Source organism: Roseovarius autotrophicus, assembly GCF_018069895.1.
Lineage (GTDB): Bacteria > Pseudomonadota > Alphaproteobacteria > Rhodobacterales > Rhodobacteraceae > Roseovarius > Roseovarius autotrophicus.
Genome location: NZ_JAGQDH010000004.1, coordinates 1 through 53380, shown reverse-complemented (window position 1 = coordinate 53380; position 53380 = coordinate 1). Strand labels below are relative to the sequence as shown.

Sequence of the window (53380 nt, the reverse complement as noted above, 5' to 3'; positions counted from 1 at the left end):
TGTCGGCGGCTTCGTTCATCTCGATGGCGGGTCTCATCGCCTTCGTGGGCTACAACAACTCAACCTTCCTCATGGGCTGGACCGGCGGCTATGTTCTCATGGCCATGCTGCTTGCGCCCTATCTGCGCAAGTTCGGCAAATATACCGTGCCGGAATTCGTCGGCGACCGCTTTTACAGCAACACCGCCCGCGTTGTGGCGGTTATCGCGCTCATCACCATGTCGGTCACGTATGTGATCGGTCAGATGGCCGGTGCTGGCGTGGCCTTCTCGCGGTTTCTTGAGGTGGACAACACCACCGGTCTGCTGATCGCGTCGGCGGTGGTTTTCGTCTACGCCGTGCTTGGCGGGATGAAGGGCATCACCTACACGCAGGTGGCGCAGTATTGCGTGCTGATCATCGCCTATACCATTCCGGCGATCTTTATCTCGCTGCAACTGACCGGCGTATTCCTGCCGCAGATCGGCATGTTCTCCGAGCATACCGCATCCGGGCAGCACCTTCTGGTGACGCTTGACGGGCTTCTGACGGATCTGGGTTTCAACGCCTATACCACCGGCTCCAGCCCTTGGCTGATGGCGCTCTTCACCCTGTCGCTGATGATCGGCACCGCGGGCCTTCCGCATGTGATCATCCGCTTCTTCACCGTGCCGCGCGTGGCTGATGCGCGCTGGTCGGCGGGTTGGGCGCTGGTGTTCATCGCGCTGCTTTACCTCACCGCTCCGGCTGTGGGTGCCATGGCGCGTCTGAACATCATGACCACCATGTGGCCGCAGGGCGTGCAGGGCGAGGCCGTCGCGGTCGAAGATCTGCCCGACTGGTTCGAAACCTGGCGCGTGACCGGTCTGCTCGGCGTCGAGGACAAGAACGGCGATGGTCTGATCCAGTACTATAACGAGAAAAGCCCCAAGATGCAGGCAATGGCTGCCGAGCGTGGCTGGGCGGGCAACGAGCTTGTGACCTTCAACCGTGACATCCTCGTGCTGGCCAACCCTGAAATCGCCGGTCTGCCGGGCTGGGTCATCGCGCTCATCGCCGCCGGTGGTATCGCCGCGGCGCTCTCGACCGCTGCCGGTCTTCTGCTGGCCATCTCCTCGGCCATCAGCCACGACCTGATCAAATCGACGATCAATCCCGGCATCTCGGAAAAAGGCGAGCTTCTGGCCGCCCGTATCTCGATGTCCGTGGCGATCGTGGTGGCGACCTATCTGGGCCTGAACCCGCCGGGCTTTGCCGCTCAGGTGGTGGCGCTGGCCTTCGGTCTGGCGGCGGCCTCGCTCTTCCCGACGCTGATGATGGGGATCTTCTCCAAGCGCATGAACTCGGCGGGCGCGACGGCTGGCATGCTCGCCGGTCTGATCTCGACGACGCTCTACCTGTTCCTCTACCTGGGCTGGTTCTTTGTCCCCGGCACGAACGTGCTGACCGCGGATCAATACCTGTTCGGTATTCCGCCGACGCATTTCGGCCCGATCGGTGCGCTGCTGAACTTTGGCGCGGCCTATCTCGTGGCGAGCATGACGGCAGAGCCGCCGAAGGAAATCCAGGACCTCGTCGAAAGCGTGCGCATCCCGCGCGGTGCCGGTGCGGCCACGGGTCACTGAACAAGGCATGGACAGGGGCGGCACATGCCGCCCCTGTCCCCTACGCCCGCCGGTATTTCCGGCATGACAGGGCGCTTTTAGGTCCTTTTCCCAAACTCGCGAGGGAGCCACGCGATGGCCAAAGCCGAGCCAACCCCGATCGAGATTCTGTGTCGTAACGCTCCGTTTGGCGCGGTGCCGGGGGCGCTGCGCACCGAGCTGGCCCCGGTCCTGCGCCGAGTGACGCTCGAAGCGAACGAAGTGCTCTTTGCCACCGGTGATCCGCTCAAGGGGCTCTATCTGGTTGAGACGGGCGCGCTCGATATCGTCACGGGGGGAAGCGAGCCGGTCTCGCGGCGTGGCCCCGGTGACATGATGGGCGAGCGCGGCCTGTTACGGGACGGCACCGCGCAACTGACCGCGCGCGCGGTCGAGGCGACGCAACTCATCCTTGTGCCCGCCGACTGGTTCCTGCGCCTGATGGACGAGGTGGCCGACGTCGGGCAATGGTTTGCGCGCGCTCGTCCCGTCCGCAATTCCGATGACGGGCCTTATGCGACCGGGCTGACCGCGCTTCAGGTCTCGGATCTGATGGCGAAAACACCCATCACCTGCGCGCCCGACGCCACCATCACCGATGTGGCGCGGCTGATGCGGGCACATGTCATTTCCTCAGTGGTGGTGATGGAGGGCGCGCGCCTTGAGGGCATAATCACCAGCCACGACCTGACCAACAAGGTTCTGGCCGAGGGGCTGTCGGGCGAAATCCCCGTCGCGCAGGTGATGACCCGCGACCCGGTGACCATCGCGCCGACGCAACTGGGTCTTGACGCGCTGATGAAGCTCGCGGAACTGGGCGTCAACCATCTGCCGGTGGCGCAGGGTGGGCGTGTCGTGGGTATGATCGGCAAGACAGACCTGTTCCGCCAGCAAGCCGCCACCGCCAGCCACATGGTCGCGGACATTGCCAGCGCAGGATCGGCCGAGGACATGGCGCATGTCATGGAGCGCGTGCCGGGTCTTCTGGCGCAACTCGTGCGGGCGGGGGTCAAGCCGCACTCAATCACCCGCCGGATCACCGATATCACCGACGCAATCACCCGGCGCCTGCTTCGCCTGGCCGAGACCGAACTGGGCCCCGCGCCTGTGCCCTACCTCTGGGCCGCCTGCGGCTCTCAGGGGCGGCGCGAACAGACCGGCATCAGCGATCAGGACAATTGCATCATCCTCGATGATGCGTTCGAGTCGGACAAGCATGACGCTTATTTCAGCGCGCTTGCGAAATATGTCAGCGATGGGCTCGATACTTGCGGTTTCTTCTACTGCCCCGGCGACATGATGGCGACCAACCCGCGCTGGCGTCAACCACGCCGCACCTGGCGCAACTACTTCGCCGGCTGGATCGCGCAGCCCGACAACCAGGCGCAGATGCTGGCCTCGGTCATGTTCGACCTGCGCCCGATCGCGGGCGAGACGGCGCTGTTCAAGGATCTCCAGGCCGAGGTGCTTGCGGCCGCGCGCAAGAACTCGATCTTCGTCGCCCACATGATCGCCAATTCGCTCAAGCATACGGTGCCGTTGGGCCTGTTCCGGGGCTTTGCGCTGATCCGCTCGGGCGAGCACAAGAACACCATTGACCTAAAGCATTCCGGGGTTGTGCCGGTGGTGGATCTGGGGCGTATCTATGCGCTTCTGGGCGAACTCGAAGTGACGGGCACGCGCGAGCGCATCGAAGCGGGGCGCGAGGCGGGGGTGGTGTCCGAGAGTGGATCCCACGACCTGCTTGACGCCTACGACCTGATTGCCGAAACCCGGCTGCGCCATCAGGCGGCGCAGATCCTGCGCGGCGAGAAGCCAGACAATTTCATGAATCCCGCCGATATGTCGGATCTGGAGCGCAACCACCTGCGCGACGCCTTCATGGTCATCAAGACGATGCAATCGGCCGTGGGACAATCCCGAGGGGTGCTGACCTAGAATGTTCCTTGAACTCATCGCGACCTTTGCCGCCGGGATCGGGGCGGCCGCCGCAGTCTTTGCCCTTGCACACCTGACCGGTGGCAGGCTGCCGCGTTATGCCGCGCCAGCGGCGGCGGGTCTGGCGATGCTCGCCTACGCCATCTGGTCGGAATACAGCTGGGCCTCCCGCACGGCGGGCACCCTGCCCGAGGGGGTCGAGGTTCTGGTCGCGATCCCGGAATCGAAACTGTGGAGACCCTGGACCCATGTCGTGCCGCAGGTCACGCGCTTCATGGCGCTTGATCGTGCGGGGGTTCAGACCAACCCAGAAGCGCCCGGCGTGCTTCTGGCCGATATCTATCTTTTCGCCCGCTGGAACCCTCCGGCGCGGCTGCCGCAATTCGTGGATTGCCCCAACCGGGCGCGCGCCGAGGTCACCGAGGCCGCGCTTGCCGATCTGTCTCAGGCCGCCTGGAGGAGCGCGCCGAAAGATGATCCGCTCCTGGAGGCGCTCTGCACGTCCTGACCGGGAGAGGAGGCCCGCGATGTCGCAAAAAACGGTTCTGCTTGTCGAGGACGAGGACAATATCGCCCTTGCGCTCAGCCATCTGATCGGGCGGGCGGGTTATGCGCTGAGGCGTGTGGCCACCGGCACGGATGCGATGGTCGCACTGGCCGAACAGCGCCCCGATCTTGTGGTGCTTGACGTGATGCTGCCGGGCAAGTCGGGCTATGAGATCTGTCAACTCATCCGGCGCGATGAGGCGCTGAAAGGCGTCAAGGTGTTGATGATTACCGCTGGCGGCGGCGAGATGGAGCGCCGCAAGGGCATGGCCGTGGGCGCCGACGCCTTCATGACCAAACCGTTTTCCACGGCCGATCTGACGCAAAAGGTCTGCGCGCTTCTGGAGGGGACTCATGATTGAGCGGCTGACCCAGCAGCTTGGGCTGCGGCTGCGTTTTGCGCTTTTCTTCGCGGCGCTCGGTCTCGGGGGGGCGGTGATCATCGGCGCGGCGCTCTGGTTCGGGCATCTTCGCGGCGGCGGGCCGGTCGATGGCTTCCTGATGGGCGGGATCATTGCCGCTCTGGGCCTGCTGGGCCTCTCCGCCTGGATCGGGCTGCTGTTCGATGAGAACGTGGCCAAGCCCATTCTCGCGCTCGCCTCTGACCTTACCACCCGCGCGCGCGCCGATGTCGATTTGCAGATCGACGAGGCACAGGCCAAACATCTCAGCACGCTTGCCCCCGCCGCCAATGCGATCAACGCTGCGCTGGCCGAGGCGCGCGCCGCGCGGCAACGCGCGGTCGAACGTGAAACCGCCCGCATCGCCCGCGAAAAGGCCCTGTTCGAGGCGCTGTTCCGTGATCTGGGCGAAGGCGCGGTGGTGGCTACGCCCGACAACCGGGTGATGCTCTACAACCGCATGGCGCAGGAACTTCTGCCGAAAATCGGGCTCGACCGCCCGCTTGACGCGGTGCTGCGCCCCGAGCCTGTCACGGATGCGCTGCGGCGTGTAGAGGACGCGCGCATCGCGGGGCGCATCGCGGCCGAGACCTTTCTTGCCGCTTCGAGCGATGGCAAGCGCTTTCTTCAGGGACGCGTCACCCCGATCCTCTCGGATGAGGAACTGTCGGGCCATGTGCTGATCTTTCGCGACGCCACCGACGATCTGCGCTCCCATGCCGAACAGGCCCACCTTTTCAACGCCTTGCTGGAAGGCGTGCGCCGCCCCTCGGGCACTATCGCGGCGCTTCTGGACGTGCTCGAGACCGGTGCCGACCTGCCCCCCGAGGCGCGCGCGAATTTTCGCAAGGGGATCTCCGAAGAGGTCGCGCGGCTTTTCGAGGTCATCGACAGCATGGCGACCGAACAGGCCGCGGCCACCTCGCGCCGCTGGCCGGTCTCTGCCGTGGCGGCAAGCCATATCTTTGACGCGGTGCGCGCGCGCGATGCGCTGAGCGTCATCGCCACGCCCACCAACGCCATGATCGCCTGTGACGGCTTTGGCATCGCCACACTGCTCGCGCGGCTGATCGAGCGGCTTGGGGCCAGCGGCACGCGCGAGGGCTTTACCCTCGTCGCCGAGGAGGATGGGGCCGAGACGCGCATTGTCCTTGGCTGGCAGGGCGAAGTTGCCACCGACGGCGAGATCATGGCCTGGCTCGCCGCGCCACTCTCGCCCGCCTATGGCCATTACTCGGGCCGCGATGCGCTTGAGGCGCATCAGAGCACGATCTGGGCCGAGGGGCAGGGCACATCGCACCGGATCGTGCTGCCCCTACCAACGGCCAGCGCGCCGCTTGCCCCCGGCGATGCGCGGCCCGAATTCTACGATTTCAACCTCCCCTCCGCGCCAAGCGCCGAAATGGCCGCGCGCGAATTGTCGGAGCTGAGCTTTGTCGTTTTCGACACCGAGACCACGGGCCTGTCACCGCGTGGCGGCGACGAGATCGTGCAGATCGCGGGGCTGCGCATCGTCAACGGGCGCATCCTGCGCGGCGAGACCTTCGATGCGCTGGTCAATCCCGGCCGTCCGATTCCGCCCGCCTCGACCCGTGTGCACCACATCACCGATGCCATGGTCGAGGGCGCGCCCGACATCCGCGACGTGGGCCAGCGGTTCCACGATTTCTGTCAGGGGTCTGTTCTGGTGGCCCATAACGCGCCCTTCGATCTGGCCTTTCTGCGGCTCAAGGAACAGGTGATCGGTCGGCGCTTCGACAATCCGGTGCTCTGCACGGTGCTGATGTCGGCGGGCCTGTTCGATCATACCGGGCAGCATACGCTCGATGCGCTCTGCGCGCGCTTCGGGGTCACCATCCCGCCCGAGGCGCGCCATACCGCCATGGGCGACACGGTGGCGACGGCAGAGGTCTTCGTGCGGATGCTGGCACTTTTGCGCGACAAGGGGGTGAAGACCCTCGGCGGTGCAATCGCCGAGGAAGGCCGGATGACGAAAATCCGCAAGGCGCAGAGTTACTGAGCCACCGCTTGACCCGCGCGGCGCGCTGTCCTAATTGGAAGGCAATGCGGGCGTTGTGTAATGGTAAGACCTCAGCCTTCCAAGCTGATGATACGGGTTCGATTCCCGTCGCCCGCTCCATCCTTCGAATCGTCCCTGCGGCGGCGCCTTTATGCGGTTGTGAATTGAAAATCAGCCGGGTTTGCGCCATCTACGCCTGTAACAGACCCTCGGCTGCACGGGGGCAGGGGCAGCAGAGGCAGAACACATGAGACAGGTGACATTCTTCGGGCTGGTGCTTGTGCTGGCCTCCTGTGGCGGGGGCAGCCGCTTTGACGGCGATGGGCGCGGCGGGCGACCGATGGCATCGGGGCCGATCTCGGATGCCTGCATGTCCTCTGACCGTCGGGCGCGCTCGCCCGCGCTTTGCGGCTGCATCCAGGCGGTGGCGAACCAGACGCTGAGCAGCGCCGAACAGCGCCGCGCCGTCGGCTTTTACCGAGATCCCCATTCGGCGCAGGAGGTGCGCACATCGACTCGCCCCGCCGATCAGCGATTCTGGAGCGCCTACAAGGTCTATGCCGACCGCGCCGAACAGGTCTGCCGATAGCCCTCAGACCTTGAGTCGCCAGCCCCGTGCCAGCATCGTCCAGGCGAGAAGACAGATCGCCAGTGTCGTTGCGAAGCTGATGGCCAGACCCGCCAGAGGTGCACTGTCCGACACACCGATCATACCGTAACGCACCCCGTCGATGAGGTAGAAGACCGGGTTCACATGGGTGATCGCGTAAAGCACGGGCGGCAGCGCCTCGACCGAGTAGAAGGTGCCCGAGAGAAATGCCAGCGGCGTCACGATGAAATTCGTGATTGCCGCCATCTGGTCGAACTTGTTGGCATAAATGCCCGCAACAAGGCCAAGCGCACTGAGAAGTGTTGCGCCCACCACGACGAAGGCGGCCACCCACAAAGGATGCGCCGGCACGATCCCCAGCACCAGCCACAGCCCGAACGCGATGGCCAGAGCCACCAGCACCCCGCGCCCCACACCCCCCGCCAGATAGCCCACAAGCAACTCTCCCCCCGAAAGCGGCGGCATCAACGTATCGACGATATTGCCCTGCACCTTGGAAATCACCACCGAGGAAGAGGTGTTGGCAAAGGCGTTCTGGATCACCGTCATCATCAAGATGCCCGGCGCGATGAAGGTGGTGAAATCCACCCCCATTACCGCGCCCCTGTGCGGCCCGATCGCGATGGTAAAGATCACCATGAACAGCGCCGCCGTCACCAGCGGCGCCAACAGCGTCTGCGTCCAGACTGCAAGAAAGCGGCGGTTCTCGCGCCCGGCCAGCGTCACAAGGCCCAACCAGTTGACCCGCCCGAAGCGCCGCGCGCCCATGGGCTGCGGGTGCGGCTCGGTGGCATGGGTCATGGGGCGCTCCTTTTCCGTCTCAGGCGATTCGGTGCCTTGTAACTCACCGGCGAGTGATTAGAATAGGACCCTGATCCGAATGACAAGGCGGGCGGGCGCTACTGTGTCCAAGCGCGCCTTTTACCATCAAGGGAAGCCCCGAATGTCGTGGAGCGATGAGCGCGTCGATCTGTTGAAGAAGTTGTGGACCGAGGGGCAATCCGCCAGCCAGATCGCCAAGGAACTGGGTGGGGTCACGCGCAACGCGGTGATCGGCAAGGTGCACAGGCTGGGCCTGTCGAACCGCAACGGCGGCGGCGCACCTGCGGCTGCACCCGCGCCTGCGACACCCGCGCCCGAGGCTGCGAGGCCCGCGTCCAAACCCGCGCCAAAGCCCGCCCCAAGGCCGGTGGAAAGCGTCGAGCCGGAGCAGCCGGTGACGAGCGTCTCGCAAGCGCGCGCCAAGGCGATCATCCCGGCGGGTCGCCCCTTGCCGCCGCAGCCTTCGGCCAACGAGATCGACCCCGAGGCCCTCGCCAAGGTCAACGAGATCGAGAAGAAGGCGAAAAGGCTCACGCTGATGGAACTGACCGAGCGGACCTGCAAATGGCCCGTGGGCGATCCGGCGACACCGGATTTCTGGTTCTGCGGTCTTCCGGTGCAAAGCGGCAAGCCCTATTGCGAGGCGCATGTCGGCGTCGCCTTTCAACCGATGTCGAGCCGCCGCGACCGCAAGCGCTGATGTTCGCAGCCTGAGAAAAGGGCCGATTGTCGGCCTTTTGCTGACTCACAGGGCTTGGTGACCATGCGCGGAATCAAGGCGCGCTACGCGCCGCCGCGCAGCGCCCGACCGCCCCCCGGGCGGGCGCTTTTTCAACGCCGTACACCCGCAAAACTGTTCAAGAATCTTGCACCATAAAATGCCAACCACGACCGTCGTAACGCCCACCCGCGGTCAGGCACTGCGCGGCAGCCCCGTGCCGATCATCGAATCGCGCGTCACCAGCTTGGCCAGCGCCGCTTCGTTCATGCCTTCGGTCCCCTCGGGGCGTGCGGGTAGCACGATATAGCGCATGTCGGCGGTGCTGTCATGGACGCGCACGGTGACATGATCGGGCAAATCCAGTCCGAACTCCTGCAACACCGTTCGTGGCTCGCGCACGGCGCGGCTTCGATAGGCGCGGGTCTTGTACCAGTCGGGCGGCAGGCCCAGCAGATTGCGCGGATAGCATGAACACAGCGTGCAGACGATGAGGTTATGGGTGTCCGCGGTATTCTCGACCGCGATCAGGTGAAGCGGCCCGATATCGAATCCCATCTCACGGCTCGCCTCCGACGCATTGGCCAGCAGCCGCGCCTTGAACGCGGGGTCGATCCAGGCCCGCGCCACCACCGCCGCACCGTTGGCGGGGCTGCGTGCGTCCATCGTCTCGATCTGCGCGGCGATTTCGGCGGGTGTCAGGTGGCCTTTTTCAAGCATGAGCTCGCGCACGGCGATCTCCATGCGCTGCCAATAGGTGAGCGGACCATCGTTGTCGCCACGATAGGGATGGCCCGAGGGGCTCATCCCCTCATGGTGGAAATGGTCGTGATCGTGGTCGTGGTGGTCATGGGGCATCGGCGTCAAGTCTCTCGATCCAGTGGCCATAGATCTCGGCATCGAGCGTGTCGCCGGGGCGCTCGGCCCGCGCGCCCCAGATCTCGGCCATGGTAAAGCGCACGCGGTAGAGCGGCTTTCGCTCGGCAGGCAGCCCATAGGCCAGTTGCTCGGGATTGCCGAACTCGCCGAGCGTGCGCTCGATCACGCCCACCTTGCCGCGCAGGTAGAAGGGCGCGCGCACATGCCCGGGCGGCGTCAGCGCCTTCACACGCACCCGCTCAGCCATTCGACTGCGCCTCGCCATAGCTCTCGCCGCGCGCGGCCACCTCATCCATCCGCGCGGCCAGTTCCTCGATGCTGTAGACCCCGGCCTCGATCAGGTTCTGGTTCACGGCGGCGATCCAGCGTTCGTAATAGCTGTATTTTTCGAACGCCTCCTCGCCCATGTCCTCAAGCGCGCGGCGCAACCCATCGACGGTGAAAAGCCCCTTTTGCCCGCAGAGCACCATCAGCGCATCCACGCGCTTTTCCCACAGCGCGAAATCATGTCCCTCCATCGGCACAGGCCCTGCGTCCTGTCCGCCCATGTCATGCCAGCGCCTGCCGTCCCAATCGGTCATGCCCCGGATGCTAGGCCCGTCCGCACGCCCTGTCCAGCCCGCACGAAAGCCTTGACGCCCGCCCGCGACATGGTAGCAGGTGGTCAGGCCGGGCCTGTAGCTCAATTGGTCAGAGCAGGGCGCTCATAACGCCTTGGTTGGGGGTTCGAGTCCCTCCGGGCCTACCAAACCCCATGTTATTTTCCTTTCATTTCAGATGCTTGGGTGTCATTTTTGGCGAACCTACGGGGTAGGTTCACCACGGTTTGTTCCCGATTTGGCCGGGAAATCAGCTTGGCGAAGGCTTGATCTGCCAGCCCCTCGCGCATTGCAGATTCGGTGTAGCGCTGGACCTCGGCCAACGTCTTGTGGCCCGTCACGGCCATGATTTCATGCGCAGTTGCGCCAGCCTCGGCCAGCCGCCGGGCGCAGGCTTTGCGCAGGCCGTGGGCTGAACAGGTGGACAGCCCGGCCTTGTCGCACCATTCGCGCATGACGTTGCCAAGGCCCTCGGGTGAGCGTGGCTTGCCATATGCCGTGGCCAGAAAGGGGCGATCATCGGGCAGGCTGGCCAGCACTTCGGCAAGATCCGGGTGAATGGGAATGCTGACCAGAACCCCATTGCTGCGAATGGTTTTCTGGCGGCGGTATTCGATCCGCCCGCCCTTGATGTTCCACGGGCCAAGCTTGACGGCATCGACACGGGCCGCGCCCGTGTAAAGCATCAGCGTGACCGCGCGATGCGCCAGCGTGCCGGGTTCGTGAACCTCGAAGAAACGGGCAATTTCGCCTTCGTCCCAGGCGTGGAACCCGCTGCTTTCAATCCGATAGGGTTTGACCAGGCGCGCGGGGTTGGCCTTGATCCAGTCCAGCGCAATTGCATGGTCCAGAAGCTGCGCCAGCCGCTTGCGCAGGTTGTTCGCCGCCGCCGGGGTATCGACCTTCTGCGCCAGAATGGCCATGACGTGCCTGCGCTCAAGCGCGGCAATGCGCTTGTCGCCGTGCTGGACGCGCAGGCGCTCGATCGGGCCGCGATAGGTGCGCTTGCTGCTTTCCGACAGGCCGCGCCACTCAGGGGACTTGTAATAGCTGATGACCAGATCGGACAGGGTGCCGGGGATCGTGCGATCCGCTCCGGCCCCGGCGCGCCCCGGCCCCATAAGTTCGGCCTCGGCCTCGGCATAGCGACGCTTGAAATCGTCGCTGCCAAAGTCGGTTCCCAGTTCGCGCGCAAAGCCTCGATGGCGGAACCGCCAGCGCGTGCGCCCGTGCCGGTCGCGGTATGCCTTGGCCTTGGGGAACCGGGACGGCTTCATTTTAGAACCTCGTCCCACTCGTTCCCGGACGTGCCGTCAGACGCGCCAGCCGGCCAGATGATGACCTTTCCGTTGCGCTGGTCTATCTCGACCCTGCCCACGGCCAGACCAGCCGCGACAGCGCCCTTGACGGCGCGTGTCACGTCAGCCTGTTTTACCGTGGCGGGCCGGTTTGGCATGGGTCACAACCCCTTGGAAGTCAGGAAGCGAAGCGCGCCAGGCGCGGGGCGTGTCGCGCGTGCAATGCGCCGTTCCAGATCGGCCAGCGCAGCGGCCATTTCCGAGTCGCTGGCATAGGTGTAGGATTTCCCCTCATAGGACAGCGACCGCGTGCCAGCCGCGCGCGCCCTCAGAAGGGCATCGCGCAACTGGACAAGTTCGTCAGCCTCGATCGGCATTATTCGGCCTCAGGATCGTGTTCGGCGCGGTGCCAGCCGCGATAGTCCACCCATCCGCAACCGTAATCCAGCCGGACCTTGATTTGCGTCCCGTCAACCTCGAACCCGGCGCGGGTTTCGATCTGCGGCCCCGGTGCGCCTTCCAGATAGGCATATTCCAGCCCGTCCACGATCTGTGGATCCGCGACCATGTAGAATTTGGTCGCGCTGGTCAGCCGGGGTTCGACAACCAGCGTCAGGTTGCTGAACGGATTGAAATCCTCGGTTGCAGTGGCTTGGATTTCGGCCAGCGCCTTCTGCATCGCGGTTTCCAGTTCCGGCGGGACCAGGACATAGCGCGGGGCCACGTCGATCGGTGCGCCGGACAGGCCCGTCTTGCGCCGCATGGCTGTCCGCATGATGGCCAGCGCCGGGGTGATTTCGCTGTTGCCGGTCAGGTCGTTCCCGTGGCCCGCGTCGTCAAAGACCGCGATGCCGTCAGACATTTGCGCGTTGCCCTCGATCTTGGCCACAAGCTGCGCGGCCTCGAAATTCATCGTAGCGGTGCCCATTGCGGCGGGGACTTGGGTGAAGGCCCCCAGGTCGTCATTGACCAGGATTTGCCGGGAAACCGAGATAATCCGCCCGAAGGTCGAAACCGCGTAGGTTTCCGCCGCTTCGTCGATCGTGCCATGCTGGAATTCCCCGCCCTCCATGACCTGTTTCGGGGCCGGGGCCTCGCCCAGAATGGGCCGCCGCTTGGTCCGGAAATCGCGGTTGGTGGTCTGGCGTGCCATCAGGCGCGCGCCAGACACGGGCGCTTGATAAGACCGGCGCAATTCCCGGTTGACGGCATCGCCCAGGATCAGCGGGAAATCTGACGTGGTGTGCAGCGCCCGCGTGATCATGGTTTCCGCTGCCATGCCGGTTGTGGAAATCCCGGCGCGGCGCAGACTTTCGCGGGCATGATCAGCAAAGTTCATGCCGGCATAAGCGCGGGCCGGTTCGGAAATCTGGTGTTCGGGATGCGACCGGGCAAAAATGGCTTCCCCGGCGCGGGCGATCACAACCGCCGGGTCATTGTGATCCGTCAGGATCTCGGCGCGGGCCGTGCGGGTGCGGGTCTGCGCTTGCCGCGTGGCCATTTCTGCGAATGCCGCGGTGCGGGCATCCTCGGCGTTGGCGTCGGCGTCAATCTGGCCGTTTGCCCATTCATCGCCAAGCCCGGCCAGGCGCGCAATACTGCGGATCTCGCGGTTGGTTTCCGCGCGGTTGGTTTCCGCCGTGGTGGTGGCGGTCTCGATCATTTCCGTTTCCATGCTCGATTCTCCATGTCGAAAGTGTGCAGTAGGGTCGGCCGCGACAGGAACCACGCTCACTTCCAGCGGGGTCCAGCGGGTCGCAACGCGAATTCGGCGTTTCACTCGTGAATCTCCTTCCATTCTTGGACAGTATATCCGATGGAAATTCCGCGAATTGTCCCCTCGGCAATGTCGGCCATGACGGCCTTTGCGGCCTCATTGCTCCGAAACTTGATCAGGCACCAAAGGCCCTCGGCGCGGATTTCCGCCGCCTCGATCACTCCAAGCTGGTCGCGCGTGGTTTCGCTCCGGTGGCCGTCCAGGACGGGACCGCCGATAAGGCGCGACAGATCGGCGCCGGACAGGTCAAGCCGCTCCTCAAACCCGCTGCGGATCACAGGCGCGCCGGTCGAAACAATGGCCTCGATCGTGCGGGCCTGCGGGTCCAGTGTTGACGGGCGCGGCGTGACCGCGCGCAGATGAATGGTCATGTTGCACCTTCCTGCCGCGCCGGGATGCGGTCCGCTTCAATCTCGCGGTCCACTTCATCCGGGTCCCGGCCCCGCGCGGCGATGATTTCGGCACGGGATTTCAGGCCAGATTCCAGCGCCCGAATGTCGGCGTTGGTTTCTTTCAGCGGGTCGATCGTCGGCCAGCCCGGCGGGGTGAACGTGACCTTGTAGTCAGGCGATGCAGCGGCATCGGCGGGTAGGTCCCCGGTAAGCGCTTTCCAAGCAATGAACCGCCGCCATAGCGGGCGCAGAAACTGGCCTTCAATCAGCGTTTTTTGCAGCATTTCCGCCCGGCGGCGGAATTGCAGGGCGCTGAACCGTGCGCTTGAATAGTTGGTTTCGGACAAGTCGCCCGTGAGCATTTCATACGGCAGGCCAAGCGCCGCAGCGATTTCGTGAAGCTGGATTTTCAGGAATTCCGCTTGCTGCGATAGGCCGCCGCCGGGTTGCGCAAATTTAATATCGGTTCCGGCGGGCAGAAATCTCATGCCGCCGGGTTCCAGCGCCAGATTGACCGCCCCGCCGCTTTCGTTTCCGTCGAACCCGCCGGTTCCCCCGTTCAAGTCGATTATGAACCCGGCGAACAGGGCTTGGGTTTTCAGGCTCATCAGCATTGCATCACTGGCGGCGTCGAAATCGGACAGCTTGGCAAGGGCCGGGTGAAGCCATGTCAAGCCCCGAATTTGTCCGGGGTGCTGGCGGTCAAAGATGTGCAGGACCTCATCCGCCGGGATCCGGACGGTTTCGCCCAGAAGGTTAAAGGGTGCGTCCGGCGGGGTCCGGTGAACGTGATAAGCAATCGGTTCGTCGTCGCCGTCGATTTCGACTCCTGCGACAATGGCCCGGTCGCCCTCAAGGTTTCGGGTCAAGCTGGCGTCGATCTGTCCAGCGGGCAAGTGCCGAACCCGGAACCGGTCGGCGCTGGTCACGATTCGGGTGAAGCTTTCGCCGTCGCGGCACAAGGCGCGCGCGACGATCGGCAAGGCCGGGTGAATGATGGCCTCGAATTCGTCGGCCAGCGCGGCGGCGGTGTCCCGGTCAGGATGGCCGGGGCGAACCTGCCAGCCGCCAGCGCCCGCAAGGGCTGCGGTCCAGCTTTCGACAGCGGCGGCGGCAACGGCGGAATTCGCGGCCAGTGCTGCGGCGCGGTGTCGGGCAGGCGTATGCGCGGCCAGAATGGCATTGTTCGGCGCGGCCAGCGTCGGGGTGCCGGACCAGCGCCAGCCGCCGCCCCCGGCCTCGATATGGCGCGCGTGGCGCGGTTCGGGCTTGCCGCGCAGGCGGGCGATCATGTCGCGCAGGGCGATCATTCGGGCGTCCTTTCTGCGGCATCGGCAATCGCACAGACCGCCCGAATAGGTAGCCGGGCGGTATGGCTCAAAGCCCCGCGATGAAACTGGCGGAACGGTTCAAACTCCAAATGGGTGCGAACGTCATAGGTCAGCGGGGTTTGCGCGTCGATTTCCAGATAGAGTTCGGCGGAACGGCGCAGCAGGTCCATTTCCAGAACAGAATTGAATGCGCGTTGCTCGAACACAATCGGCGCGCGCCGGGCGGTGCGGATCAGTGCCGCAAGGGCTTCGATCACGTTCAAGCCGGGGTGCGCCAGATCGGTTAAGGCCGGGAAATCTGACAGTGGCAACGCGGCGGCAATCGCTTCATGGCTGGCCGTGGTGATTTCCGCCTCTTCCATTTCCTTCAGGAAATCTGGGGCCTTTGTTGCCGGGCGGCGGAACATGCAAGCTAGCACTAGGCGCGCAAGTTCAGCGTCCGACACAACTTGCGTGTCAATCGCTCGGGACATGCGCGGGAACAGTCCCCTTTCGCGGAGCACGCGGGCAACCCCGAATGTGTCTGTCCGGGGCAACCCGGTCGCAGCGGTCGCTGTGTCTATGATTTGGTCAAACAAGGAAGCCATGTCGTAAGAATCTCATGAAAAGTCATTCCCGTAAAGGAATTTGTAGAGTCTACAACAAACAGGTAGTTTCAGCGCGTTTCGTCGTAGTTGAAACGTCATTGAAGCGCATTCGCGCGCACTCGCGGTAGTTTCGTCGCAGTTTGCTTGCGCCACAGAATGGGCGATGCTACGTCCTAAAAGCGCAGGGTTCTGACCCGCGAAGCGGCTGGTGTCGAACCGCCGCGCTTTTTTCACCTTACTGATTCGCAGGTTTGCGCGCCACGGCCCAAGGAGGGAAGGCCCGCGCGCGGACGGGGTTGTCCGACACTCGCCGTCTTGTCGGCAAACTTGGCCATGCCTTAGCCGCCTCGGGTTTGCGCCGCAACTCATCGCCGGGTCATCCATTCAGATTTCAGGACCGGCCCGGCCCGCGTCTTGTCGGCCCGGTCACTGGACAGTTCCGCCCGCCGCCGCTCGGGGTCGATCGTGACCAACTGGCGCGCGGCCAGCGCATAGACAGCGGTGTCCAAGGTTTCCGCCCGCCGCCCCGCGATCCGCTCAAACGATCGGACAGGCGCGCCCCTGCGATAACGCACAACCGCGCGTTCGCTGGTAAGTTGCTCATAATAGACTTCCGGCAAGCGGTCGCTGAACCGAACCGCGCCGGGCTGCGCCAGCTTGGCGAATAGGACAGTTTTTGCGGCGTCAACTCCGACGATCCACAAGGGCCGGGGCGCGCCCGTCTTGCTGCGCGTGGCCGATTTCTCAATGATCGGGCGGGCCATGCCGCTTGCGCCCTTGATGGCCACGATCCGCGCGCGCAGGCGCGGCGTGGTGAAGGCCAGAACCTGCGCCATGCTGGCCCCGTCCCCGGCGTCCACGGCGCAGGCGTCCAGCGCCATGCGCCCGCCAAGCGCGTGCGGCCAGCGCGTGCGCAACAGATCGTCAAGGGCCTGCCATGTCTCGGGATCCTCATAGCCGCCCCAGATCACGCGATGGTCCAAAATCAGCGCTTGCCCGGCTTCGGTCCAGCCGGTGAAGGTCAGTTCAAGGCGATCATGCTGGACATCAACCCCGGCGGTCAGTGCCAGAACCTCGGCGGGGATTTTGTCCAGGCTAAAAGGTTCGGCGCGGGCGGCAAGATCGGCTTCGGCCAGTTCCTCGCCCTCGCCTCGCCATGCCTCGCCCAGAATGGTGTTTGTGAACACTTGCAGGGCCTGCGGGTCATCTTTCCCTGCAAGAAATTCCGCCGCCAGCTTGGCCCATGATGCGTTCGCGTGAAGGCTTACAAGGGCATTCATCCGGAACCCGGCATGGCCCTTGACCTCGGGCCGGGTGGTGCGCCACGTTCCCTGCGCGACCATGCCGGGCTTGTTTCGCTCGGCTATCTCGCCTTCACAATGGGGACAACGGAACCGGGCAGTTTCAGGCTGGTCAGGGTCCCAGATGATATGCTGCCAAAGGATTTCGGTGAAGCTTCCGCATTCCGGGCATGGAACCTCGAACACGCGCTGGTCACTTTGCGCATAGGCGCGCAACACATGGCTGGTTTCTTCGTGAACCGGCGTGCTGCCAAGAACAATCTTGCGGTCAGGGAATGACAGGGTGCGGCGCTCGGCCAAGGTGATCGGGGATCCTTCCGCCGTGGCGTCCATTCCATCGGCCTCATCAATCAGCAGGACGCGGGCCGAATGGCGGCGAAGGTTGCGCGGTGCGCGGGCCGCGACGATCTTCAACGAACCGCCGGGGAACCGGCGCGACAGCAGGGTGTTCCGGCCAGCTTCGTCGCGGTCATCGGACAGCGCGTCAGCGACGATCGGGGACGCTGTGAAGATCGGTTCCAGTTCTGACACGGCCATATCGCGGCAATCGGCCTCGGTCGGCAACAGGCACAAAATGGCGCTTGGTTCGTTGGCCACGAATGCCGCGACAGCGCTGGTCAGGATCGTTGAAAATCCGACTCGGACAGGCTTGATCAGGGTGACGCGCTCAATCAGCGGATCCCCGATTGCGTCGGCAATGTCGCGCTGAAACTGCCACAGGCGAACTGGGCCGGGCTGCGCGGTCAGGCCGTCCGGCAACCGGATTTCTTTTTCAATCCATTCCGACAGACGCAGGCGCGGCGGCGGAATCAGCGCGCGCAGGGCCTTGGCGCGGATGGCTTCAATCTGTCCGTGCATCGCCGCCCCCTATTTCGGTCAGAACGTCCCGCAAGGCCCGGTCGATCTGCGCCACATCGGCGGCGGTCAGGTGGCCCAGATCGGCGCGCAGGCGGGACGGGATGGCCAGTAGCTGCGACCGCAACCCGCGCAGAATGTCGGCCCATTCTCGCGCCACGTCCTCGGCCTTGACCAGTTCCCCGCGCAGGCTGGCGTTTTTCAGTTCCTGCGCGTCAGCCTGCGCGCGCGCCAGCCGCGCCCGCTCTCCGGTCAGGGTCAGGCTTTCAGCTTCCCCGCCGCGCCCGGCGGCAATGCCGCGCAGATGCTCGGTGTAGCGTCCGACAGTCTCGGTCAGATCGTAATTGTCCCGGCCAAGCCTCACTGCAAGGTCGCGCTGAACAAGGGCAGTCAAGGCGGCGGGGGATATGCGCAGAAGGGTGCAAAGGTCGGCCCCGCCGATGCGCACAACAGCGCGGTCGCCATCAAGTCCCGGTAATTCCTGCACAATTCTCATTTCAGCCCCTTACAAAATCTTGCAGCGCCTCACATGCCGCGCCTATGCCCCCCGCATACGCTCGGCCCGGAAAGGACCCGCGCAGCGGTGAAGATCAGGCGCGCCCGGCGGGTTGTGCTGCCATAAGCCGGACTTGCAGCGCCGATGGCAGGCCGTCGATCCGGTCAGCCGCATTGACCATGCGGGCGATGGTTGCAGGCCCGCCCCAAACACAAACCATGGTGCTTACAATCTCGGCATGAACCCCGGCCATGATGGCCTCGAGGGGCAGGCCGCGCCCCGTCAGTTCGTCCAGCAGGTCGCGCAGCGCCATTGCGGCTTGGTGCGCGGCCTCTTGGCGGCAGTGCTCGTCGCTTTGCGTGGTGGTCATGGCTTGGTCCTTTCGGTTCGGGCGGCGGTCAGGTGGCGCAGATCAGCGGAATGCGCCCTCGATTGCCTCGGTGGCGGTCTCGATCAGCGCCAGCCAAGCGCCGCGCATGGTGTCCTCGATCAGCAGGTTTTCGATCTGGGTTGCCAGCGTGATCAGGTCGCGCTGGTCATTGGTGCGGATGGCGTCATTGATGCGCAGAACAATGTCGGTGGTGGTCATGGCTTGGTCCTCTCGGTTCGGGTGGCGGTCAGGGTGTCGGCCAGTTGGCGCAGATCGTGGGCGATCTCGCTTTTCTCGGCATGGAACGCTTCGGGGTCGCGGCGTGACGGGATCAGGCGGGCGACACGGCTGGCCAGATCGTGCAAGCGGTCCTGTTCTGGTTTTCTAAGCATTCAGCCCCCCGCCGCCAGAGCGTGCGCCGGTGCCGCTTTGCGCGCCCGGTCGTTGGCGATGTTGACAAGCCACCATGCGAACCGCTCGGCCTTCTCGGTGCGGTCAAGATCGTTCGCAGGCGGTGGAAACTTCCAGGGCATATCCCAGCCCGGCCCCTCGGGATCCGATGCGCGCAGGCCGATTTGCGACAGGTCCGGCAATCGTCGATCGGCAAGCCAGCGGTTCCAATCCGCCTCGGCGCTGGTCCCGCGATGCACGCAGCGGCTGAACGGGACGGGCCGCGCATTCGCTGGCCTTCGGGCTTGGGAATGGTCAGCCTCGGCGGGCCTCGCGTGTGCGCGCGTATTTGGTTTTTCTTTGGTTCTATGTAATACCCGGACAGTTCTGTCCGCCTTTCCGGACGCGGGTGTCCGCCTTTCGGCAGGTTCCGGTGTTCGCTTTTCGGTCTGATAAGCGGACACATCTGTCCGCCTTTCGCGGGGCGGTTCGCTGCGATATGCGGCCATTTCTGCAACCTTTCTCGGGTCTGCGATCGGGACGGTTCCGTCCCCGGTCAGGAAGATGAAGGCGATCCGCGCGCCGCGTCCGCGCCCGGTGCGGGTGTCGATCCAGCCCGCCGCGCGCAGTTCCGCAACCGCCCGCCGGATGCTGCGAACGTCCTTGCCCAGCGTCTCGGCTAGGGTGTCATTGCAGGGGTTGCAGCGCCCGGTTTCGCAGTTGGCGAAGGTGTCCACCAGAACGGTGGCCAGAAGCTTGGCGCGGTCTGCAAGGCGTCGATCGGCCAGAACAGCCCGCTTCCATGCCCAGCGGTTCCGGTGCCAGTCGGTGACAACGGACAGGCTTGCGCGGGCCGGGGTGTTGCTGTATTCCTTCGGTTCGAGGCTCGCCGCCTTTTTCTCTATGCTGTTCGCCCCGGTTGCGCCCGCCAGCGCGCCGGGGTTCGCATTTTCAGGGTCCGGCGGGCGGTTCGCCAAAGCGCGATTTTCTTCAATGTTTTCAATGGAAGCGCTGGCCGGGTTCGCCAGTGCAAGCGATTGATACTTGGAAGCGTGCTGAAAGCCTCCGGGCCTACCATCCCCGCCTGATCCGGGTCAGCCGTCGGATGGTTTTTGTTCGATGTCAGGAGCATTGAAGTGACGGGCCCGCCGCAGCCGTTCGGTGTTCTCATTCCCGAGGACCTGTTTATACAGGTGGGCGCCGGGTAACCGGACCAGGGTCCGGACAGAGCCAGCTCCCTCGGAATTGCTTAAGGCCACCGGAATGCAACCGCTATCGAGAAGGGCAGCACCCGTCACCCCTTTCAATTAGGCGCTTGTTGCCTTCGCGACAAGGGGTTGCGCGTGTTCCCTTTTTGTTCATAATCGTGCCATGATACAGGAGTCCCGCCCCCGTCTTCCCGGTCAGCGGCTTGCGCGTGGCGTCTGCCGCCATCTCATGACCCATGATTTCGTGACGATCGAGGAATTTATCCCCGAACGCGGGCGGCGGGTCGATGTCATGGCGCTCGGGCCCAGGGCCGAGATCTGGGTGATCGAGTGCAAGTCGAGTCGCGCCGATTTCATGAGTGACGGCAAGTGGCCGGGCTATCTTGACTGGTGCGACCGGTATTTCTGGGCTGTCGATGCCGGTTTTCCCACCGATTTGTTGCCCGAGGGAACCGGCCTGATCATTGCTGACGATTATGATGCCGAGATTCTGCGCATGGCACCGGAGAACCGCCTTGCACCGGCCCGGCGCACCGCGCTTGTCCGTCGCTTTGCCCGCGATGCCGCACGCCGCTTGCGGCAGTTTACCGATCCCGGTTCATGATCCCTTGAGCCGCGCGGCCTGTGCTGCGGCGCGGATTTCCTCAGCGATTTCCTCAGCTTCTTCTGGATCGAAATCCATCGGAAGCTCAAGGCCCTGCGCCTCTATGAACAGGCGCACCATACCTTGATCCGTTGGCCCGATCTGAAGATTGGCCTCGATGTCGCGCTCGGTATTGATGCCCATGGAGCCCTCCTGAAGCTGCGCGTTTTGCTAGCCGCTTTGCCCCCGGCTGACAAGGGGCACGCACTCAGATCGGGCTTGCAATCGCGCCCAAGCGCGGCTAAATCGCCCACCAGTGCCGCCTTAGCTCAGTTGGTTAGAGCACCAGATTGTGGATCTGGGGGTCCCCCGTTCGAGCCGGGGAGGCGGTACCATCCCGGCCTAATCTATCAGCACGACCTGTCGCAACGCCCCGCTCGTTCGGTCATAGATCAGGATGCGCCCGTCCTGTGTCACCACGGCAAGCCAATCCTGCCCCTGGGTAAAGGCCGTGGCGCGCGCGCCGTCCGGCAGGGTCAGGCGTTCGGGCAGCGGCACATCGGGCGCCCCCCAGAACCGGGTGACAAAGAGGCCGACAATCACTAGAAGGCCGAGGATCATCGTGGCGGTCAGCACCGTGATCAGCCGCGCGAGGAATTTCAGCATCGCCGGGCTGACCGGCTGAGGACTCTCGGACATGGGGCAGGACCCGCTTTGCTTTGCCATTGGGGCCAACCCGGCCCCCCGCCTTGATAAGGCGCTGGCGCGCGATGTGCCAGAGGCGCTGGCGCTCTCGCGCACACGGCTGGCGCGACTGATCGAGGAGGGGGCAGTGCGCATCAACGGCCTGGCGGTCTTGGACGCCAGGGCGCGGGTGGCCGAGGGCGACCTTGTGGAGATTACCCTGCCCGAGGCGCGCGAGAGCCATATGGCGCCAGAGGCCATCGCTCTCGATGTGGTTTACGAGGATGATGACCTCATCGTGATCGACAAGCCCGCAGGCATGGTCGTTCATCCGGCGCCGGGCAGCCCCGAAGGCACGCTTGTGAACGCGCTGCTCCACCATTGTGGCGACAGCCTTTCGGGCGTGGGCGGCGCACGGCGGCCTGGTATCGTGCACCGGATCGACAAGGACACCAGCGGCCTTCTGGTGGTGGCCAAGTCCGACGCCGCGCATCAGGGGCTGGCCGCGCAATTTTCGGCACACACGGTCGAGCGCGCCTACGGCGCTGTGGTCCATGGCGTGCCGGACGCGGGTGATCCACGCCTGCGCGGGCTGGCGGGCGTGACGTTCGAGTCGGGGGGCGTGCTGCGCATCACCACGCAGCTTGCCCGCCACCGCACCGACCGGCAGCGTCAGGCAGTCGTGGTCCATGGCGGACGGCGGGCGGTGACGCGGGCGCGGGTGATCGAGAGTTTCGGCACACCGGCTGCGGCGGCGCTGCTGGAATGCCGGCTTGAGACCGGGCGCACCCATCAGATCCGCGTGCATATGGCCCATGTGGGCCATGGCCTTGTCGGGGATCCGGTTTATGGTGGCCGCCGCCGCTTGCCCGCCCGCGCCCTGCCCGAGGGGGGGGCAGAGGCGGCAGAGGCATTCCCCCGGCAGGCGCTGCACGCAGGCAGTCTCGGGTTTGTTCATCCGCTGAGCGGCGCGACGCTGCGCTTTGACGCACCCTTGCCCGAGGATATGCGCACGCTGCTTGCTGCCTTGCGTGGTTATGATGACACTCGGACAGAATGATGTGAATTTTCGAAACATCGGGCTGATTTCGACGGACGTGCCGTCATGGTGCGTTAATATCCCTGAAATAAGTTCTCTTGAATTCGCTGGAGGACTGCACAGGTCAGTGACAATGAACAGGATCAGGAGGGACAACAGCATGGGCAATTACGCAAATCTGCCTGCGCCGACCCCGGAAGGCGGCCTCAACCGCTACATGCAGGAGATTCGCAAATTTCCGCTTCTGGAGCCGGAAGAGGAATACATGCTTGCCAAGCGCTGGGTCGAGGAACAGGACACCGAAGCCGCGCACAAGATGGTCACCAGCCACCTGCGTCTCGCGGCCAAGATCGCGATGGGCTATCGCGGCTATGGCCTGCCCGTGGCCGAGGTAATCTCCGAGGCGAATGTGGGTCTGATGCAGGCGGTCAAGCGGTTCGATCCCGAGAAGGGCTTTCGCCTTGCCACCTATGCGATGTGGTGGATCAGGGCCTCGATCCAGGAATATATCCTGCGATCCTGGAGTCTTGTGAAACTCGGCACCACCTCGGCGCAGAAAAAGCTGTTCTTCAACCTGCGCAAGGCCAAGGCGAAGATCGGCGCGCTGGAAGAAGGCGACCTGCGCCCCGAGGCGGTCAAGAAGATCGCCCATGACCTTGGGGTGACCGAAGAAGAAGTGGTCAGCATGAACCGCCGCATGTCCGGCGGCGATGCCTCGCTCAACGCCACCGTCGGTGGCGATGGCGAAGGCTCGATGCAATGGCAGGACTGGCTAGAGGATAAAGACGCAGATCAGGCTGGCGACTACGAGGCGCGCGACGAACTTGAGGCGCGGCGCGAATTGCTGGCGCAGGCGATGGATGTGCTTAACGAGCGCGAGCGTGACATTCTCACGCAGCGCCGCCTCAGCGAAGAGACCATCACGCTCGAGGATCTGAGCGCGCAATATGACGTGAGCCGCGAGCGGATCCGCCAGATCGAGGTGCGCGCCTTCGAAAAGCTGCAAAAGCGGATGCGCGCGCTTGCGCAGGAAAAAGGGATGCTGGGGGCGCACTGACGCTTGGTGGGCCGATGGCTCTCGTATATGAGGGCGCGGTCCAAGGTTGAGGCGGAGCATGGGAATCTCGGGGCGCAGTCTGGCACTCATACTGGTCATGGTCGTGGCGGCCTGTTCGCCGCGCCCTGTGGCCATGCGCGCGGTCCCAGATCCGGCGGCCACCATCGTGCCGGTGTTTGGCGTAAGCGGACGCAGGCTCGACACCGGCGGTTCGCTCTTCGGCAATGATCGCCCGCAAGAGGTGCAGCATTTCCGGATCGACGTCTCGGTGCCGCCTACCCACCGCCCCGGCCGGATCGCCTGGCCCAAGGTGGCCCCCGACGCCGCAACCGATTTCGTCGTGACCGAGGCGGGTGTCTATCCCGATGCGCGCGCGCTGATCGCGGACATGCGCCGCACCGTGCCAGGCCAGGAGACGCTGCTTTTCGTGCATGGCTACAACAGCACCTTGTCCGAGGCCACGTTCCGCATGGCCCAGATCATCACCGATTTCGAGGTCCAGATGCCCGGCGTGCTCTTTGCCTGGCCCTCGGCGGGGGATCCGCGCGGCTATCTTTACGACCGCGACAGCGTTCTTTTCGCCCGTGACGATCTTGAACGCACGATCCGCGACCTGACCGCGCGACCGGGCGACCGCGTGTTTCTGCTGGCGCATTCCATGGGCTCTCACCTGACCATGGAGACGCTGCGCCAGATCTCGCTCAAGGGTGACCGCCGCCTGCTGGACCGGCTGAGCGGCGTGGTCCTGGTCGCCCCCGATATCGACCCGGACATATTCGCCCGGCAGGCCGAGGTCATTGGCACCCTGCCGCAACCGTTCCTTATCTTCATCACGCAGCGCGACCGCGCGCTCACCTTTTCGGGCTTCATAACCGGGCGCAAGCCACGGCTTGGCGTCATCGCAGAGGCGGGCGAGGTCGTGCGCCCGGATGTTCAGGTTGTGGATGTGACCGACCTCTCCGAAGGCGGTGCCGCGCTCAACCATTCCGTGCCGCTCACCTCGCCCACCGCGATTTCGCTGCTCAACGCGGTGATGACGCGGGCCGAGCGCGAGGGGCGCGGCCTTCTGCGCGCTGTGGCAGAGCAACTGCCCCTTATCCCGACCAGCCCCCGCTGAGACACCGCGCGGCGGATCTCTTCGACGATATCGACACCCTGGGGGGCAATGACGTAATCACCGGTCTGCCCGCGCGCGGGTGGCAGGCAGGTATATCGGGGTGGCCTTCCGCGTCCCGAAGGTGCAACGGGCGCAAGCCTTGGTCGGCTCGCGCCCTTCCGCGCCCTCACATCGCCGCGTGAAAGAGCGCGGTGAGGTTGTCTTCGGTCAGCGTCACCGGATTGCCGCCGCAGGACGGATCGACAATCGCACCCCTGACCAGATCGGGAATGGCCGCCTCGGTCACGCCAAGCGCGGCAAGGCCGCGCGGTATGCCGAGGCTGTCGTTGAATTCCTGCACGAAGGCACGGAACCCGTCGAACCCGCCCGTAATGCCCAGATAGGCCGCCGCCCGGTCGAACCGCTCGCGGATGGCGTCCGCGTTGAAATCGAGCACGGCAGGCATGCAGACAGCATTCGTTGTCCCGTGATGGGTGTTGAAATAGGCCCCCACCGGATGGCTCATGGCATGGATCGCGCCAAGGCCCTTCTGAAACGCCGTCGCCCCCATCGCTGCTGCGCTCATCATCTGTGCGCGCGCCTCGATATCGGTGCCGTCCGCATAGGCACGCGGCAGGTTTTCGATCACCAGCCGCATACCTTCAAGCGCGATGCCCTGGCTCATCGGGTGGTAATGCGGCGAGGAAAACGCCTCGACGCAATGGGCAAAGGCGTCAAGCCCGGTGCCCGCGGTGATCGCGCGCGGCATGCCCACCGTCAGTTCCGGGTCGCAGATCACCACCGTGGGCAGAAACTTGGGGTGAAAGATGATCTTCTTGGCATGGGTGGCCGAGTGCGTGATGATGCTCGCGCGCCCCACCTCCGAGCCGGTCCCGGCGGTGGTGGGCACAGCGACGATGGGGGCGATGGTATCCGCGTTGGCCCGCGTCCACCAGTCGTCCACATCCTCGAAATCCCAGACCGGCCGCGTCTGCCCGGCCATGAAGGCCACGCATTTGCCCAGGTCCAGCCCCGAGCCGCCACCAAAGGCGATCACCCCGTCATGCCCACCCGCCTTGTAGGCCGCGACCCCGGCGCTCAGGTTGACCTCGTTCGGGTTGGGATCGACCTCGGAAAAAAGCCCCGGCTCCAGCCCCGCGTCGCGCAGGATATCGAGCGCGCGCGCAGTGATCGGCAGCGTGGCAAGCCCCCGGTCGGTGACCAGAAGAGGCCGGGAAATTCCTGCTTGCGCGCAGGCGGCGGGCAGTTCGGCGATGCGGCCAGCCCCGAACTTGATCGCGGTCGGATAGGACCAGTTGGCGTTGAGGGTCATTTCGTCACCTTCTTGAGATGGTAGGATTTGGGGCGCGTCAGGTTGTGATAGCCGATGACGGACAGGCCGCCGCCGCGCCCCGTCTGCTTGCAGCCGGTCCAGCACAGGCCGGGATCGAGATAATCGGCGCGGTTCATGAACACGGTGCCGGTCTCGATCGCGTCGCCGATCCGGGCCGCGCGGTCGATGTCGGCTGTCCAGAGCGACGCGGTGAGGCCGAAGTCGCTGTCATTCATCAGGGCGATCGCCTCTTCGTCCGAGGAAACCGGCATGATCCCCACCACGGGACCAAAGCTCTCGTCGCGCATGACGCGCATCTTGTGGGTCACATTGGTCAGGATCTGCGGCGTGAGGTAGCAGCCCCCGTCATCCTGCGGAAAGGTCTCGATATGCGCCACCGCCCCCATCGCCCGCGCCTCGTCGATCTGCGCGCGCACCTCTGCCGCGAAACGCGCATTGGCCATCGGCCCGAGCGTCGTCTCGGGGTCGAGCGGGTCGCCAAGGCGATAGCCCCGCACCAGCGCCACGGATTTCTCCACGAAGGCGTCATAAAGGCTCTCATGCACATAGATCCGCTCGATTCCGCAGCAGCATTGCCCCGAGTTGAACATCGCCCCGTCGATCAGCGTCTCCACCGCCGCGTCAAGATCGGCATCCTCCATCACATAGCCCGGATCCTTGCCGCCAAGCTCCAGCCCCAGCCCGGTGAAGGTGCCCGCCGCCGCGCGCTCCATCGCCTGACCGCCGCCCACGGAACCGGTGAAGTTGACGAAATCGAACGCGCCTTCACCGATGAGCGCCGAGGTTGTGTCGTGATCGAGAAAGATGTTGCGGAATACCGCCTCCGGCACGCCCGCCGCATGGAAGGCGCGCGCCATGCGCTCACCCACCAGAAGCGTCTGCGTCGCGTGCTTGAGCACCACGCTATTGCCCGCGATGAGCGCGGGCGCCACGGTGTTGATCGCGGTCATGTAGGGATAATTCCAAGGCGCTACCACGAACACCACCCCGTGCGGCACCCGCCGGATATAGCGCCGGAACGCGGCGTCCTCGCCGACCTCGATATCGGCAAGCGCCCCTTCGGCGATCGCCGCCATATGGCCTGCGCGCTCGTTGAATCCACGAAACTCGCCGCCATAACGCACGGGCCGCCCCATCATGCGCGCCAGTTCGGGCACGATCTCGTCGTTCATGTCGCCCACGGCGGCCACGCCCGCCATGACCAGCGCCACGCGTTCCGCCAAGGGGCGCGCCGCCCAGCCCGCCTGCGCGGCGCGGGTCTCGGCCACCGCCGCGCGCGCGCCCTCAAGCGCCATCGCCTCGCGCGTGGCAAAGACCGATCCGTCGATCGGGGAAATGCATGTCAATGTCGTCATGATCGCATCCTTGATCGCGGGCACCTCGCCCGCCTCTTCATCGTTCCCTAAATACTCACGTCCGGCGTTGCCGCCCTCACGCCCGTTCGAAACCGCGCGCCACCTCGTAATCCGTCACCACCCGGTCGAAATCCTCGATCTCCACCTCCGCCGCGCGGGCGTAGTGGTCCACCACCTCGTCGCCGAATGTCGCGCGCAGGAAATCCGATCCTTTCAGCGTCAGATACGCGTCGCGCAGGGTCTGCGGGATCAGGCCGGTCTCGCCGCCATAGGCATCGCCCACTGTCGGCGGGGCCAGCTCCAGCCTGTCCTCGATCCCCTTGATCCCCGCTGCCAGCATCGCCGCCATGGCGAGATAGGGGTTGAGGTCCGATCCGCCGACGCGGCATTCCACGCGCACGGCCCTCGACCCCGCACCGCAGAGGCGGAAGCCCGCCGTGCGATTGTCCACCGACCAGATCGTGCGGGTGGGGGCGAATGTGCCCTTTTGGAACCGCTTGTAGCTGTTGATATAGGGGGCGAGGAAATAGGTGTAATCGGGGGCGTATTTCAGCAGCCCGGCCATGTAATGCTTCATCAGTTGCGACATCCCGAGGCTGTCCTCGGGATCGAAGAAGGCCGGTTTGCCGTCCTGCCAGAGCGATTGATGCACATGGCTTGACGAGCCGACGCGCCGGTGATCCCATTTCGGCAGAAAGCTCGCGGCGTGGCCCTGCTGATGGGCTATCTCCTTGACTGCGTGCTTGGCGACGGTGTGGTAATCGGCCATGTCGAGCGCGGGGGCATAGCGGATGTTAAGCTCCTCCTGCCCGGCCTCGGCCTCGCCCTTGGTGTTCTCTACCGGGATGCCCGCCGCGAACAGGTGATTGCGCAGCGGGCGCATGACGTGCTCTTCGCGCGTGGTCTGGAGGATGTTGTAATCCTCGTTATAGCCCGAGATCGGCGCAAGATCGCGATAGCCAGACTTGCGGATCTCCTCAAAGCTCTTCTCGAACAGGAAGAATTCAAGCTCGGTCGCCATCATCGCCTGATAGCCCATGTCGTCAAGCCGCGCGATCTGGCTCTGGAGCATGGCGCGCGGGCTGTGCGGCACCGGTGCGTGGGTGTGGTGGTCGAGCACGTCGCAGAGCACCATCACCGTGCCGTCGAGCCAGGGCATCGGGCGTAGCGTGCTCAGGTCCGGCTTCATGGTGTAATCGCCATAACCGCGCTCCCAGCTTGTCGCGGCAAAGCCCTCGGGCGTGGTCATTTCCAGGTCGGTTGCCAGCAGGTAGTTGCAGCAATGGGTTTCCTTCCAGGCGCTGGCAAGGAAATGCGCGGCGTGAAACCGCTTGCCCATCAGCCGCCCCTGCATGTCCACGAGACAGACGAGCACGGTATCGACCGCGCCCGCGGCAACCTGCGATTTCAGATCTTCGAGACTGAGGGCCATGGCGGCGTCCTTGTTTTTCTATCGCTATTCTGTCGGTCTTGCTGCGTGGTCCGGCCCCGGTTTTGCGGGGCCGGACACATCTTTTCCGGCGCGGCTCAGCCGTTGGTATAGGGCGGGCCGGCCTGGTTGATGACCTCGTTGTATTCGCGGAAGATCGACACGATCTTCGCCTCGATCTCGCCTTCCTGCGCCACCTCGTTCCAGAAATCCTTGGCAGCGTCCTCGACCACGGCCCATTCCTCGGCAGGCACGGTGCGCAACGCCAGCTTGTCGCCCTTTGCCCGCAGCCGCGCCTCGCCGCCCCAATACCACTGGTTGCGATAGGTGTGGCTTGCCTCGGTTGCGGCCATGACCAGTTGCTTGAGGTGATCGGGCAGGTCGGTCCATTGCCGCTGGTTCACGAACCAGGACCCGATCCAGGCCCCCGAGATGTTGTTGGTCAGGAAATAGTCGGTCACATTGGCCCAGCCGACGGTGTAGTCCTCGGTGATCCCCGACCAGGACATGCCGTCAAGCTCGCCGGTCTGCACCGCGACCTCGGCGTCCTCGTAAGGAATGTTCACCGGCACCACGCCGAATTTGGCCAGGAAACGCCCCGCCGTCGGAAAGGTATAGAGCTTGAGCCCGTCGAGATCGGCGACCGAGGTGATTTCCTTCTTGGTGTTGAAGTTGCACGGGTCCTGTCCGGCGGCGGAAATCCACTGCACGCCGACCTTGGCATATTCCTCGCGCCAGATATCGGCGAGACCGTATTGGTCAAAAAGCACCGGCACATCGAGGATATGCTTGGTGGCAAAGGGGAAATAGCCGCCGAACTGCCGCAGCGGCGTGGGCGAGGCCATCGAATCATCGTCCGAGTGCACCGCGTCGATGGTGCCGCGCTGAAGCGCCTGAAACAGCTCTCCGGTGGGCACGATCTGATCGGCATAGAACAGCTCGATCTCCATCTCGCCATTGGCGGCCGCGTTGACGTAATCGACCATCGGCTTGGTCACATGCTCGCCCAATGCCCCGCCGGCATAGGTCTGCATCCGCCAGCGGATCGGGGCCTGTGCCTTGACGATGGCGGGGCTGGCCAGCGTTGCCGCCACGCCGACCCCGGCGGTGGTGAGAAACTTTCTTCTGGTGGTCATGTCTTGATCCTCCTGTTGGTTGCTCGAATGGGTTCGCTCCATTGGCGGAGTTCTCGGGTTATTCCATCATCCATAGACCAGTTGTGGCAGCCACAACGCGATCTGCGGAAAGATCATCACCAGCGCCAGCGCCAGCGCCATCACCAGCACGAAAGGCAGGATCGAGCGGTAGATGTCGCGCAAGGTGATCTCGGGCGGGGCCATGGCCCGCATCAGAAACAGGTTATAGCCAAAGGGCGGCGTCATATAGGCGATCTGCGTGGTGATGGTATAAAGCACACCATACCATATCAGATCAAAGCCCAGCGCGCCCACCAGCGGCACATAAAGCGGCGCGACAATCACCAGCATCGCGGTATCGTCGAGAAACGTTCCCATCACGATAAAGCTGAGCTGCATCAGGATGAGGATCATCCAGGGGTCAAGCCCCAGCTTCTGGGTGAACAGGCTGTCGATCGCCTTGACCGCGCCCAGCCCGTCGAACACCGCGCCAAAGGCCAGCGCGGCAAGGATGATCCACATGAACATACACGAAATGCCAAGCGTCATGCGCACCGAGGTTTCGAACACGGCCTTTGTCATCCGCCCCTTGAGCACGGCGGCCATGAAGGCGGTCATCGCGCCGATGGCAGAGCTTTCAACAAGACTCGTCCAGCCGTTGACGAAGGGCACCATCATCGCCGCGAAGATGAACAGCGGCAAAAGACCCGCGCGCAGAAGCCGCAGTTTCTCGCGCATCGGCATGGCGCGCTCGCTGGCCGGGAGGACCGGGCCAAGATGCGGCTGCACCCGGCAGCGCACATAGATGTAGATCACAAACATCGTGGCCATCATCAACCCCGGCACGATCCCGGCAAGCCACAATTGCCCCACGGGTTGCCGCGCGATCATCGCATAGAGGACCAGCACCACAGAGGGCGGCACAAGGATGCCAAGGCTCGATCCGGCCTGAATGACGCCCGTCACCATGATCTTGTCATAGCCGCGCCGCAAGAGTTCCGGCAGGGCGATGGTGGCCCCGATCGCCATGCCCGCCACCGAAAGCCCGTTCATTGCCGAGACCAGCACCATCAGGCCGATCGTGCCGATCGCCAGCCCGCCACGCACCGGCCCCATCCAGACATGGAACATTTTATAGAGATCGTCGGCGATGCGGCTCTCGCTCATCACATAGCCCATGAAGATGAACATCGGCAGCGTCAGCAGCGGATACCATTTCATCAGCTTGATCGCCGAGGCAAAGGCGATGTCGAACCCGCCCCTGTCCCCCCAGAGCAGAAGCGCCGCGATCACGGCAACAAAGCCGATGGCGCCAAAGACGCGCTGCCCGGTAAAGAGCATCACCATCATGGTCGCGAACATGAAGAGCGCGATCATCTCATAGGGCACTGGGAACCTCCTCGCCGCGCAGGCGCATGATGTCGCGGCAAAGCTCGGCCAGCGCCTGCAACAGCATCAGGAACACGCCGAAACAAAGAATCGTCTTGATCGGCCAGATCACCGGCCGCCAGACGGTCGAACTGCGCTCCAGCACGCCGGTTTTCGCGGCGGCGGCGTCGCGCCCCTCGGTCACGAAGGTGCGCAGAAGATCCCAGAAGAAGGCCAGCGGTTCGGTGCCGAAATAGCCCAGCGAATAGGCGGTGGAACTGATACCGCCATAGAGCAGCACGCCGAGGTAGAAGAGCAGGAACAGAACCGTCACACTGTCCATCCAGGCCTTGCGGCGCGCCGACCAGTCGCCATAGAACAGGTCCATCCGCACGTTCGATCCCATCTGGATCGAATAGGGCCCGCCCAGAATATAATAGGCCACCATCACGAATTGTGCCGTCTCCAGCGTCCAGAGCGCGGGGCTGAAAAACGTCTTGGACACCGATGACCAGAGCAGCACCCCCATCAGCGCAAAGATGAGATACATCGCGATCCGCCCGATAAAGCGGTTCATCCGGTCGATGCCGCGAATATAGCCGCGCATGAGGTCACGCATTCTGCGGCTCCCCTAGTCCGAGCGCGGCCAGCGCCGGGCGGAGCAGGGCCAGGATTTCGCTGGCCATCTGCTCTTGCGCCGCTTCGCCGGTCAGCAGATCCTGCCGCACCTCCAGCATGACATTCGGCAGGCCGCCCGCCAGTCCGTGCGCCCGCAGCGTATGGGTCACGCCATCCTCGGGGCCGTAGGGCGCGTTGCGTTCGATCCGGCGATGCGCAAGGGCAGGGGCATGGGCCAGCATCAGATCGGCCAACCGCGCATCGGCGTCATGCAGAATCCCGATTTCCACCGCGCGCGGGGTGCCGAACCATGTGGGCGTAAAGCTGTGCACCGTGACAAGGGCCACGGGCGACTTGCGCCCCGCGATGACACCAGAGAGCGCGGCGGTGAAGGGATCATAAACGGCGCGGGTCCGCTCTGCGCGGGTTGCCGCGTCAAGCCCCCGGTTGCCCGGCACCATGACGGTTTCGCTCTGCTCGGGCATGGCGCTTGGGGCTTCGGGGGGGCGGTTGCAGTCATAGACCAGCCGCGAGATGCGCCCAGCTACAAGCGGCGCATCGAGCGCCATCGAGAGAAGCCGCGCCAGCGGCTCCGCGCCGGGATCCCAGGCGGCATGACTCAACTGCGCCGCCGCATCGAGGCCAAGCCCGCCATAGGCCGCGGGAATGTGATTCGTCGCGTGTTCGCAGACAAGAACCACCGGTCCGGTTCCGTCGGCATTCAGGATTTCAACGGCATTTTCGACGGATTCGGCCATGTTCTCCCCTCGCGTTGGAAAAAGCTTTCCACGCGAAAGGAATTTCGTCAATATTTTTCCAGAAACTTTTGCGCCGGGCCCGCATGTCGCCGCCTCTTGCCCGGAAAACCGCCATCGGAGGGCCGCCAGTGACCGATCCCGCGCCTCAGACCAAGGCTGCCGCACCAACAGTTCGCCAGCTCATCCGTCAGCACTATCCGGCCCTCACCCAGTCCGAGCGCCGATTCGCCAACGCGCTGCTGGAGAATTACCCCGGCGCCGGGTTGGCCTCGATCACCGCCGCCGCAGAGGGCGCCGGGGTCTCGACGCCGGTGGTGGCGCGGCTGGTGCAGAAACTGGGCTTCAAGGGCTATCCCCAGTTCCACCACGCGCTCTTGCAGGAGCTTCAGGCCAAGGTGTCCGGCCCCGCCGAGCGGCGCGCGGTCTGGGCCGCCGAGGCGCCGTCCTCGCATCTTCTCAATCGCTTCGCCGAGGCAGTGACGCAGAATCTCGCGCAGACCTTCGCCAATATCGACACTGACCAGTTCGACGCGGCGGCGCGGCGGTTGGCGCGGGCGCCAGGGCTTTATGTGGTGGGTGGGCGCATCACCCGCTCGCTTGCCGAATATGCCTTTACCCATTTCCAGGCGATCCGCGAGGGGGTGCGCCACCTCACTGCGGCCCCGGCAAGCTGGCCGCATTATGTGATCGACATGGCCGAGGGTGATGCCCTTCTTATCTTCGACATGCGCCGTTACGAAGAGAACCTCTTGCGCCTCGCCCGCATAGCGGCCGAGCGCGGTGTCCGGGTGATCCTTGTCACCGATCAATGGGCCAGCCCCATCGCCGGCGTGGCGGAAACCACCTTCAACTGCTGGGGCGAGATTCCGTCAGCCTGGGACAGCAATATCGCCACGCTCTCGCTCGTCGAGGCGCTCATCGCCGCCACGCAGGAGGAACGCTGGCCCGACGCGCGCGACCGGTTCGAGCGGCTTGATCGGCTGTTCGAGATGACCCGGCTCTTTCGCGACCCGTGATCACATGTAGCCTTGCACAAGGCTGGCCGCGATCAGCGACCAGCCGTCGGCGATGACAAAGAACGCCAGCTTGAACGGCAACGATACGATCGCCGGCGGCACCATCATCATGCCCATCGACATCAGCACCGCCGCGATCACCAGGTCGATGATGAGAAACGGCAGGAAGACAAGGAATCCCACCTGAAACGCCCGCGCGATTTCCGACAGCATGAAACTCGGCACCAGCACGGACAGCGGCGCATCAGGGCCGGACGCGATGCCCGCCGCGTCCGGGCGCAGCGCCGCCATGGCGGCAAACGTCTCGCCGTCGAGCCGCGCCGCCATGAAGCCACGAAACGGTGTGATCGCCCGCGCAAGCCCCTCTTCCAGGCTCACCTCCTCCGCTACAAGCGGCGCAATTCCTTCGGTCCAGGCGGCGCTGAAGGTTGGTTCCATCACGAACCATGTCAGGAACAACGCGAGGCTTACCAGCAGCATGTTGGGCGGCGATTGTTGCAACCCGATCCCCTGCCGCAGGATCGCCAGCACCGTGATGATGAACGGGAATGCGGTGATCATGATGGCCAGCCCGGGTGCGAGGCTCAGCACCGTGATCAGCGCGATGAGCTGAATCGTGCGCGCCGAGACCGAGCCGCCCTCGCCCAGCGAGATCGACAGGTCCTGCGCCAGCGCCGGGCCCGTGCCCAGCCAGAGCAAGGCGAAAAGGACCAGCGCCCCGATGAGTGCGCGCATCCCGTTCAATTCAGCCCGTCCCGCAGGTCGGCCACCTCCGTGAGGCGCACCGCAAGCTGTCCCTGCGCATCGCCCTCGACCTCTTCAAGCAGGCCGCGTGCGATCAGCCGCTCGCCGATGTAAAGCTCGACCACGTCATCGACCCGCCGGTCGAGCGGCAGCACCGCATCCTTGCCCAGCTTGAGAAGATCGCGGATGAGCGGGCGCGCGCGGCCCACGCAGACCGTGATCTCGATGGGAACGCCCGAGAAGGGGCTGGCGATATCGGCCCCCGAGGGCGTGCGCACGGTGGCGGCGTCGGTCATGCAATGGCCTTTCGTGGCTGGGTCTCGTCAAAAAAGCCGCTCACGGCGGCGGTGATGCTGTCGATGACCGCAGGCAGGTCGATCTCGGCCTCGCTCTCGCCGAAGCGCAGATAGACCTGCCCTGCGCCAAGCGTGTCATCCGCGACGATTGTCCCCTCGATGCCGCCCTCCATGAGGTGCTCGAGGCGCGGCATGTCCTCGGCCGAGGCGGCGATCTCGACCGGCTGGCGGCCCTGCGCGCGCGCGAAATCATGCAGCATCTCCACGATCCGCGGCGCGAGGCTCTCTCGTGCCAGCTGCGGCAGCACCGCGCCGGCCATTTCCATCAGAAGCGGGCGCAGCGCGGCCATCACCGCGCCATGGGCCTCTTCATAGGTAAAACGCAGATCCTGAAGGTTTTGCGCCAGATCGGTGGTGATCCGGCGCGAATCCTCCGACTGTGCCTTGACCGCGTCGTCCCAGCCCGCCTGATAGCCCTTCTCGAAGGCCGCGAGCCGCTCTTCCTCGAGCGAGATATCGGTCATGTCGAGGGTCACGCCCTCGCCCTCGCCGGTCTCGCCAAATTCCTCCAGCAAATGCGCGATCGACATCAGACCCGCTCCTCCTCGCCCTCAAGCCATGTGCGCAGGATCTCGACCGTTTCCTCCTGCCGCTCACCGATAAGGGCGCGCAGCCGTTCCACCGGGTCTTCGGGAAAGCCCATTGCACCGGACAGGCCGCTTCGGGCGTCGGGATTGTCGTTGAAGGCGAGCGCCATGCCTGATTCGTCGAATTCGCCCACGTCGATCTCACCGGTGAGGGCGGGCGCGGGTTCTGCCACATCAAAGGCGGGCGGCGGGGCGAGTTGCACAGACGGTGTCGCCGGCGGACGCATCAGCACCGGGCGCAGCACAAACAGCCCCAGCACAAGCGCCACGACAGCCAGAACGATCGCCTGCACCAGCGACATCGTGTCGACCGCCAGCCGCTCCCAGAGGCCGGGCACGGCCATGGCACCCTCGGGCATGAGCGTCTCGAAGGGCAGGGCGCGCAGCGTCAGCACATCGCCGCGCCCGGAATCGAGCCCGACCGCAGAGCCGACAAGCGCGCGCAGGGCTTCGAGTTCGTCGTCGGGCCGGGGCACCGGCGCGCCCGTGCCGGGATCGGGCAGGGCATTGACCAGCACCGCCACACTCATCCGCCGGATGGCACCGGGCGCGCGCAGGATCTCGCGTTCGGTCGAGGAGACCTCGTAATTCACCCGCTCGCGGGTCTCGTCGCTGCGGCTGGTGGAGGGTGCGCCGCCGCCCGCCTCGCCTTCGGGCAGGTTCGAGGCGACCGTCACGCCGTTACCCTGATCGGAGGCGTTGCTGCTGCTCTCTTCGGTGTCGGTGCTGATTGCCACGCGGCTATCGGGGTCCACGCGCCGTTCGCGGATCGACTCCGTTTCCGTCACCGTGTCGAGTGTCACCTCCACCACCGCGTTGCCGCGCCCCACGCGCGCCTCCAGAAGCCGCAGCGCGCGCATCCGCAGCGCCTCGGCGCGCTCGTCGGGGGCGTTGGCCGGAACCTCCTCCGCGCCGACAAGCCCGCCCTCCGAATCGATCACCGCCACATCCTCGGGCGTGAGCCCCGCCACCGCCGAGGCCACCAGGAATTGCAGCGCGCGCGCGTGCCTGGGCAAGAGGCCCGCGCCCGTGGTCGTCACCGCGACAGAGGCCGATTGCCGCAGGTTGCGCTGAAACGGGGCGGACCCGCCCGAGGCCAGATGAACCCGCGCAGCCGTGATCGCCGGATGGGCCACGATGGTGCGCGCAAGTTCGCCCTCCTTGGCGCGCCAATAGGCGGCGTCGAACATCTGCGAGGTGGTGCCGAAGCCCGACAGCCCGTCGAGAAGTTCATAGCCCCGCGCCGTGCTCGACGGCAGCCCCTCTCCCGCGAACACCATCCGCAGGCTGTCGCGCTGCGCGCTCGCGACATAAATGGCGTTGCCGCGCACCTCATGGATGATCCCGCGCTGGTCGAGCGCGGCCACCACCTCGCCCGCTGCCGCGCCCTCCAGCCCGGCATAAAGCAGGCTCAGGCTCGGGCTTGCGGCCATGCGCGCAAGCCCGAGGATGGCGGCGAACACGCCAAGCGTCGTCACGCCCACGATCATGCGTCGCCGCATGTCGAGCGAGTGCCATAGGGTGAGGAACTGTTGCACGTCGAAGCCTCCAGATGACCGGCCTTCTGCCGTTCGTCGAGGTCATCATTCGCTCATCGGGCTTAAGATTCGGTTAGCCTCTCTGCGCGATAGTGCCCTTGCGAGAGAAAAGAGGGCATGGAATGGCTGAAACTGATGAAGCACCTGAAACAAAAGGCGAAAAAATCAGGGGTTCACGCTTTCCACTGATTCTCGGGCTGGTTCTGGCGGTGCTTGGCGGCGTTGGTGGCTTCCTCGCCGTGCGCGCGGGGCTCTTGCCCGTCGGCGCCTCGGGCGTTGCTGGACCGGTGGCAGAATCCACGCCGGTCGTGGTCGATTTCGGCAACCTTGTCTTCGTGCCGGTCGAGCCGCTGGTCGTCTCCTACGCCGAGACCGGGCGCAGCCGCCACCTGCGGTTCCGGGCCGAGCTCGAGGTGAACGCGGGCCAGTCGGCCGAGGTGGCGCGGATCATGCCGCGCGTGGTCGATGTGCTCAATACCTATCTGCGCGCACTCCGCCTCACCGATCTGGAGGAGAGCAGCGCGCTCTTGCGGCTGCGCGGCCAGATGCTGCGGCGCGTGCAGGCGGTGGTTGGCGAGGGGCGGGTCAACGACCTTCTTGTCATGGAATTTGTGCTGGACTGAGGGGACGACATGGAACTGATCGCTGATATTCTGCTGGTCGCGGGTGCGCTGGGCGCGGCGCTCTACTGTCATGTGCTGGCGCGGCGGCTGAGCCGTTTCAACGATCTTGAAAACGGGGTCGGCGGCGCGGTCGCGGTGCTGTCGGCGCAGGTGGACGATCTCGCGCGCACCCTGCGTGCGGCCCAGACGGCGGCCAGCCATTCCACCGGCTCGCTCGATGCGCTCACCGAGCGGGCCGAGGGCGTGGCCAAGCGGCTGGAACTGCTGGTGGCCTCGATGCACGACCTGCCCGATGTGCCGTCTCCGCCACCACCTCCTCCGCCCGAGACTGGCCCGATCTTTCGCCGCCACTCGCCCGAGGGCGCGGAGGGCCGGACATGAGCGGCATGCCCCGCCGCCGTGCGCGCGGCACGCTCACGGTCATCGCCGCGTTGCTTCTGGCGTCCGCAGCAGTGCGGGTGGGCGACGGGGTCGGGCAGGCCATGGCGCGTGCCACGCCCAAGGCGCCGGTGGATGTCCTCACCGGGACCGATGGGCGCTGCGAGCAACCCGCGGATATTCAGGTTCTCCTGGATACGCTCAAGGAGCGCGAGTCCCGGCTTGTGACCCGCGAACGCGCGTTCGCGGACCGGATGCAGGCCCTCGCCATCGCGGATGAGCAGATCACCATCCGGCTCGCGGCGCTCCAGGAGGCCGAGGACTCGCTCCGCCGCACCCTCGACATCGCCGAGACCGCCTCCGAGGACGATCTCGACCGGCTCACCCGCGTCTACGAGACGATGAAGCCGAAACAGGCCGCGGCACTGTTCGAGAAGATGGATGCGCGTTTCGCCGCCGGGTTCCTCGTGCGGATGCGGCCCGATGCGGCGGCGGCGATCATGGCCGGTCTGAGCCCCGAGGCCGCGCATATGTTCAGCGTCGTGCTCGCCGGGCGCAACGCCGGGAGCGAATGAGCGGCCGCTCTTAACCGGCGGGTAACCCGAGGGTGACAGAATAGGGCTACGGCGTCGAAACGGAGCGGGTGATGATCGGAATTGTCGGTATTGCAGTTATCCTGGTGATGGTCTTCGGCGGCTATCTTGCTGCCGGCGGCAAGATCGGGATCATCCTCAAGGCGCTTCCTTTCGAGCTGATGATGATCGGCGGAGCCGCCATCGGCGCTTTTTTCATCAGCAACGACAGCACCATGATCAAGCACACGCTCAAGGATATCGGCAAGGTTTTCAAGGGTCCGCGCTGGAAGCCCGAGGATTACCGCGACCTGCTTTGCCTTCTCTATGCGCTGATCCGCCTTGCGCGGCAGAATGTGGTGGCCGTCGAAGAGCATATCGAGAACCCCTCCGGATCGTCTATCTTCTCGCGCTACCCCCGCATCCTGGCGGACACCGAGGCAGTGGCGCTCATCGGCGACACGATGCGCTCTGCCTCGATGAATTATGACGATCCCCACCAGGTCGAGGAGGTGCTCGACAAGCGGATGGAGGCGCACCACCATCACGCGCTCCAACCGAGCCACGCGCTTCAGACCATGGCCGACGGGCTGCCCGCGCTGGGCATCGTCGCCGCCGTTCTGGGGGTGATCAAGACCATGGCCTCGATCGACCAGCCGCCGGAAATTCTCGGCAAGATGATCGGCGGCGCGCTGGTGGGCACGTTTCTGGGCGTGTTTCTGTCCTACGGTTTCGTCGGCCCCTTTGCCACCAAGCTGCGTGAGGTGGTGGAGGAGGACGCGCATTTCTACCGCCTGATCCGCGAGGTGCTGATCGCCAACCTCCACAATCACGCGGCCAATATCTGCATCGAGGTGGGGCGCCAGAACACGCCCGGCCATAACAGGCCAAGCTTTGGCGATCTCGAGGAGGCGCTCAAGGCGCTCAGGCAGGAGGCAGCATGATCCGTGCCGGGCTTCTTGTCCTGTTGGTTCTTTCTGGCGCGGCTGCCCTTGCTCAGGGCGTGCCGGTGCGTTCCGGGGCCCATGAGCGGTTCGATCGGCTGGTGATCGACCTGCCGCGCCGACACGACTGGCGGATCGAACCGCACGAGGGCGGCGTGGCCGTTGTTTTCGAAGAGCGCGCGCTGCGTTTCGATCTTGGCGCCGTTTTCTCACGCATCGGGCAAGCGCGCCTTCGCGCGATTGCCGCACCCCAGGGGCAGGGACGGCTTGTGCTCGATCTGGCCTGTGACTGCCCGGTGCGACCGTTCTGGCATGGTGCCGCCATGCTTGTGCTTGACATCTCCGATCCTGTGCACCCGCCCGACGCCTCCATGGCCTCTCGCCGTCCCACCGCTCTCGCCGTGCTGCCTGATGCGCCTGTATCCCCCGCGACCGAGGCCATCGCTGCCCGGCTCGCGCCGGCTCTGGCGGTTGACGCCGTGCCGGACGGTGACGTGGATACGGCGCCGCAGGGCGATCTCGGGCAGATGCGCGCGGTCCTGCTGCGTCAACTCGGTCGCGCCGCAAGCCAGGGGCTTGTCTCCGCCGCACCTGATACATCTCCGCCGCCGCCGCTCGGACCTGCGTCACCCTCGCCGCAACCCGCCAACGATTCTCCGCCAGACCCGCCTGCCGCCGACCCTGACGGTCACCTTGCCCTGCGCGCCGTAACAAGCATGGATCGCGATGTTGGCGCCCGGCCTTCGGGAGGGGCGCCTGATCCCGTGGCCGGGTGCCCCTTGCCGGGGCGGCTTGATGTCGCTTCCTGGGGCGGTCCGCAAGGGCTGCATGCCGGAATCGGGCGGCTTCATCGCGGGCTTTATGGCGAGTTCGATCGAGTTGATCCGACGGTCGCGCGCGATCTCGCGCGCTTCTATATTCATCACGGTTTCGGGGCCGAGGCCCGCCAGAGCCTCGGGTTGACCTCCGGGGGGGATCGCGAAATCCGTCTGCTTCGTGATCTTGCGCTTGTTGTCGATCAGCAGCCTCTGCCCGCCAGCACGGATCTGCGCGGTTTTGCAGGGTGCGGCGAACCTGGTGTGCTCTGGGCCTTGCTCGCAGCCGAGCAGATAGATGAGACGCTGGTTTTCGATCACCGTGCCCTGCAACGCAGTTTTGCGGCGCTGCCTGACGGCTTGCGCCGTGCCCTCGGGCCGGGCCTTGCAAGGCGGCTTGCCGCCGTCGGACATTTGGAAACCGCCGATCACCTGCAACGGATGGTCGCGCGGGTCGCAATGCCGGGCGATCCCGCTGCCGGGCTGGTGCGCGCCGATCTTTCGGCCCGCGCGAACCCGCCGGATCCCGCCACGCTTGAAACGGTCCGCCGTTCCAACAGCGCGCACGCCGCCGAGGCGTTGGCGCTGACCATCGAGGCGGATCTTGCCCGTGGCGCACCGGTCGCCCTCGAACAGGCGCAACTTGCCGGTGCCTTTGCGCAGGAACTGCGCGGCACGTCGATGGGCGACAGGCTTGCCGTGGCCCATGTCGCGGCACTCGCGTCCTCGGGGGCCTTCGCCGAGGCGGTCGCCGCGCGTGAACGTCTCGCACCGGATCCGGCCCTGCCGCCCGCCACCACCATGGCCGAGAGCATTCTGTGGCAGGCCACGGACAAGGCCGACGACATCACCTTCCTGCGCCACGCGCTCGCGGAGCGGCTGGTTCCGGCCGGATCGGTCACTGCGTCGCTTGCCGCCGGGATTGCGCGCCGGCTTCTGGACCAGGGTTTTGCCGAGGCCGCGGACCGATACCTTGGAGGGGCCCCGACCGATCCCGCCCTGCGGCTTCTGCGTGCGGAAATCGCGCTCGCCCTCCAGAGACCGGCAGAGGCGGAACTTGCGCTGCTTGCCATGCAGGGGGGTCTGGCCGATCAGTTGCGCGCGCGCGCGCGCGTGCTGCATGGCGATCACGCCGCGGCCCGGAGGCTGTTCGCGGCAAGCGATGCCATGTCAGAGGCAGATCGCGCCGCCCTCTTTGCGCGCGACCCCTCGGCGCTGACACAAGCCGCCGACCCGCTGATGCACGATCTGGCGCGTGTTCTGGACGGGCCGAAGTCCCGTTCGGGTGATGATCCGGGGATGCGGCTTGGCCAGCAGCGTGATCTGCTGGCCGAGTCCGGCGCCGCCCGCGAGACCCTGTCGCGTTTGCTGGCCGCGAGTCCACTTCCCGAATAGGCCACCCGACCAGAAAAGCGGCCGAACGTGCCTTTGCTTACCGAATCTCAACCTCTGTCGGTGACGATCACGGTGATAGCCCCATGGCCCCCACATCCCGGATCTCTGCCTTGTTTCCAGTTTCGCGCCATCTTGCTCTCGCCATTTTTGTCCTGTCGGCCTGCTATCTCCCGCAGGCTGCCGAAGCGCGTGCCGCTTTGTGTGACGCGGCTGCGCAGCAGGCCGCACGCAGCAGCGGCGTGCCGCTCCCCGTGATGCGGGCAATTACCCGGGTCGAAACCGGGCGCGATCATGGTCAGGGTCTCGACCCCTGGCCCTGGACCGTCAACATGCAAGGACAGGGCCATTGGTTCGCCACCCGTGGCGAGGCGGAACAGTTTGTCGCCCACGCTCTGGCGCGCGGTGTCCGCAACCTTGACATAGGTTGCTTCCAGATCAATCACCGCTGGCACGGCGCGGCCTTCCGCTCGCCGTCCGAAATGTTCGATCCGTTGCGCAACGCGGCCTATGCCGCGCGCTTTCTCAAGAATCTCCACGATCAGAGCGGCGACTGGTCGGTGGCCGCTGGCTGGTTCCATTCGCGCACGCCCGCGCTCGCCCGGAAATATCGCGCCCGGTTCGAGCAGGTGCGCAAAACCCTGTCCGAACCGGACCGGGTCGATCCGGTTTTCCCGTCCCGCACCGAGGGCGTGCCGCGCGCCGCCGCCAACACCTTTCCGCTCATGACCGGTGCCACCGCGTCGGGTGCGCATAATTCGCTCGTCCCGCTGGCCAGGGGCGCGCCAGCGCCGCTTGTTCCCGGGCTCGGCGCGATGCGCGGGTCCTGAGCCATGCCCCGCCTTGCGCCCGCCCAACTCTTTCAGCCGACCGTGCTTCTGGCGCTCGCGCTTATGGCGATCATTGTGATGATGATCCTGCCGATGCCCGCCTGGGTGCTTGACATGGGGCTTGCCGCCTCCTTCGCCTTGGCCATTCTCATCTTTACCATCACCCTGTTCATCGAGCGGCCGCTCGATTTCTCCTCTTTCCCGACCATCCTTCTGGCCTCGCTGATGCTGCGGCTCTCGCTCAATGTCTCGTCAACCAAGCTCATCATCGGGCAGGGGCACACCGGCACGGCGGCGGCGGGCAATGTGATCGAGGGCTTTGCCAATTTCGTCATGGGTGGCAGCGTCTTTCTCGGGCTTGTCGTCTTTGGCGTGCTGCTCATCGTCAATTTCCTGGTCATCACCAAGGGCGCGGCGCGGATGGCCGAGGTGGGTGCGCGCTTCGCGCTCGACGCCATGCCCGGCAAGCAGCTCGCCATCGACAGCGACATGTCCGCCGGTGCCATCACACATGACGAGGCGCGCGAGCGTCGCGCCAGGGAACAGCAGGAAACCACGTTCTTCGGCTCGCTCGACGGCGCCTCGAAATTCGTCAAGGGCGATGCGGTCGCGGGGCTTCTGATCACGCTTCTGAACCTGTTGATGGGGCTTGTCATGGGCACGGTTGTTCATGGCATGCCGCTTGGCCGTGCGTTCGAGACCTATGCGATCCTGACCGTCGGCGACGGGTTGGTGACCCAGATTCCTGCGGTGGTGATCTCGATCGCTTCGGCGCTTCTGCTCGCGCGGGGCGGTACCCTGGGCGCCACCGATGCCGCGATGATGGCCCAGATCGGGCGCCATCCGGCGGCACTGGCCACGGTGGCGGTGCTGATGGCGCTTTTTGCGCTGGTGCCGGGACTTCCGTTCGTGCCTTTCATCCTTGGCGGGCTGGCGCTTGGGGGCGTGGCGTTCACGGGCTTTCGCGCGCGCGCACATCCGTCCATCCAAGATACGGCGCCTCCGGTGACGCCGTCGCCCGAGCCGTCGATGGGCGACATTCTGGAGCTTGACGACATCCATGTCGAGTTCGCGCCCGATCTGGTCAACATGGTGCTTGATCCCGGCGAGGGGCTCGATGCGCGCATCGCGAACATGCGCCGTCATGTCGCCACGCGTTTTGGACTGATCCTGCCCGAGATCCGCCTGACAGACGATTCCGCCCTGCCAACCGCGAGCTATGTCATCCGCGTTCACGGAGTCGAGCAGGCGCGCGCCGAGTTGCGTGCGGAATATCTGCTTGCCCTCGATCCCGAGAGCCATCCAGATCTGCCGCCGGGCGAGACGGTGCGCGAGCCGGTTTACGGCGCGCCCGCGCGCTGGATCCCGCCCGCCGCACGAGACAGCGCGGCGCTTGGCGGCGCCACGCTCGTTACCCCGACCGAGGTGCTCGCCACGCACCTGCTCGAGGTGATCCGCCGCAACCTCAGCCGTCTGCTGACGATGAAGGCAATGCGGCGGCTGCTGGACGAGTCGGTCAATCTCACCGATCGCCACCGCGCCGAGGCAAATCGCAAGCTGCTCGAAGAGATGATCCCCGACCGCATCGCGCCCGACCTCCTGCATGCGGTGCTGCGCCTGCTGCTGGCCGAACAGGTGTCGATCCGCAACCTGCCGTTGATCATCGAGGCGGCGGCCGAAGGGCGGCAGGGCGCTGCCTCGCCCGAGGCGGTCTGCGAACATGTCCGACAGCGGCTTGGCTTTCAGCTTGTCGCCGAGCTGACCCGTCCAGACGGCACGTTACCGCTCATTCAGCTCGCGCCGGAATGGGAGGACCGGTTCGCCACCTACCAGATCGAGGCCGAGCGCGGGCGGCTTGACGTGGCGCTGCCGCCAGATCTTTTCAATGCGCTCACCGGGGCTGCCGCCGAGGCGGTCAAACAGGCGCAGGACAAGGGTATCGCGCCGGCCATCGTCACCTCGACGCCGCGCCGCCGTTTCCTGCGCACGGCGCTCGCCGCCAGACAGATCGGCGCGCCGGTCCTTTCCTTCGAGGAAATCGGTATCGAGAGCAGACCGGCGCTCGTCGGGATGGTGGCGGCGTGAACGCGCTCGGGGATCTCGTGCCGCTGACGCAGGACCTGCTCTGGCTCTACGCCCTTGTGTTCCTGCGACTCGCGCCACTCATCGCGCTTTTTCCCGGCTTCGGCGAGACCGAGGTGCCCGTGCGGATCAAGCTCGGCCTCGCCCTTGGCCTCTCGGCCATCGTCACGCCCGCCGTCGTGCCCGACCTGATCGGGTACCTCCCGGCGACACCGAATCTCGCGCGCCTCATCCTGACCGAGACCGGCATCGGATTGTTTCTCGGGCTTGGTATCCGCCTTTTCCTGCTGGCGCTTCAGACTGCCGGAGCCATCGCCGCGCAGGCGACCTCGCTTTCGCAGATTCTGGGCACTGCCGGGATCACGCCCATGCCCGCCATGGGGCACTTTCTTGTGACGGGCGCGCTGGCACTGGCGATGATGCTCGGGCTGCACCTGCGGCTCGCGGAACTGGCGGTCACGAGCTACCGCCTCCTGCCTCCGGGCGCGCCGCCGCTTGCGGCGGCGGTGGCAGAATGGGGCATTGCGCGCGTGGCCCATGCCTTCGGCTTCGCATTCACGCTCGCCGCGCCCTTCGTTATTGCCTCGACACTCTACAACCTCACCCTCGGCATCATCAACCGCGCCATGCCACAGCTCATGGTGGTCTTTGTCGGCGCGCCCGCGATCACCGGTGCGGGGCTGGTCCTGTTGATGCTGCTCGCGCCGACGATGCTGGGCCTCTGGGCCGGTGCGCTCGGCAGTTTCCTTGCCGATCCGCTCGGGGGACGCTGATGGCCGAGGGGCAGGACGAGGGCGACAAAACCCATGAGGCGACGGCGCAAAAGCTTGAAAAGGCGCGTGAAAAAGGTGATCTGGCGCGTTCGGCGGACCTCAATACCGCAGGATCCTACGCTGGCTTCGTTCTGGTCGCGCTGGCCGTGGGCGCAGGTTCCATATCAGAGGCCGGTTCGCTCATGATGCGCTTTCTTGACCAGCCGGACCGCCTCGCCGCGCTGATCTTCGCGGGCGGCTCGGGCGCGTCCGTATTGGGCGGGCTGATGGGCGGCATCGCGCTGGCGCTCTTGGTCTGGTTCCTGCTGCCCGGCGCGGGGGCGCTCCTTGTGGTGGTGGCACAGCGCAGCCTTGTCTTTGCGCCCTCGAAGCTGGAGCCGAAGCTTTCGCGCATCAACCCGATCGAGAATGCGAAAAACAAGTATGGCCCCGGCGGGCTGTTCGAGTTTGCCAAGAGCGCGGTCAAGCTGCTGGCCTATTGCCTGCTTCTTGGCACCTATCTGACCGGGCAATTGCCGCGTCTTGCGGCCGCGCTTCATGCCGCACCTGGCCAGATCGGGGCACTCATGGTGCGCATGGTGGTGGAGTTTCTCGCCGTGGTGCTTCTGCTTGCGCTTGCCATCGGCGCGGTCGATTACCTCTGGCAGCATTTTGACCATGCCCGCCGCCAGCGCATGTCGCACAAGGAAATCCGCGACGAGCACAAGGAGAACGAGGGCGACCCGCACATGAAGCAGAAGCGCCGCCAGAAGGGTATGGACATTGCCGCGCGGCAGATGATGGCCGAGGTGGCGGGGGCGGACGTGGTGATCGTCAACCCGATCCATTACGCTGTCGCGCTGAAATGGAACCGTTTGCCGGGCGCGGCCCCGGTCTGCGTCGCCAAGGGCGTCGATCACATGGCTCTGGCGATCCGCGAGACGGCGCATGTGCATGGCGTGCCGGTGCATCGCGATCCGCCTGTCGCGCGCGCGCTGCACGCCGAGACAGAACTGGGACGGGAGATCGATCCTCGCCATTACCGCGCCGTCGCCGCGGCGATCCGTTTTGCCGATACGATGCGCCGCAAGGCACGGGCTTTCGGATGAGGGGCATTGATTCCCGCGCGCTCGTCGCGTTGACGGCGGCGCGGCGTGACCGAGAGGCATCGCGGTTTCGCACGGTGCTTGACGACGAGGCACGGCTGCGCGCGGCGCTTGCCCGCCTCGACATGCAGGCTGCGGCGGCGCGCGCCCTGCCGGAACAGGCGGTAAGCGGATTGCGTGAGATCGGCGCGGATCTGTCGTGGCAGGGCTGGGTCGCGCGCAGCCGCGCCGCGCTCAATTCCGAGCTTGCGCTTACCCTCGCGCGCAAGGAGCAGGCACTGCCGCCCCTGCGCCGCGCCTTTGGCAAGGCCGAGACGGCGCGTGTGCTCGCCGCGCGTCATCGCGCCTCCAGACATCAGGACATAGAGGCCCGCGAGGCGCTGCGCCTCGACCATCTCACCCTCTTGCGTCTTGCCAGAGCAAGGGATCACATGTCCTGACGCGCGATCTCGGTGATCAGCACGCCGCGCGCATCCTCGCCCAACAGATCGCGCGCCACCTCCATCAGCATCCGCCGCAGCAGATCGAGGTTGTTGGCATTGGTGAACGCCCCGTCGAAACCGCCGCGATTGGAATGCTCGAACATGACCTGAAGAAAGCCGTCGCGCAGTTTCGGCTCGCGCGCATAGACCGTTTGAGCCGCGTTGGGGCGCGTCTCGACACTGAGCGACATCACCACCATCGCGGTCACCCGGTCGCGCGCGACCACCGGCACGACGAACTGATTGTTGAGCCTGACGAATTCGGTCTGCCCGCCGTTCTGCACACCCTCGGTTGCGGGCGCGGCTGTCTCGGCCTTGTCCCCCTCGGTGGCGGGTCTGGCAAGAAACAGCCCCGCGGCGATCCCGGCCCCGAGGCCGAGCAACAAAAGCAGCCCTGGCACAACTATGCGCATCATATCCCGGCCCCTGTTCAGAACGGCAGGATCGCGTCCAGCACCTGCTGGCCGATCCGCGGTTGCTGCATGTCGGTGATCTGCCCGCGCCCGCCATAGGAAATGCGCGCGGCCGCGATCTTGTCATAGGTGATCTCGTTCTGGCGCGAGATGTCCTCGGGCCGCACGAACCCCGTCACCAGAAGCTCGCGCAGTTCGAAGTTCACCCGCACCTCCTGCGAGCCCTGGATCTCCAGAACGCCGTTGGGGAGCACCTGCATCACCGTCGCCGCGACCCGCAGCGTCAACTCCTCGCTGCGCTTGACCGAGCCATCGCCACCCGAGCGGCTGGTGGAATTCAGCCCCACCGCCCGGTCAAGGCTCGCGCCCTCGGGCAGGCGCCGGTTGATGCGCTGCGGCAGGCCGAGAAGATCCGGCACGGCAAGGCTTTCCGAGCCGTTGCGCGCCCGCGAGGTGGAGTTGGATATCTCTGCTTCCTCGTCGATTTCCACCACCACGGTCAGGATATCGCCCCTCCGCGCCGCCCGCCGGTCACCCAGAAGCGACTTGCGTCCGCCATTCCAGAGCGAGGCCTCCTGCACCGGCAGGCGGGCCGCCTTTTCCAGCGGCAGGCCGGGATCGAGCATGGCCAGTTGCTCGGTCGAGTTCATGGTCGGTGTGAAACCCGGCGGCTTGCCGATATGATCCATCCGCGCGCAGCCCGCGACGACCAGCAACAGCAGTAACAGCACTCTCATCATCCGGTTCCTATCGTGACACTTCGATGCGCCCGTCGGCGGTGACGCGGCCCGTGATCGTGGTACGCGAGGCAAGGTTCATCACCCGCACATACTCGCCCACCCCGGCGCGGACGAGTGCGCGCCCCTCGGTCTCGATCCGCAACCCGCCATGGGTGTAGATCAGCGGCACCACCTGGTTGCGCTCGATGCTGGCGGGCGGGCCGAAGTCGCCCGCGCGGATCGCGCGGCCCGGATAGAGCGCGACACGCGCCTCCTGCCCGATGATCGCGTCCAGTGCTGGCGCGCCCGTTCCGGGACCGGCGCGCAGGATCACGTCCTCGGGCGCGATGATCTCTTGCGGGCGGATAACGCGCACCGCCTCTACCCGATCGGCCAGCGCGGGGGCGGCCATCACCGCGAGGATCGCCACCAGCCTCCGCATCACCGCACCTGCGTGGTCGCCGCGAGCATCTGATCGGCGGCAGTGATGACCTTGGCGTTAAGCTCATAGCCACGTTGCGCCTCGATCAGTTCGGTGATTTCGCGCACCGGATCGACCGAACTGTCCTCCAGAAATCCGTGTCGCAGCGTGCCAAGGCCGTCTTGCCCCGCCGTGCTCACATTGGGCGGGCCAGAGGCTTCGGTTTCCAGAAAGAGGTTGCTGCCGATGGCCTCGAGCCCCTTGGCATTGGCAAAACTCACAAGGTTCAACTGCCCCAGTTCCTGTGCCTCGACCGCGTCATCGAAGAACGCAAAGACTTCGCCCTCGGCATTGATCGCGATGCTGCGCGCATCGTCGGGAATGGTGATCTCGGGGGCGACCGGAAAGCCCTCGGAGGTGACGATCACCCCTTCGGCAGAGCGTTTCAGCCCGCCATCGCGGGTATAGGCCGACAGCCCCGAGGGCAAGGCCACCTCAAGATAACCCCGACCCTCGATCGCCACATCGAGATCGCCCCCTGTCGCCCGCAGCGAGCCTTGCGAAAGCTCCACCGTCACCGAGGCGGGCCGCACACCAAGGCCAAGCTGCACGCCCGTGGGCAGAACCGAGCCGTCCGAGGCCGAAATCGTGCCTGCCCGCGTCACCTGCTGGTAATGCAGGTCGGCAAACTCGGCGCGGCGTGCGTTGTAGCCGGTGGTGGACATGTTGGCGAGGTTGTTCGAGATTGTCTCGACGCGCATCTGCTGCGCGGCCATGCCGGTAGCGGCGATCTTGAGAACTCTCATGGCGCTCTCCTTTCCTCAGCGGGTGAATGTGTCGAGCACGCGGCGGACGCGCTCATGTTCGGCCTCTAGAAAGCTCTGGCCCATCTCGTAGGCACGCTGCACTTCGATCATGCGCGCGACCTGGCTCAGAGGCTCGACATTGGAACCTTCGCGAAAACCCTGAAGGATCCGGCCTTCCTCCACCGGCTCGATCCCGTCCCTGCTCTTGAAGAGGTTGCCGCCCACGCGGGTGAGCGCCGCGCCCTCCACGGGCCGGTAGAGGCCAAACTGCGCCAGCGGGCGGCCATTCGCGCTCAGCGTGCCATCGGCGGCAAGGCCGGGGCGGCCCGCGTCGGGCGGGATGAAGACCGGCGCGCCGCCCGCATCAAGCACGCGAAAGCCGTCCATCGTCACCAGATCGCCCGCCCCCGAGAGCGCAAAGACCCCCGCGCGCGTGAGCCGCTCGCCCTCGGGCGTGTCGATCAGGAAAAAACCCTCGCCCTCGATGGCGAAATCGAACGCGCCGCCGGTGGCCTCGAGCGGCCCTTGCGCCTGTGAGGTCATCGGCGTGTTGCCCCGCCCCATCGACAGCGACGGTGCGCCCTCGGCGCGGGCGACGAATTCCGAGAATATCATCCCCTCGGCGCGATAGCCGGTCGTCGCGGCGTTGGCGATGTTGTTGGCGATCATCTGCATCTCGCGCATCAATCCGGTCTGCCGGGTGAGCGTGACATATCCTGCGGCTTCCATGTCTCAGCCTCCGATGATGAGCGGCACAAGCCGGTCCTGAAAGAACGCAACGAGGGTCTGGGTCATGAACCCCATGCTCAGCCAGAACACGAGCACGATGGCCCCGAGCTTGGGCACGAAGGTGAGCGTCATTTCCTGGATCGAGGTCAGCGCCTGAAAAAGCCCCACGATCAACCCGCCCACCAGCGCCACCGTGAGGATCGGCAAAGAGATCAGCACCGCGACCCAGAGTCCCTCGCGCAGCGTATCGTAGAAAAGGATTTCCTCACGCATGGCCTAGACCGGCATCCGCAGGATTTCCTGATAGGCTTCGACTACGCGGTTGCGCACCGTGATCACCGTCTCGACCGCCAGTTCGGTCTGCGCCAGCGCCTGCACGAGCGCGTGCGGATCGGCGCCGCCCGTCATCGCGGCCTTGGCCGTCTCTTCGCCTGTGCGCAGGGTGGCCGCGAAATCGCGTGCGAGTGCCTGAAACCCGGTTGTGGCCCCGGTCTCTGGTTCGGTCGCCGGGCGCAGCGCGGCATAGCCCCGCGCGGCGGAAACTGCACTCAACTCCATTTCGGATCTCCTTTCCTTGTTGGTTCGTTCAGCGGCGCAAGAGGTCCATCAGGCTCGACGACATCTGCCGCGCCTGATCGAACATTCTGAGATTTGCCTCGTAGCTGCGCTGCGCCTCGCGCGCGTCGGCAATCTCGATCATCAGATCGACATTGGAGCCGGCGACATGCCCGCTCTCATCGGCAAGCGGATGCGCGGGGTCGTAGATGCGGCGAAGATCGCTGCGATCGAGCCGCACCGGTCCGGTCTCGACCCGGCCCTTCGCGTCGGGCCCACGCTCGGGGTTGAAGGCCACGGTCTTGCGCCGGTAACCGGGGGTGTCGGCATTGGCGATGTTCTCGGCCACATGCCGAAGCCGCTGCGACTGCGCCTTGAGGCCGCTTGCCGAAACGCTCAGCGCGTTGGAAAATTCGCTCATCCCTCAGCCCTCCTAGCTGCGTGACATGGCCGTGCGCAGCACGGTCAGCCCGGATCGGTAGATCGCCAATGCGCGCCCGTGCTGGCGCTGCACATCGACCGCGCGCAGCATCTCGGTCTCGAGCGTGACCGAGTTGCCGTTGGGGTCGCGCGCCGCGCCGCGCTCCTCGCGCGCCTCGAACGTCTGCGCGCCGCCTTGCCCGAAGAGATGGCCAGGCCGCGTCGCGCGCATCCCCGGCGGCGCTTCGAGAAAGGCGGAGAACGGCGCGATGTCGCGTGCGCGGTAGCCGGGCGTGTCGGCATTGGCGATGTTCTGTGCCACCACCGCCTGCCGCGCGCCGGCATGACGCGCAAGCGCGTGCGACAGGCGAAAGACATCCAGATTTTCAAACATCGGGGCTTCTCCCTCGATTGGCTTCAACCAAGGCTTAACCCTGATTCGTTTAGAAATCGTTCCCAGGCGATTTTCAGGAGCGGGCGAATGAGACAAACGGCACTGGCGGGCCTTCGGGCCGAAATCTCTGGCCTCAGCGCGGCCTATCCGCTCGGGCGTGTGATCTCTGTCGCAGGCGGGCTCTTGCGGGTCAGCGGGTTGTCGGATGTGGCGCGGCTGGGCGACCGGGTGCGTATTCTGACGGTGCGCGGCGCGATGCTGGGCGAGGTGCTTCAGCTTGACGCGGCCGCGCTGGTGATCCTGCCCGACGAGGCCGCCGAGGGTGTGGCGCTGGGCGACCCTGTGCGCCTTCTGGGGCCGTCCGAGATCGCCCCCTCCGATGACTGGATCGGCCGCGTGGTCGATCCGTTCGGCCTGCCGCTCGACGACCGTCCCCTTTTGCGCGGCCCCAAGGCGCGGCCCCTGCGCGGCGACCCGCCCGCGCCCGCCTGCCGTCGCCCTCTGGGCGCGCGGCTGGAAACGGGCATGGCCGTGTTCAACACGCTTCTGCCCATCGTGCGCGGGCAGCGGATGGGGCTTTTCGCGGGCTCCGGCGTGGGCAAATCCATGCTGCTGGGGCATCTTGCGCGGCATATGCAGGCCGATGTGGTGGTGGTGGCGCTGATCGGCGAGCGCGGGCGCGAGCTGGGCGAGTTCGTGCGCCATGTGCTTGGCCCCGAGGGCATGGCGCGTGCGGTGATCGTGGCCGCCACCTCTGACCGCTCCGCCTTGGTGCGGCGGCGTTCGGCGCTCACCGCCATGGCCGTGGCCGAGCATTTCCGCGACAAAGGCCGCCACGTTCTCTTGATGGCCGATTCGATCACCCGTTTCGCCGAAGCCCACCGCGAAGTGGCCATCGCCGCCGGTGAAATGCCCGCGCTGCGCGGCTTTCCGCCCTCGACCGCGCACGCGATCATGTCGCTTTGCGAACGCGCCGGGCCGGGCGAGGGTGGGCAGGGCGACATCACCGCACTGCTGACCGTGCTGGTTGCCGGGTCCGACATGGAAGAGCCGGTGGCCGATATCCTGCGCGGGGTGCTCGACGGGCATGTGGTGCTCGACCGAGAGATCGCCGAGCGCGGGCGCTATCCGGCCATCGACCTGCTGCGCTCGGTCTCGCGCAGCTTGCCGCAGGCGGCGAGCGATGACGAAAACCGGCTTATCGCGCAGGCGCGTCACCTCCTTGGCACCTATGCGCGCTCGGAAACCATGGTGCGCGCGGGGTTATACGCCGAGGGCAGCGATCCCGCGCTCGATCAGGCGATCCGCATCTGGCCCGAGCTTGACGGTTTTCTTGCCAAGCGCGAACCGGCCGATACGGCCAACAGCTTCGCCCGCCTCGGGGTGATCTTGCGCCGCGCGGGGGCAGGGGGCGAGCGGATGCCCGCACCGCGTTAACGGATTGCCTCCAGCCCCGGCCGCTCTTGCCGTGCGGTGTCATAGGCTGAGCGAAACAGGCCGCCCTGCGCCTCGATCAGGCGCCGGATGCGCGGCCCGCGCCCCTCGATCACCGCGCGCACCAAGGGCCTCAGCACGCCCCGCGCCTTGAGCGTGACGGCAAGCTGATGATCCATCCCCGGCAGGATGAAATGCGCAAGGCCCGGTAACTGCGGAAACCGCAACGCATGGTCAAGCTCGCCTGGCCCGTCACCATGCACGATCACATAGCGGCTCCGCTCGGGGGTCAGCCCGTCGATCCGGTCAAAGTGAAACTGCTCGATCCGGTTACGGAAATAGGACCAGCGCCGCTCGTCCGGCACCACGGCCGGGTTGACGGAATATTGCGGGGTCAGTGCCAGCACCGTCTCGAAACCGAGCATCGCCGACAGGTGCAACGCCATGCTGGCCCCCATCGAATTGCCAAGCGCCACGATCCGCCGCGCGCCCAGACGCCGAGCTGTCTCGGTGATGGAGTGGATGCCTCCCTCCCCTACGGCATCGCAATGTGCCAAGCTTTGGGCGCTGAAACCAAGCAAATCGAAGGAGGCATCCGTGAAAGAAGTTACCATCATTGGCGTCGATCTGGCAAA

Annotated in this window: 64 protein-coding genes and 3 tRNA genes (1 of these 67 cut by a window edge); 27 read left to right on the top strand and 40 right to left on the bottom strand. The window is 65.5% G+C overall.

The features are described 5' to 3' along the window. From KAK09_RS06360 to KAK09_RS06330, 7 genes are all read left to right on the top strand, one after another. On the top strand, window positions 1–1604 hold the 3' portion of the coding sequence (locus KAK09_RS06360; protein ID WP_210878090.1) for a sodium:solute symporter family protein. The gene continues 160 nt to the left of window position 1, outside the view; 1604 of the gene's 1764 nt are visible here — the last part of the coding sequence; the start codon falls outside the window, past its left edge; it ends in the stop codon at window positions 1602–1604. A gap of 114 nt (window positions 1605–1718) precedes the next feature. Beyond that, window positions 1719–3560 (top strand): DUF294 nucleotidyltransferase-like domain-containing protein, encoded by a 1842-nt coding sequence (locus tag KAK09_RS06355; protein WP_210878089.1) that lies wholly within the window; start codon window positions 1719–1721, stop codon window positions 3558–3560. Between the two features lies 1 nt (window position 3561). Beyond that, window positions 3562–4068, top strand: coding sequence for a hypothetical protein (locus KAK09_RS06350; RefSeq protein ID WP_210878088.1), 507 nt, complete (start codon window positions 3562–3564; stop codon window positions 4066–4068). Between the two features lie 19 nt (window positions 4069–4087). Next, the gene (locus tag KAK09_RS06345) at window positions 4088–4468 is read left to right on the top strand and encodes a response regulator transcription factor (protein ID WP_210878087.1); all 381 of its coding nucleotides are present in this window, start codon (window positions 4088–4090) and stop codon (window positions 4466–4468) included. Beyond that, on the top strand, window positions 4461–6527 hold the full coding sequence (locus tag KAK09_RS06340) for an exonuclease domain-containing protein (RefSeq protein ID WP_210878086.1): 2067 nt from the start codon (window positions 4461–4463) through the stop codon (window positions 6525–6527). The genes KAK09_RS06345 and KAK09_RS06340 overlap by 8 nt, the downstream gene beginning before the upstream one ends. A 46-nt stretch (window positions 6528–6573) precedes the next feature. Then, window positions 6574–6647 (top strand) — tRNA-Gly (locus KAK09_RS06335). A gap of 127 nt (window positions 6648–6774) precedes the next feature. Next, on the top strand, window positions 6775–7116 hold the full coding sequence (locus KAK09_RS06330; RefSeq protein ID WP_210878085.1) for a hypothetical protein: 342 nt from the start codon (window positions 6775–6777) through the stop codon (window positions 7114–7116). 3 nt (window positions 7117–7119) lie between these two features. Here the strand turns inward: KAK09_RS06330 and KAK09_RS06325 are convergent, their stop codons facing one another. Next, window positions 7120–7938 (bottom strand): ABC transporter permease, encoded by an 819-nt coding sequence (locus KAK09_RS06325; protein ID WP_247651100.1) that lies wholly within the window; start codon window positions 7936–7938, stop codon window positions 7120–7122. A 142-nt stretch (window positions 7939–8080) separates the two neighbouring features. Between KAK09_RS06325 and KAK09_RS06320 the strand changes: the two genes are divergently transcribed. Continuing rightward, complete coding sequence (locus tag KAK09_RS06320; RefSeq protein ID WP_210878084.1) at window positions 8081–8659, top strand: GcrA family cell cycle regulator; 579 nt, start codon at window positions 8081–8083, stop codon at window positions 8657–8659. 213 nt (window positions 8660–8872) lie between these two features. Here the strand turns inward: KAK09_RS06320 and nthA are convergent, their stop codons facing one another. From nthA to KAK09_RS18985, 3 genes are read right to left on the bottom strand one after another with little or no spacing between them, the layout of a single operon-like run. After that, window positions 8873–9535, bottom strand: a complete 663-nt coding sequence (gene nthA / locus KAK09_RS06315; RefSeq protein ID WP_210878083.1) for a nitrile hydratase subunit alpha — start codon at window positions 9533–9535, stop codon at window positions 8873–8875. Beyond that, the gene (locus KAK09_RS18990) at window positions 9525–9803 is read right to left on the bottom strand and encodes an SH3-like domain-containing protein (protein ID WP_210878082.1); all 279 of its coding nucleotides are present in this window, start codon (window positions 9801–9803) and stop codon (window positions 9525–9527) included. Before KAK09_RS18990 ends, nthA begins: the two co-directional genes overlap by 11 nt. Then, the gene (locus tag KAK09_RS18985; protein ID WP_272491248.1) at window positions 9796–10137 is read right to left on the bottom strand and encodes an SH3-like domain-containing protein; all 342 of its coding nucleotides are present in this window, start codon (window positions 10135–10137) and stop codon (window positions 9796–9798) included. The genes KAK09_RS18990 and KAK09_RS18985 overlap by 8 nt, the downstream gene beginning before the upstream one ends. Window positions 10138–10227: 90 nt before the next feature. Here KAK09_RS18985 and KAK09_RS06300 point away from each other — a divergent pair. Further along, a tRNA-Ile gene (locus KAK09_RS06300) sits at window positions 10228–10304 on the top strand. Window positions 10305–10313: 9 nt separating this feature from the next. On the opposite strand, the gene KAK09_RS06295 is transcribed toward KAK09_RS06300, so the two are convergent. From KAK09_RS06295 to KAK09_RS06240, 13 genes are all read right to left on the bottom strand, one after another. After that, window positions 10314–11432, bottom strand: a complete 1119-nt coding sequence (locus tag KAK09_RS06295; RefSeq protein ID WP_210878081.1) for a tyrosine-type recombinase/integrase — start codon at window positions 11430–11432, stop codon at window positions 10314–10316. Continuing rightward, complete coding sequence (locus tag KAK09_RS06290) at window positions 11429–11611, bottom strand: hypothetical protein (RefSeq protein WP_210878080.1); 183 nt, start codon at window positions 11609–11611, stop codon at window positions 11429–11431. The genes KAK09_RS06295 and KAK09_RS06290 overlap by 4 nt, the downstream gene beginning before the upstream one ends. Before the next feature lie 3 nt (window positions 11612–11614). Then, a complete protein-coding gene (locus KAK09_RS06285; RefSeq protein ID WP_210878079.1) occupies window positions 11615–11830 on the bottom strand; it encodes a phage head-tail joining protein in 216 nt (71 codons plus the stop codon). Next, window positions 11830–13251 carry a prohead protease/major capsid protein fusion protein gene (locus tag KAK09_RS06280; protein ID WP_336244429.1) on the bottom strand — a complete coding sequence of 474 codons (1422 nt, stop codon included), beginning with the start codon at window positions 13249–13251 and terminating at the stop codon, window positions 11830–11832. Before KAK09_RS06280 ends, KAK09_RS06285 begins: the two co-directional genes overlap by 1 nt. Then, window positions 13230–13601, bottom strand: coding sequence for an HK97 family phage prohead protease (locus KAK09_RS18675; protein ID WP_247651098.1), 372 nt, complete (start codon window positions 13599–13601; stop codon window positions 13230–13232). The genes KAK09_RS06280 and KAK09_RS18675 overlap by 22 nt, the downstream gene beginning before the upstream one ends. Next, the gene (locus KAK09_RS06275; protein ID WP_247651097.1) at window positions 13598–14932 is read right to left on the bottom strand and encodes a phage portal protein; all 1335 of its coding nucleotides are present in this window, start codon (window positions 14930–14932) and stop codon (window positions 13598–13600) included. Before KAK09_RS06275 ends, KAK09_RS18675 begins: the two co-directional genes overlap by 4 nt. Next, window positions 14929–15360 (bottom strand): hypothetical protein, encoded by a 432-nt coding sequence (locus KAK09_RS06270; protein ID WP_210878078.1) that lies wholly within the window; start codon window positions 15358–15360, stop codon window positions 14929–14931. Before KAK09_RS06270 ends, KAK09_RS06275 begins: the two co-directional genes overlap by 4 nt. Window positions 15361–15905: 545 nt before the next feature. Further along, window positions 15906–17699 (bottom strand): phage terminase large subunit family protein, encoded by a 1794-nt coding sequence (locus KAK09_RS06265; protein WP_210878077.1) that lies wholly within the window; start codon window positions 17697–17699, stop codon window positions 15906–15908. Further along, entirely contained in the window at window positions 17683–18192 is a 510-nt protein-coding gene (locus KAK09_RS06260) for a terminase small subunit (RefSeq protein WP_210878076.1), read from the bottom strand. The genes KAK09_RS06265 and KAK09_RS06260 overlap by 17 nt, the downstream gene beginning before the upstream one ends. A 94-nt stretch (window positions 18193–18286) precedes the next feature. Next, window positions 18287–18562, bottom strand: coding sequence for a hypothetical protein (locus tag KAK09_RS06255; RefSeq protein WP_210878075.1), 276 nt, complete (start codon window positions 18560–18562; stop codon window positions 18287–18289). A gap of 42 nt (window positions 18563–18604) precedes the next feature. Further along, window positions 18605–18781, bottom strand: coding sequence for a hypothetical protein (locus KAK09_RS06250; protein WP_210878074.1), 177 nt, complete (start codon window positions 18779–18781; stop codon window positions 18605–18607). After that, the gene (locus KAK09_RS06245) at window positions 18778–18954 is read right to left on the bottom strand and encodes a hypothetical protein (protein WP_210878073.1); all 177 of its coding nucleotides are present in this window, start codon (window positions 18952–18954) and stop codon (window positions 18778–18780) included. The genes KAK09_RS06250 and KAK09_RS06245 overlap by 4 nt, the downstream gene beginning before the upstream one ends. After that, entirely contained in the window at window positions 18955–19689 is a 735-nt protein-coding gene (locus tag KAK09_RS06240; RefSeq protein ID WP_210878072.1) for a helix-turn-helix domain-containing protein, read from the bottom strand. Window positions 19690–20323: 634 nt separating this feature from the next. Between KAK09_RS06240 and KAK09_RS06235 the strand changes: the two genes are divergently transcribed. After that, entirely contained in the window at window positions 20324–20764 is a 441-nt protein-coding gene (locus KAK09_RS06235; RefSeq protein ID WP_210878071.1) for an MmcB family DNA repair protein, read from the top strand. Here KAK09_RS06235 and KAK09_RS06230 read toward each other — a convergent pair. Beyond that, window positions 20759–20947, bottom strand: a complete 189-nt coding sequence (locus KAK09_RS06230) for a DUF6324 family protein (protein WP_210878070.1) — start codon at window positions 20945–20947, stop codon at window positions 20759–20761. The two genes, KAK09_RS06235 and KAK09_RS06230, sit on opposite strands and share 6 nt — an antisense overlap. A gap of 114 nt (window positions 20948–21061) precedes the next feature. On the opposite strand from KAK09_RS06230, the gene KAK09_RS06225 reads away from it, so the two are divergent. After that, window positions 21062–21138 (top strand) — tRNA-His (locus KAK09_RS06225). Window positions 21139–21145: 7 nt separating this feature from the next. Here KAK09_RS06225 and KAK09_RS06220 read toward each other — a convergent pair. Further along, window positions 21146–21442, bottom strand: a complete 297-nt coding sequence (locus KAK09_RS06220) for a DUF6476 family protein (RefSeq protein ID WP_210878069.1) — start codon at window positions 21440–21442, stop codon at window positions 21146–21148. Here KAK09_RS06220 and KAK09_RS06215 point away from each other — a divergent pair. The 3 genes from KAK09_RS06215 (at window position 21441) to KAK09_RS06205 (ending at window position 24640) form a co-directional block, all read left to right on the top strand. Continuing rightward, complete coding sequence (locus KAK09_RS06215; RefSeq protein WP_210878068.1) at window positions 21441–22487, top strand: RluA family pseudouridine synthase; 1047 nt, start codon at window positions 21441–21443, stop codon at window positions 22485–22487. The two genes, KAK09_RS06220 and KAK09_RS06215, sit on opposite strands and share 2 nt — an antisense overlap. A gap of 139 nt (window positions 22488–22626) precedes the next feature. After that, complete coding sequence (rpoH, locus tag KAK09_RS06210) at window positions 22627–23523, top strand: RNA polymerase sigma factor RpoH (protein ID WP_210878067.1); 897 nt, start codon at window positions 22627–22629, stop codon at window positions 23521–23523. Between the two features lie 58 nt (window positions 23524–23581). Continuing rightward, window positions 23582–24640 (top strand): alpha/beta hydrolase, encoded by a 1059-nt coding sequence (locus KAK09_RS06205; RefSeq protein WP_210878066.1) that lies wholly within the window; start codon window positions 23582–23584, stop codon window positions 24638–24640. 166 nt (window positions 24641–24806) lie between these two features. On the opposite strand, the gene KAK09_RS06200 is transcribed toward KAK09_RS06205, so the two are convergent. The 7 genes from KAK09_RS06200 to KAK09_RS06170 all read right to left on the bottom strand — a co-directional run bounded on the left by KAK09_RS06200 (window position 24807) and on the right by KAK09_RS06170 (window position 32637). Further along, window positions 24807–25952: an iron-containing alcohol dehydrogenase gene (locus KAK09_RS06200; protein WP_210878065.1), complete on the bottom strand. Its 1146-nt coding sequence runs from the start codon at window positions 25950–25952 to the stop codon at window positions 24807–24809. Then, on the bottom strand, window positions 25949–27328 hold the full coding sequence (locus tag KAK09_RS06195) for an aldehyde dehydrogenase family protein (RefSeq protein WP_247651095.1): 1380 nt from the start codon (window positions 27326–27328) through the stop codon (window positions 25949–25951). The genes KAK09_RS06200 and KAK09_RS06195 overlap by 4 nt, the downstream gene beginning before the upstream one ends. 76 nt (window positions 27329–27404) lie before the next feature. Then, the gene (locus KAK09_RS06190; protein WP_210878064.1) at window positions 27405–28760 is read right to left on the bottom strand and encodes a glutamine synthetase family protein; all 1356 of its coding nucleotides are present in this window, start codon (window positions 28758–28760) and stop codon (window positions 27405–27407) included. 95 nt (window positions 28761–28855) lie between these two features. Further along, window positions 28856–29893 (bottom strand): TRAP transporter substrate-binding protein, encoded by a 1038-nt coding sequence (locus KAK09_RS06185; RefSeq protein ID WP_210878063.1) that lies wholly within the window; start codon window positions 29891–29893, stop codon window positions 28856–28858. Window positions 29894–29959: 66 nt separating this feature from the next. Next, the gene (locus KAK09_RS06180) at window positions 29960–31282 is read right to left on the bottom strand and encodes a TRAP transporter large permease subunit (protein WP_210878062.1); all 1323 of its coding nucleotides are present in this window, start codon (window positions 31280–31282) and stop codon (window positions 29960–29962) included. Continuing rightward, on the bottom strand, window positions 31272–31880 hold the full coding sequence (locus KAK09_RS06175; RefSeq protein WP_210878061.1) for a TRAP transporter small permease subunit: 609 nt from the start codon (window positions 31878–31880) through the stop codon (window positions 31272–31274). Before KAK09_RS06175 ends, KAK09_RS06180 begins: the two co-directional genes overlap by 11 nt. Then, complete coding sequence (locus tag KAK09_RS06170) at window positions 31873–32637, bottom strand: N-formylglutamate amidohydrolase (protein WP_210878060.1); 765 nt, start codon at window positions 32635–32637, stop codon at window positions 31873–31875. Before KAK09_RS06170 ends, KAK09_RS06175 begins: the two co-directional genes overlap by 8 nt. Before the next feature lie 128 nt (window positions 32638–32765). On the opposite strand from KAK09_RS06170, the gene KAK09_RS06165 reads away from it, so the two are divergent. Next, window positions 32766–33653 (top strand): MurR/RpiR family transcriptional regulator, encoded by an 888-nt coding sequence (locus KAK09_RS06165; RefSeq protein ID WP_336244428.1) that lies wholly within the window; start codon window positions 32766–32768, stop codon window positions 33651–33653. Here the strand turns inward: KAK09_RS06165 and fliP are convergent, their stop codons facing one another. Genes fliP through KAK09_RS06145 form a run of 4 tightly spaced genes read right to left on the bottom strand, consistent with a single transcriptional unit; the run spans window position 33654 to window position 36878 of the window. Beyond that, window positions 33654–34388, bottom strand: coding sequence for a flagellar type III secretion system pore protein FliP (fliP, locus tag KAK09_RS06160; RefSeq protein ID WP_210878058.1), 735 nt, complete (start codon window positions 34386–34388; stop codon window positions 33654–33656). A 5-nt stretch (window positions 34389–34393) separates the two neighbouring features. Further along, window positions 34394–34693, bottom strand: a complete 300-nt coding sequence (locus KAK09_RS06155; RefSeq protein ID WP_210878057.1) for a FliM/FliN family flagellar motor switch protein — start codon at window positions 34691–34693, stop codon at window positions 34394–34396. Next, window positions 34690–35283 carry a FliH/SctL family protein gene (locus KAK09_RS06150; RefSeq protein ID WP_210878056.1) on the bottom strand — a complete coding sequence of 198 codons (594 nt, stop codon included), beginning with the start codon at window positions 35281–35283 and terminating at the stop codon, window positions 34690–34692. Before KAK09_RS06150 ends, KAK09_RS06155 begins: the two co-directional genes overlap by 4 nt. Beyond that, complete coding sequence (locus tag KAK09_RS06145; protein ID WP_210878055.1) at window positions 35283–36878, bottom strand: flagellar M-ring protein FliF; 1596 nt, start codon at window positions 36876–36878, stop codon at window positions 35283–35285. Before KAK09_RS06145 ends, KAK09_RS06150 begins: the two co-directional genes overlap by 1 nt. Window positions 36879–37000: 122 nt before the next feature. Between KAK09_RS06145 and KAK09_RS06140 the strand changes: the two genes are divergently transcribed. The 10 genes from KAK09_RS06140 (at window position 37001) to KAK09_RS06095 (ending at window position 46812) form a co-directional block, all read left to right on the top strand. Then, a complete protein-coding gene (locus KAK09_RS06140; protein WP_210878054.1) occupies window positions 37001–37501 on the top strand; it encodes a flagellar basal body-associated FliL family protein in 501 nt (166 codons plus the stop codon). A 9-nt stretch (window positions 37502–37510) separates the two neighbouring features. Beyond that, a complete protein-coding gene (locus tag KAK09_RS06135) occupies window positions 37511–37882 on the top strand; it encodes a hypothetical protein (protein ID WP_210878053.1) in 372 nt (123 codons plus the stop codon). Further along, window positions 37879–38454, top strand: coding sequence for a MotE family protein (locus KAK09_RS06130; RefSeq protein WP_210878052.1), 576 nt, complete (start codon window positions 37879–37881; stop codon window positions 38452–38454). The genes KAK09_RS06135 and KAK09_RS06130 overlap by 4 nt, the downstream gene beginning before the upstream one ends. 71 nt (window positions 38455–38525) lie before the next feature. Further along, complete coding sequence (gene motA, locus KAK09_RS06125; protein WP_210878051.1) at window positions 38526–39395, top strand: flagellar motor stator protein MotA; 870 nt, start codon at window positions 38526–38528, stop codon at window positions 39393–39395. Beyond that, complete coding sequence (locus tag KAK09_RS06120; RefSeq protein ID WP_210878050.1) at window positions 39392–41605, top strand: hypothetical protein; 2214 nt, start codon at window positions 39392–39394, stop codon at window positions 41603–41605. The genes motA and KAK09_RS06120 overlap by 4 nt, the downstream gene beginning before the upstream one ends. A gap of 239 nt (window positions 41606–41844) precedes the next feature. Further along, window positions 41845–42432: a lysozyme family protein gene (locus KAK09_RS06115; protein WP_210878049.1), complete on the top strand. Its 588-nt coding sequence runs from the start codon at window positions 41845–41847 to the stop codon at window positions 42430–42432. 3 nt (window positions 42433–42435) lie between these two features. Then, window positions 42436–44517, top strand: coding sequence for a flagellar biosynthesis protein FlhA (gene flhA / locus KAK09_RS06110; protein WP_210878048.1), 2082 nt, complete (start codon window positions 42436–42438; stop codon window positions 44515–44517). After that, the gene (locus tag KAK09_RS06105) at window positions 44514–45287 is read left to right on the top strand and encodes a flagellar biosynthetic protein FliR (protein ID WP_210878047.1); all 774 of its coding nucleotides are present in this window, start codon (window positions 44514–44516) and stop codon (window positions 45285–45287) included. Before flhA ends, KAK09_RS06105 begins: the two co-directional genes overlap by 4 nt. After that, complete coding sequence (locus KAK09_RS06100; protein WP_210878046.1) at window positions 45287–46375, top strand: EscU/YscU/HrcU family type III secretion system export apparatus switch protein; 1089 nt, start codon at window positions 45287–45289, stop codon at window positions 46373–46375. The genes KAK09_RS06105 and KAK09_RS06100 overlap by 1 nt, the downstream gene beginning before the upstream one ends. Further along, on the top strand, window positions 46372–46812 hold the full coding sequence (locus tag KAK09_RS06095) for a hypothetical protein (protein WP_210878045.1): 441 nt from the start codon (window positions 46372–46374) through the stop codon (window positions 46810–46812). The genes KAK09_RS06100 and KAK09_RS06095 overlap by 4 nt, the downstream gene beginning before the upstream one ends. Here KAK09_RS06095 and KAK09_RS06090 read toward each other — a convergent pair. The 9 genes from KAK09_RS06090 to KAK09_RS06050 are packed head-to-tail and all read right to left on the bottom strand — an operon-like array spanning window position 46800 to window position 51311. Then, complete coding sequence (locus KAK09_RS06090; RefSeq protein ID WP_210878044.1) at window positions 46800–47270, bottom strand: flagellar basal body-associated FliL family protein; 471 nt, start codon at window positions 47268–47270, stop codon at window positions 46800–46802. The two genes, KAK09_RS06095 and KAK09_RS06090, sit on opposite strands and share 13 nt — an antisense overlap. A 14-nt stretch (window positions 47271–47284) precedes the next feature. Then, complete coding sequence (flgH, locus tag KAK09_RS06085; RefSeq protein WP_418895517.1) at window positions 47285–48004, bottom strand: flagellar basal body L-ring protein FlgH; 720 nt, start codon at window positions 48002–48004, stop codon at window positions 47285–47287. A gap of 10 nt (window positions 48005–48014) precedes the next feature. Beyond that, window positions 48015–48428, bottom strand: coding sequence for a flagellar basal body P-ring formation chaperone FlgA (gene flgA / locus KAK09_RS06080; protein ID WP_210878042.1), 414 nt, complete (start codon window positions 48426–48428; stop codon window positions 48015–48017). After that, the gene (gene flgG, locus KAK09_RS06075; RefSeq protein WP_210878041.1) at window positions 48428–49213 is read right to left on the bottom strand and encodes a flagellar basal-body rod protein FlgG; all 786 of its coding nucleotides are present in this window, start codon (window positions 49211–49213) and stop codon (window positions 48428–48430) included. The genes flgA and flgG overlap by 1 nt, the downstream gene beginning before the upstream one ends. A gap of 15 nt (window positions 49214–49228) precedes the next feature. Next, window positions 49229–49942: a flagellar hook-basal body complex protein gene (locus tag KAK09_RS06070; RefSeq protein WP_210878040.1), complete on the bottom strand. Its 714-nt coding sequence runs from the start codon at window positions 49940–49942 to the stop codon at window positions 49229–49231. Between the two features lie 3 nt (window positions 49943–49945). Further along, window positions 49946–50215: a flagellar biosynthetic protein FliQ gene (locus KAK09_RS06065; protein WP_210878039.1), complete on the bottom strand. Its 270-nt coding sequence runs from the start codon at window positions 50213–50215 to the stop codon at window positions 49946–49948. 3 nt (window positions 50216–50218) lie between these two features. After that, window positions 50219–50500, bottom strand: coding sequence for a flagellar hook-basal body complex protein FliE (gene fliE, locus KAK09_RS06060; RefSeq protein ID WP_210878038.1), 282 nt, complete (start codon window positions 50498–50500; stop codon window positions 50219–50221). A gap of 28 nt (window positions 50501–50528) precedes the next feature. Next, window positions 50529–50918, bottom strand: coding sequence for a flagellar basal body rod protein FlgC (gene flgC, locus KAK09_RS06055; protein ID WP_210878037.1), 390 nt, complete (start codon window positions 50916–50918; stop codon window positions 50529–50531). Between the two features lie 12 nt (window positions 50919–50930). Then, entirely contained in the window at window positions 50931–51311 is a 381-nt protein-coding gene (locus tag KAK09_RS06050; RefSeq protein ID WP_210878036.1) for a FlgB family protein, read from the bottom strand. Between the two features lie 87 nt (window positions 51312–51398). Here KAK09_RS06050 and KAK09_RS06045 point away from each other — a divergent pair, with 87 nt between their 5' ends. Continuing rightward, a complete protein-coding gene (locus KAK09_RS06045) occupies window positions 51399–52748 on the top strand; it encodes a FliI/YscN family ATPase (protein ID WP_210878035.1) in 1350 nt (449 codons plus the stop codon). Here the strand turns inward: KAK09_RS06045 and KAK09_RS06040 are convergent. Next, complete coding sequence (locus KAK09_RS06040) at window positions 52745–53191, bottom strand: hypothetical protein (RefSeq protein WP_210878034.1); 447 nt, start codon at window positions 53189–53191, stop codon at window positions 52745–52747. The two genes, KAK09_RS06045 and KAK09_RS06040, sit on opposite strands and share 4 nt — an antisense overlap. Between KAK09_RS06040 and KAK09_RS06035 the strand changes: the two genes are divergently transcribed. Then, window positions 53190–53380, top strand: a 191-nt coding sequence (locus KAK09_RS06035; RefSeq protein WP_210878033.1) for a hypothetical protein, incomplete at its 3' end; no start/stop codon positions are given. The two genes, KAK09_RS06040 and KAK09_RS06035, sit on opposite strands and share 2 nt — an antisense overlap.

Coding starts and splice junctions, on each gene's coding strand:
- KAK09_RS06355 (WP_210878089.1), top strand. CDS start 1,719: ATGGCCAAAGCCGAGCCAACCCCGATCGAGATTCTGTGTCGTAACGCT.
- KAK09_RS06350 (WP_210878088.1), top strand. CDS start 3,562: ATGTTCCTTGAACTCATCGCGACCTTTGCCGCCGGGATCGGGGCGGCC.
- KAK09_RS06345 (WP_210878087.1), top strand. CDS start 4,088: ATGTCGCAAAAAACGGTTCTGCTTGTCGAGGACGAGGACAATATCGCC.
- KAK09_RS06340 (WP_210878086.1), top strand. CDS start 4,461: ATGATTGAGCGGCTGACCCAGCAGCTTGGGCTGCGGCTGCGTTTTGCG.
- KAK09_RS06330 (WP_210878085.1), top strand. CDS start 6,775: ATGAGACAGGTGACATTCTTCGGGCTGGTGCTTGTGCTGGCCTCCTGT.
- KAK09_RS06325 (WP_247651100.1), bottom strand. CDS start 7,938: ATGACCCATGCCACCGAGCCGCACCCGCAGCCCATGGGCGCGCGGCGC.
- KAK09_RS06320 (WP_210878084.1), top strand. CDS start 8,081: ATGTCGTGGAGCGATGAGCGCGTCGATCTGTTGAAGAAGTTGTGGACC.
- nthA (WP_210878083.1), bottom strand. CDS start 9,535: ATGCCCCATGACCACCACGACCACGATCACGACCATTTCCACCATGAG.
- KAK09_RS18990 (WP_210878082.1), bottom strand. CDS start 9,803: ATGGCTGAGCGGGTGCGTGTGAAGGCGCTGACGCCGCCCGGGCATGTG.
- KAK09_RS18985 (WP_272491248.1), bottom strand. CDS start 10,137: ATGACCGATTGGGACGGCAGGCGCTGGCATGACATGGGCGGACAGGAC.
- KAK09_RS06295 (WP_210878081.1), bottom strand. CDS start 11,432: ATGAAGCCGTCCCGGTTCCCCAAGGCCAAGGCATACCGCGACCGGCAC.
- KAK09_RS06290 (WP_210878080.1), bottom strand. CDS start 11,611: ATGCCAAACCGGCCCGCCACGGTAAAACAGGCTGACGTGACACGCGCC.
- KAK09_RS06285 (WP_210878079.1), bottom strand. CDS start 11,830: ATGCCGATCGAGGCTGACGAACTTGTCCAGTTGCGCGATGCCCTTCTG.
- KAK09_RS06280 (WP_336244429.1), bottom strand. CDS start 13,251: ATGGAAGGAGATTCACGAGTGAAACGCCGAATTCGCGTTGCGACCCGC.
- KAK09_RS18675 (WP_247651098.1), bottom strand. CDS start 13,601: ATGACCATTCATCTGCGCGCGGTCACGCCGCGCCCGTCAACACTGGAC.
- KAK09_RS06275 (WP_247651097.1), bottom strand. CDS start 14,932: ATGATCGCCCTGCGCGACATGATCGCCCGCCTGCGCGGCAAGCCCGAA.
- KAK09_RS06270 (WP_210878078.1), bottom strand. CDS start 15,360: ATGTTCCGCCGCCCGGCAACAAAGGCCCCAGATTTCCTGAAGGAAATG.
- KAK09_RS06265 (WP_210878077.1), bottom strand. CDS start 17,699: ATGCACGGACAGATTGAAGCCATCCGCGCCAAGGCCCTGCGCGCGCTG.
- KAK09_RS06260 (WP_210878076.1), bottom strand. CDS start 18,192: ATGAGAATTGTGCAGGAATTACCGGGACTTGATGGCGACCGCGCTGTT.
- KAK09_RS06255 (WP_210878075.1), bottom strand. CDS start 18,562: ATGACCACCACGCAAAGCGACGAGCACTGCCGCCAAGAGGCCGCGCAC.
- KAK09_RS06250 (WP_210878074.1), bottom strand. CDS start 18,781: ATGACCACCACCGACATTGTTCTGCGCATCAATGACGCCATCCGCACC.
- KAK09_RS06245 (WP_210878073.1), bottom strand. CDS start 18,954: ATGCTTAGAAAACCAGAACAGGACCGCTTGCACGATCTGGCCAGCCGT.
- KAK09_RS06235 (WP_210878071.1), top strand. CDS start 20,324: ATGATACAGGAGTCCCGCCCCCGTCTTCCCGGTCAGCGGCTTGCGCGT.
- KAK09_RS06230 (WP_210878070.1), bottom strand. CDS start 20,947: ATGGGCATCAATACCGAGCGCGACATCGAGGCCAATCTTCAGATCGGG.
- KAK09_RS06215 (WP_210878068.1), top strand. CDS start 21,441: ATGGGGCAGGACCCGCTTTGCTTTGCCATTGGGGCCAACCCGGCCCCC.
- KAK09_RS06220 (WP_210878069.1), bottom strand. CDS start 21,442: ATGTCCGAGAGTCCTCAGCCGGTCAGCCCGGCGATGCTGAAATTCCTC.
- rpoH (WP_210878067.1), top strand. CDS start 22,627: ATGGGCAATTACGCAAATCTGCCTGCGCCGACCCCGGAAGGCGGCCTC.
- KAK09_RS06205 (WP_210878066.1), top strand. CDS start 23,582: ATGGGAATCTCGGGGCGCAGTCTGGCACTCATACTGGTCATGGTCGTG.
- KAK09_RS06200 (WP_210878065.1), bottom strand. CDS start 25,952: ATGACCCTCAACGCCAACTGGTCCTATCCGACCGCGATCAAGTTCGGG.
- KAK09_RS06195 (WP_247651095.1), bottom strand. CDS start 27,328: ATGACGACATTGACATGCATTTCCCCGATCGACGGATCGGTCTTTGCC.
- KAK09_RS06190 (WP_210878064.1), bottom strand. CDS start 28,760: ATGGCCCTCAGTCTCGAAGATCTGAAATCGCAGGTTGCCGCGGGCGCG.
- KAK09_RS06185 (WP_210878063.1), bottom strand. CDS start 29,893: ATGACCACCAGAAGAAAGTTTCTCACCACCGCCGGGGTCGGCGTGGCG.
- KAK09_RS06175 (WP_210878061.1), bottom strand. CDS start 31,880: ATGCGTGACCTCATGCGCGGCTATATTCGCGGCATCGACCGGATGAAC.
- KAK09_RS06170 (WP_210878060.1), bottom strand. CDS start 32,637: ATGGCCGAATCCGTCGAAAATGCCGTTGAAATCCTGAATGCCGACGGA.
- fliP (WP_210878058.1), bottom strand. CDS start 34,388: ATGCGCGCACTCATCGGGGCGCTGGTCCTTTTCGCCTTGCTCTGGCTG.
- KAK09_RS06155 (WP_210878057.1), bottom strand. CDS start 34,693: ATGACCGACGCCGCCACCGTGCGCACGCCCTCGGGGGCCGATATCGCC.
- KAK09_RS06150 (WP_210878056.1), bottom strand. CDS start 35,283: ATGTCGATCGCGCATTTGCTGGAGGAATTTGGCGAGACCGGCGAGGGC.
- KAK09_RS06140 (WP_210878054.1), top strand. CDS start 37,001: ATGGCTGAAACTGATGAAGCACCTGAAACAAAAGGCGAAAAAATCAGG.
- KAK09_RS06135 (WP_210878053.1), top strand. CDS start 37,511: ATGGAACTGATCGCTGATATTCTGCTGGTCGCGGGTGCGCTGGGCGCG.
- KAK09_RS06130 (WP_210878052.1), top strand. CDS start 37,879: ATGAGCGGCATGCCCCGCCGCCGTGCGCGCGGCACGCTCACGGTCATC.
- motA (WP_210878051.1), top strand. CDS start 38,526: ATGATCGGAATTGTCGGTATTGCAGTTATCCTGGTGATGGTCTTCGGC.
- KAK09_RS06120 (WP_210878050.1), top strand. CDS start 39,392: ATGATCCGTGCCGGGCTTCTTGTCCTGTTGGTTCTTTCTGGCGCGGCT.
- flhA (WP_210878048.1), top strand. CDS start 42,436: ATGCCCCGCCTTGCGCCCGCCCAACTCTTTCAGCCGACCGTGCTTCTG.
- KAK09_RS06100 (WP_210878046.1), top strand. CDS start 45,287: ATGGCCGAGGGGCAGGACGAGGGCGACAAAACCCATGAGGCGACGGCG.
- KAK09_RS06095 (WP_210878045.1), top strand. CDS start 46,372: ATGAGGGGCATTGATTCCCGCGCGCTCGTCGCGTTGACGGCGGCGCGG.
- KAK09_RS06090 (WP_210878044.1), bottom strand. CDS start 47,270: ATGATGCGCATAGTTGTGCCAGGGCTGCTTTTGTTGCTCGGCCTCGGG.
- flgH (WP_418895517.1), bottom strand. CDS start 48,004: ATGAGAGTGCTGTTACTGCTGTTGCTGGTCGTCGCGGGCTGCGCGCGG.
- flgA (WP_210878042.1), bottom strand. CDS start 48,428: ATGCGGAGGCTGGTGGCGATCCTCGCGGTGATGGCCGCCCCCGCGCTG.
- flgG (WP_210878041.1), bottom strand. CDS start 49,213: ATGAGAGTTCTCAAGATCGCCGCTACCGGCATGGCCGCGCAGCAGATG.
- KAK09_RS06070 (WP_210878040.1), bottom strand. CDS start 49,942: ATGGAAGCCGCAGGATATGTCACGCTCACCCGGCAGACCGGATTGATG.
- KAK09_RS06065 (WP_210878039.1), bottom strand. CDS start 50,215: ATGCGTGAGGAAATCCTTTTCTACGATACGCTGCGCGAGGGACTCTGG.
- fliE (WP_210878038.1), bottom strand. CDS start 50,500: ATGGAGTTGAGTGCAGTTTCCGCCGCGCGGGGCTATGCCGCGCTGCGC.
- flgC (WP_210878037.1), bottom strand. CDS start 50,918: ATGAGCGAATTTTCCAACGCGCTGAGCGTTTCGGCAAGCGGCCTCAAG.
- KAK09_RS06050 (WP_210878036.1), bottom strand. CDS start 51,311: ATGTTTGAAAATCTGGATGTCTTTCGCCTGTCGCACGCGCTTGCGCGT.
- KAK09_RS06045 (WP_210878035.1), top strand. CDS start 51,399: ATGAGACAAACGGCACTGGCGGGCCTTCGGGCCGAAATCTCTGGCCTC.
- KAK09_RS06040 (WP_210878034.1), bottom strand. CDS start 53,191: ATGGCGTTGCACCTGTCGGCGATGCTCGGTTTCGAGACGGTGCTGGCA.